General features: G+C 64.3%; 44 protein-coding genes and 1 rRNA gene. 16 read left to right on the top strand and 29 right to left on the bottom strand.

Features of this window, described 5'->3' with window-relative positions; genetic code table 11:
* Positions 1-386: 386 nt before the first annotated feature.
* The 4 genes from VL15_RS14210 to VL15_RS14195 are packed head-to-tail and all read left to right on the top strand — an operon-like array spanning position 387 to position 5,081.
* The gene (locus VL15_RS14210; protein ID WP_048246265.1) at positions 387-1,061 is read left to right on the top strand and encodes a hypothetical protein; all 675 of its coding nucleotides are present in this window, start codon (positions 387-389) and stop codon (positions 1,059-1,061) included.
* Complete coding sequence (locus VL15_RS14205; RefSeq protein ID WP_053077639.1) at positions 1,058-2,089, top strand: hypothetical protein; 1,032 nt, start codon at positions 1,058-1,060, stop codon at positions 2,087-2,089. The genes VL15_RS14210 and VL15_RS14205 overlap by 4 nt, the downstream gene beginning before the upstream one ends.
* A complete protein-coding gene (locus VL15_RS14200; RefSeq protein WP_048246264.1) occupies positions 2,086-3,720 on the top strand; it encodes a Dyp-type peroxidase in 1,635 nt (544 codons plus the stop codon). Before VL15_RS14205 ends, VL15_RS14200 begins: the two co-directional genes overlap by 4 nt.
* A 14-nt stretch (positions 3,721-3,734) precedes the next feature.
* On the top strand, positions 3,735-5,081 hold the full coding sequence (locus tag VL15_RS14195; protein ID WP_048246263.1) for a cytochrome P450: 1,347 nt from the start codon (positions 3,735-3,737) through the stop codon (positions 5,079-5,081).
* Positions 5,082-5,270: 189 nt separating this feature from the next.
* Here VL15_RS14195 and VL15_RS14190 read toward each other — a convergent pair whose 3' ends face one another.
* The 9 genes from VL15_RS14190 to VL15_RS14150 form a co-directional block, all read right to left on the bottom strand.
* Entirely contained in the window at positions 5,271-5,945 is a 675-nt protein-coding gene (locus VL15_RS14190; RefSeq protein WP_048246287.1) for a lytic polysaccharide monooxygenase auxiliary activity family 9 protein, read from the bottom strand.
* A 617-nt stretch (positions 5,946-6,562) separates the two neighbouring features.
* The gene (locus VL15_RS14185; RefSeq protein ID WP_048246262.1) at positions 6,563-8,098 is read right to left on the bottom strand and encodes an NAD(P)/FAD-dependent oxidoreductase; all 1,536 of its coding nucleotides are present in this window, start codon (positions 8,096-8,098) and stop codon (positions 6,563-6,565) included.
* Positions 8,095-9,507: a radical SAM/SPASM domain-containing protein gene (locus VL15_RS14180; protein ID WP_048246261.1), complete on the bottom strand. Its 1,413-nt coding sequence runs from the start codon at positions 9,505-9,507 to the stop codon at positions 8,095-8,097. Before VL15_RS14180 ends, VL15_RS14185 begins: the two co-directional genes overlap by 4 nt.
* Entirely contained in the window at positions 9,497-10,360 is an 864-nt protein-coding gene (locus VL15_RS14175; RefSeq protein WP_048246260.1) for a hypothetical protein, read from the bottom strand. The genes VL15_RS14180 and VL15_RS14175 overlap by 11 nt, the downstream gene beginning before the upstream one ends.
* Entirely contained in the window at positions 10,350-11,786 is a 1,437-nt protein-coding gene (locus VL15_RS14170) for a hypothetical protein (protein ID WP_048246259.1), read from the bottom strand. The genes VL15_RS14175 and VL15_RS14170 overlap by 11 nt, the downstream gene beginning before the upstream one ends.
* Positions 11,787-11,795: 9 nt before the next feature.
* Entirely contained in the window at positions 11,796-13,325 is a 1,530-nt protein-coding gene (locus VL15_RS14165) for a ferritin-like domain-containing protein (protein ID WP_048246258.1), read from the bottom strand.
* Positions 13,326-13,542: 217 nt separating this feature from the next.
* Complete coding sequence (locus tag VL15_RS14160) at positions 13,543-15,534, bottom strand: hypothetical protein (RefSeq protein WP_048246257.1); 1,992 nt, start codon at positions 15,532-15,534, stop codon at positions 13,543-13,545.
* Between the two features lie 33 nt (positions 15,535-15,567).
* The gene (locus VL15_RS14155) at positions 15,568-16,764 is read right to left on the bottom strand and encodes an FAD-dependent oxidoreductase (protein WP_048246286.1); all 1,197 of its coding nucleotides are present in this window, start codon (positions 16,762-16,764) and stop codon (positions 15,568-15,570) included.
* Between the two features lie 928 nt (positions 16,765-17,692).
* Positions 17,693-18,202 (bottom strand): hypothetical protein, encoded by a 510-nt coding sequence (locus VL15_RS14150; RefSeq protein ID WP_155420211.1) that lies wholly within the window; start codon positions 18,200-18,202, stop codon positions 17,693-17,695.
* Positions 18,203-18,778: 576 nt separating this feature from the next.
* Here VL15_RS14150 and VL15_RS14145 point away from each other — a divergent pair.
* The 3 genes from VL15_RS14145 to VL15_RS14135 all read left to right on the top strand — a co-directional run bounded on the left by VL15_RS14145 (position 18,779) and on the right by VL15_RS14135 (position 21,757).
* Positions 18,779-19,465 (top strand): hypothetical protein, encoded by a 687-nt coding sequence (locus VL15_RS14145; RefSeq protein WP_048246255.1) that lies wholly within the window; start codon positions 18,779-18,781, stop codon positions 19,463-19,465.
* A 105-nt stretch (positions 19,466-19,570) separates the two neighbouring features.
* Complete coding sequence (locus VL15_RS14140) at positions 19,571-20,758, top strand: cyclodeaminase/cyclohydrolase family protein (RefSeq protein ID WP_048246254.1); 1,188 nt, start codon at positions 19,571-19,573, stop codon at positions 20,756-20,758.
* A 318-nt stretch (positions 20,759-21,076) separates the two neighbouring features.
* Complete coding sequence (locus tag VL15_RS14135) at positions 21,077-21,757, top strand: DUF2971 domain-containing protein (RefSeq protein ID WP_048246253.1); 681 nt, start codon at positions 21,077-21,079, stop codon at positions 21,755-21,757.
* A gap of 28 nt (positions 21,758-21,785) precedes the next feature.
* On the opposite strand, the gene VL15_RS41955 is transcribed toward VL15_RS14135, so the two are convergent.
* The 4 genes from VL15_RS41955 to VL15_RS40020 all read right to left on the bottom strand — a co-directional run bounded on the left by VL15_RS41955 (position 21,786) and on the right by VL15_RS40020 (position 26,055).
* The gene (locus VL15_RS41955; RefSeq protein WP_230684442.1) at positions 21,786-22,790 is read right to left on the bottom strand and encodes a hypothetical protein; all 1,005 of its coding nucleotides are present in this window, start codon (positions 22,788-22,790) and stop codon (positions 21,786-21,788) included.
* A 248-nt stretch (positions 22,791-23,038) separates the two neighbouring features.
* Positions 23,039-25,132, bottom strand: a complete 2,094-nt coding sequence (locus VL15_RS14130; protein WP_048246285.1) for an AAA family ATPase — start codon at positions 25,130-25,132, stop codon at positions 23,039-23,041.
* A 248-nt stretch (positions 25,133-25,380) separates the two neighbouring features.
* Positions 25,381-25,794 (bottom strand): type II toxin-antitoxin system HicB family antitoxin, encoded by a 414-nt coding sequence (locus VL15_RS14125; protein ID WP_012367238.1) that lies wholly within the window; start codon positions 25,792-25,794, stop codon positions 25,381-25,383.
* A 66-nt stretch (positions 25,795-25,860) separates the two neighbouring features.
* Positions 25,861-26,055 carry a type II toxin-antitoxin system HicA family toxin gene (locus tag VL15_RS40020; RefSeq protein WP_012367237.1) on the bottom strand — a complete coding sequence of 65 codons (195 nt, stop codon included), beginning with the start codon at positions 26,053-26,055 and terminating at the stop codon, positions 25,861-25,863.
* A gap of 1,312 nt (positions 26,056-27,367) precedes the next feature.
* Between VL15_RS40020 and msrB the strand changes: the two genes are divergently transcribed.
* The 4 genes from msrB (at position 27,368) to VL15_RS14105 (ending at position 31,907) form a co-directional block, all read left to right on the top strand.
* Entirely contained in the window at positions 27,368-27,898 is a 531-nt protein-coding gene (msrB, locus tag VL15_RS14120; protein ID WP_048246252.1) for a peptide-methionine (R)-S-oxide reductase MsrB, read from the top strand.
* Between the two features lie 35 nt (positions 27,899-27,933).
* Positions 27,934-29,778: a cytochrome c biogenesis protein DipZ gene (locus VL15_RS14115; protein ID WP_048246251.1), complete on the top strand. Its 1,845-nt coding sequence runs from the start codon at positions 27,934-27,936 to the stop codon at positions 29,776-29,778.
* Positions 29,779-29,836: 58 nt separating this feature from the next.
* On the top strand, positions 29,837-30,580 hold the full coding sequence (gene msrA / locus VL15_RS14110; protein ID WP_048246250.1) for a peptide-methionine (S)-S-oxide reductase MsrA: 744 nt from the start codon (positions 29,837-29,839) through the stop codon (positions 30,578-30,580).
* Positions 30,581-30,791: 211 nt separating this feature from the next.
* Positions 30,792-31,907, top strand: coding sequence for an aromatic ring-hydroxylating oxygenase subunit alpha (locus VL15_RS14105; RefSeq protein ID WP_048246249.1), 1,116 nt, complete (start codon positions 30,792-30,794; stop codon positions 31,905-31,907).
* A gap of 34 nt (positions 31,908-31,941) precedes the next feature.
* Here VL15_RS14105 and VL15_RS14100 read toward each other — a convergent pair whose 3' ends face one another.
* The 8 genes from VL15_RS14100 to VL15_RS14065 all read right to left on the bottom strand — a co-directional run bounded on the left by VL15_RS14100 (position 31,942) and on the right by VL15_RS14065 (position 42,657).
* Complete coding sequence (locus VL15_RS14100; RefSeq protein ID WP_048246248.1) at positions 31,942-32,331, bottom strand: cytidine deaminase; 390 nt, start codon at positions 32,329-32,331, stop codon at positions 31,942-31,944.
* Between the two features lie 115 nt (positions 32,332-32,446).
* Positions 32,447-33,763 carry a thymidine phosphorylase gene (gene deoA, locus VL15_RS14095; RefSeq protein ID WP_048246247.1) on the bottom strand — a complete coding sequence of 439 codons (1,317 nt, stop codon included), beginning with the start codon at positions 33,761-33,763 and terminating at the stop codon, positions 32,447-32,449.
* Positions 33,764-33,802: 39 nt separating this feature from the next.
* The gene (locus VL15_RS14090; RefSeq protein ID WP_048246246.1) at positions 33,803-35,077 is read right to left on the bottom strand and encodes a NupC/NupG family nucleoside CNT transporter; all 1,275 of its coding nucleotides are present in this window, start codon (positions 35,075-35,077) and stop codon (positions 33,803-33,805) included.
* A gap of 346 nt (positions 35,078-35,423) precedes the next feature.
* Complete coding sequence (gene hydA, locus VL15_RS14085; RefSeq protein WP_048246245.1) at positions 35,424-36,881, bottom strand: dihydropyrimidinase; 1,458 nt, start codon at positions 36,879-36,881, stop codon at positions 35,424-35,426.
* Positions 36,882-36,933: 52 nt separating this feature from the next.
* Positions 36,934-38,442: an NCS1 family nucleobase:cation symporter-1 gene (locus tag VL15_RS14080; protein WP_048246244.1), complete on the bottom strand. Its 1,509-nt coding sequence runs from the start codon at positions 38,440-38,442 to the stop codon at positions 36,934-36,936.
* Positions 38,443-38,542: 100 nt separating this feature from the next.
* A complete protein-coding gene (preA, locus tag VL15_RS14075) occupies positions 38,543-39,853 on the bottom strand; it encodes an NAD-dependent dihydropyrimidine dehydrogenase subunit PreA (RefSeq protein ID WP_048246243.1) in 1,311 nt (436 codons plus the stop codon).
* Positions 39,854-39,911: 58 nt separating this feature from the next.
* A complete protein-coding gene (locus VL15_RS14070) occupies positions 39,912-41,249 on the bottom strand; it encodes an NAD(P)-dependent oxidoreductase (RefSeq protein WP_048246242.1) in 1,338 nt (445 codons plus the stop codon).
* Positions 41,250-41,376: 127 nt separating this feature from the next.
* Positions 41,377-42,657 carry a Zn-dependent hydrolase gene (locus VL15_RS14065; RefSeq protein ID WP_048246241.1) on the bottom strand — a complete coding sequence of 427 codons (1,281 nt, stop codon included), beginning with the start codon at positions 42,655-42,657 and terminating at the stop codon, positions 41,377-41,379.
* 366 nt (positions 42,658-43,023) lie between these two features.
* On the opposite strand from VL15_RS14065, the gene VL15_RS14060 reads away from it, so the two are divergent.
* Complete coding sequence (locus tag VL15_RS14060; RefSeq protein WP_048246240.1) at positions 43,024-43,716, top strand: TetR/AcrR family transcriptional regulator; 693 nt, start codon at positions 43,024-43,026, stop codon at positions 43,714-43,716.
* A gap of 100 nt (positions 43,717-43,816) precedes the next feature.
* Here VL15_RS14060 and VL15_RS14055 read toward each other — a convergent pair whose 3' ends face one another.
* The 3 genes from VL15_RS14055 to VL15_RS14045 are packed head-to-tail and all read right to left on the bottom strand — an operon-like array spanning position 43,817 to position 47,474.
* A complete protein-coding gene (locus VL15_RS14055; RefSeq protein WP_048246239.1) occupies positions 43,817-45,007 on the bottom strand; it encodes an acetyl-CoA C-acetyltransferase in 1,191 nt (396 codons plus the stop codon).
* 18 nt (positions 45,008-45,025) lie between these two features.
* Positions 45,026-45,793: a 3-hydroxyacyl-CoA dehydrogenase gene (locus tag VL15_RS14050; RefSeq protein WP_048246238.1), complete on the bottom strand. Its 768-nt coding sequence runs from the start codon at positions 45,791-45,793 to the stop codon at positions 45,026-45,028.
* A gap of 13 nt (positions 45,794-45,806) precedes the next feature.
* Positions 45,807-47,474: an acyl-CoA synthetase gene (locus VL15_RS14045; protein WP_048246237.1), complete on the bottom strand. Its 1,668-nt coding sequence runs from the start codon at positions 47,472-47,474 to the stop codon at positions 45,807-45,809.
* Positions 47,475-47,619: 145 nt separating this feature from the next.
* Between VL15_RS14045 and VL15_RS14040 the strand changes: the two genes are divergently transcribed.
* Positions 47,620-48,624, top strand: coding sequence for an AraC family transcriptional regulator (locus VL15_RS14040; RefSeq protein ID WP_048246236.1), 1,005 nt, complete (start codon positions 47,620-47,622; stop codon positions 48,622-48,624).
* A 136-nt stretch (positions 48,625-48,760) separates the two neighbouring features.
* Positions 48,761-48,931: a hypothetical protein gene (locus VL15_RS41950; RefSeq protein WP_155420209.1), complete on the top strand. Its 171-nt coding sequence runs from the start codon at positions 48,761-48,763 to the stop codon at positions 48,929-48,931.
* A gap of 32 nt (positions 48,932-48,963) precedes the next feature.
* On the opposite strand, the gene VL15_RS14035 is transcribed toward VL15_RS41950, so the two are convergent.
* From VL15_RS14035 to VL15_RS14025, 3 genes are all read right to left on the bottom strand, one after another.
* Entirely contained in the window at positions 48,964-50,373 is a 1,410-nt protein-coding gene (locus VL15_RS14035; RefSeq protein ID WP_048246235.1) for a purine-cytosine permease family protein, read from the bottom strand.
* A 316-nt stretch (positions 50,374-50,689) separates the two neighbouring features.
* Positions 50,690-52,081, bottom strand: coding sequence for an aspartate aminotransferase family protein (locus VL15_RS14030; RefSeq protein ID WP_048246234.1), 1,392 nt, complete (start codon positions 52,079-52,081; stop codon positions 50,690-50,692).
* Positions 52,082-52,176: 95 nt separating this feature from the next.
* Entirely contained in the window at positions 52,177-53,682 is a 1,506-nt protein-coding gene (locus VL15_RS14025; RefSeq protein ID WP_048246233.1) for an aldehyde dehydrogenase, read from the bottom strand.
* Positions 53,683-54,066: 384 nt separating this feature from the next.
* On the opposite strand from VL15_RS14025, the gene VL15_RS14020 reads away from it, so the two are divergent.
* Positions 54,067-54,666, top strand: coding sequence for a hypothetical protein (locus tag VL15_RS14020; protein ID WP_048246232.1), 600 nt, complete (start codon positions 54,067-54,069; stop codon positions 54,664-54,666).
* A gap of 102 nt (positions 54,667-54,768) precedes the next feature.
* Entirely contained in the window at positions 54,769-55,140 is a 372-nt protein-coding gene (locus VL15_RS14015; RefSeq protein WP_048246231.1) for a nuclear transport factor 2 family protein, read from the top strand.
* Between the two features lie 106 nt (positions 55,141-55,246).
* Here the strand turns inward: VL15_RS14015 and VL15_RS14010 are convergent, their stop codons facing one another.
* A complete protein-coding gene (locus VL15_RS14010; RefSeq protein WP_048246230.1) occupies positions 55,247-57,076 on the bottom strand; it encodes a methyl-accepting chemotaxis protein in 1,830 nt (609 codons plus the stop codon).
* A gap of 390 nt (positions 57,077-57,466) precedes the next feature.
* Positions 57,467-57,579: ribosomal RNA gene (rrf, locus tag VL15_RS14005) — 5S ribosomal RNA — on the bottom strand.
* Between the last annotated feature and the right edge of the window lie 92 nt (positions 57,580-57,671).

The following is a 57,671-nucleotide window of genomic DNA, read 5'->3' as shown; positions in this document are numbered from 1 at the left end:
GTCACTTCTCGTCACTATTGAGCTAATTATTCAACAATCCTGCGATTGCGGACGTTCGGTCATTCCATGTGCGCTCACAAAAGTCCCGTTGATACCGGCCTCCGCAAGTTCTCCATAAAATGTTTATATTTTGTGCGCGGACATGACCTCGTTTTTGCCGAAACAGATGAGACAAAACCATTTTTAATTGCTCATAAAAAAGTCGTTGCTGGCGAATTTCACTGTGCTATTCTCGCCGCCAAGGAGTGCTGCGGCTTCAAGCTCCGAACACCTGAAAAAAGCGTTATATGACGGGACCGGCTGCCAAAGCCTGTCCGCCGAAAAAGCAAACGACCAACCTCCCCGTTCCGCGATCGCGCCGGTGAGGGCCTGACGGGAGACGGGGCATGTCGAATGTTGCTGGCAAGGCCTATGGCATGAACGTCGTGACGCCGATGCCACCGCATCGGACGTGGATCAACCGATTCATCTTCATGATCGCGCGGGCGCTGCCCGCCACGCTGACCGGACTGATCGGTCTATCGATCATCCATTTTGCGCGCTGGGCCATCATCCGCCGAAAAGACTGGCCCGATCTCGGCCAGCCCAAGTCCGATCTGAAAAACGATTACATGCTGTTCATCAGCAACTTCAACGGCACCTGGGATCAGTACATCGACGCCTTCTCGGACGGCATTCCGGGTGGCCTTGACCTGTTCTGGTATGCCAGCACCAAATATCCGCATTCCATTCCGATCACGCCGTTCAAGAATTACATTCGCGCGAATCAGATCGATACCGACTACTACTACAACGCAACGCCCGGCGCCGCTCAACGCGACATCAAGGCCGCATTGCGTGTGCGGTCGAATCTGGTCACGCTCGCGAATCAATATGCGACGTTGTCCCCCGATGCTTTTGCGCAAGCCTATCGCGCGATGCTCGTGGCCGTACAGAACGATCTCGGCACGCACGGCTTCGCGCCCGTCGCGTCGAACGACACGGCCAACGCCGATACCAACCGCCAGCCCTTCGTCGATCGGGCCTGGCCCAAGAGCAAGGCAGGAGGCACCCAATCATGAACCTCGACGGTGGTCATTATTTCCTTACCGTGCTGTCGCCGGTTCGGGTCGAGCCGTGGAAGGACAACGACGGCAACGTGACGTCGCCCACGTCGTCGCTGCGTCAGGTGCTCGCCACCCTGCCGACTGCGATGCAAAGTAAGGCATGCGAGGCCGGCGGTCGTAACAGCCCGTTCTCGCGCTCCCACAGCACGCACTTCGCCCGCTTCGCGGTGATTGACCAGCCGGCCTTCAACGGTCGCGTGCCGGTCGACTCGCTCGTCGACGCGATCCGGAAAACCAATCTTCTCGAGGATCAGCACGTCGACAACCTGTCGACGTCGTGGCTGCTCCTGAGCGTGGATTTCGACCCCGCGCCCAGTCACGCCAGCGACAACGACGGCGGCCTGCACGATTATCTCGTCAGCTTGTGGAATGTGATGCGCGACGAGCTGAGCGCGGTCTATCGACATTGCTACGGCTTCGAGACCGTCGGCACCGGCGACGAATTCGCGCATTACATCAAACGCTGCCAGGTCGAAACGACGATGCCGTTCAACGATTACTGGATCACGACGCCGCCATTCCTGTCGCGGTCGATTTCGATTCCGAAGATTGGCGCGGCGATCGCGATTTTCACGCTGGTGGTGACGCTCATCGTAGCGATGGTGGCGGGCAAATTGGCATGGCTCGCGCTGCCCGTAGCGCTCGCGTTGGGCATCTACGGCGCTTATCGGTACGTGATGAAGTGCGGTGAGGTACCGTTCGATACCGCGCCGTTCTCCGATCTGCGCTCGGTGCTGAAGTCGTTGTATCTCCAACAGAATTTCGCGCGCTTCGCGATCGATCACCAAGGCGACGATCCGGCGAGGCTTCACGCGGCGTTCGGCGATTTCCTCAACGCGCACCGCCCCACTGACATCGAGAGCCCGACCCAGCCGCCGGGCGTCATCGACACCGACGTTCCAGTCAGCCCGAGCGTCAGGGCAACCGTTCCCGCCGCCGCCATGGCCAACTCGAACGAGGCACCAGGGGTGACCCAGTCATGACAGAGCAACAGTACGACGTCGATCTCGATCTCGCCGATATCCAGGGCAACATCCTCACCGCATATGGCCGTCAGGGCTTTCCGAAAGGACGCTTCATGCTGCTCAACGTGCGTAGCGCCGCCAGAGGACGCGCGTTCGTCGAGCATATGCGCCGGAAAGCGACCACCGCGATGCGATGGCCTTCCCTTCGTCATCCCACGTTGAGGCCCACGGGCAAGGTCTCGGTGGAGCGGCCGGACGTGACGATCAACCTCGCATTCACGTTCTGGGGGCTGGTCGCGCTCGGCGTGCCGACGCGCACGCTGCGCGGAATGCCCGACGATTTCATCGACGGCATGGCCGCACGCGCATCGATCCTCAGCGACGACGCGACCGACTGGGACCCGGTCTGGAACCAGTCGGAAACGAAGGACCCAAGGAACCAGCCGCACATTCTCGTGATGCTCAATGCGCGGATGCGGGATGACGGCACCGCTGTTCCCGGTTTGCAGACGGTCACCGACGAGATCATCGACTGGTGCAAACATGCCGACAGCGGCGTTGCCCTGTGCGTGGGTCATCGTGGCTCGGACGAACGCTGGCAGGATCTGTCCGCGATCACCCGGGAATTCGACGGCAAGATCGTGGCGACGCCCGACGAGCATTTCGGCTTTACCGACGCGATCAGCGATCCGGTCTTCGACGGGCAGGTGCCCGGCAACAGGAAGGTCGCGATGGAAGCGGCCGTCGGCCAGGGCAAGGTGGATGGCCAAGGCAACTGGTCGCCGCTCGCGCGCGGCGAGTTCCTGCTGGGTTGGCCGGATGAAGCGCAGGAAATCCCCGGCGCCGCGATGCCGCTCGATTTCAGCCGCAACGGAACGTTCTTCGCGTATCGCAAGCTGCATCAGGACGTGAGCGGTTTTCACGGCTGGATCGACAAGACGGCGGACCAGCTGAATGGGCTTTGGCGCCTCGGGTCGCAAGACGAAGCGAAGCAGACACTGATGGCAAAAATGGCCGGCCGCTGGCAGGACGGGGTGCCGCTGATGGCGGCGTCGACCTTTGCCGAATGGCAGGCCTTCAACGCCCAATACCCGCTTTTCGACAAGGACAAACCAGGCGAGCTCAATCCGGAACGGGCGCGCCGCCTGGTCGATTTCGTCTATCGCGGCGATCTCGATGGCCTGCGCTGCCCAATGGGCGCGCATACGCGCCGCATGAACACGCGCGACCTGCTCGATCCGCACGTCGGCGACGACAATCCGGTCAACCGTGCCGGGTCCGCGCTCAACAACCGCCGGCGCATCCTGCGCCGCGGTCTTCCATACGGCAGCCAGGACGACGCCCACGGCGAGCACGGGATCGTCATGCTGGCGGTCTGCGCGAACCTGTCGCGCCAGTTCGAGTTCGTTCAGCAGCAATGGCTGAACTACGGCCTCGATTTCAATCTCGGCAACGACACCTGCCCGCTCGTCGGCAGTCATGCGCCGAATGCGCGTTACGTGATCGCGGCCGATCCGAAATCGGGCAATCCGCCGTTCATCGCGAGCGGCATCCCGAACTTTGTCGAGGCGCGCGGCGGCGACTACTTCTTCATGCCCAGCATGACGGCATTGCGCCTGATCGGCATGGGCCTGACCGATCCTACCTGACGCGGAGCGCGCCGATGTCCTTTGCCTTTGCATCGAACCTGTTCCATGCAATCGCGCTCGAAGCCCACTCGCTGGGCAAGGGTGTGCTCGCCGGCGACGAGATCGCGGCGAAGCTCGCGAGCGGCAGCGGCGATCTCGCGGCGCGGCTGAAAGCCGTGCTGACCGATCCTGCCGGCCTGCGCTCGATATTCACGTCGCTGCGCGCGTTCGCGCCCAATATCGCCACGGACAAGACGTTCGTCACCGCCTATCCGTGCGACGGGTCGGTCATCGTCACCCTGGCGGCGGACGTGCGCGAGGTGCTCGATCGGCAAGGCGACTTCGAGGTCGTCTACGAGCCGAGGATGTGCAAGATCACTGGCGGCCCGAATTTCTTCCTCGGGATGCAGGATGGCGCCGAGTATCAGCTCAACGCGTCGATCATGCGACTCGCCGCGCAGCGCGGCGACGTGATCGACATCATCGTCCCGAAGGCGCGCGATGCGGCCCGGCGGATCGTGGCCGCGCATCCTCACGAGATCGATCTGCCGCAGGTGCTGACCACGGTCGTGCCCGCACTGATGGTGCGGGAGTATTTCGGCGTCGATACCGCGTCCGTTCCCGATCTCGTCGAATGGACGACCGCGATGTTCTGGTATCTGTTCGCCGATCTGCAAGGCGATCCGGTGGTGGAAAGCAAGGCGCTCGATTACGCCGGCCAATGCCTGGGCGCGATCGATGCGGCGATCGCCAAGCTCGACGCGAACCCCGGCGGCCCCGTCACCGTGCTGAAGCGCGCGGTGGCACTGCGCGATGCCGGCGCGGGCGGATTCGGCGGCGCCGGTATTCGCAACAACATGATCGGCCTCGTGATTGGCGCGATTCCGACCATTTCGAAGGCGTGCGTGCAGGCGCTCGACGTGCTGCTCGATCATCCGGACATGCTCGCGCAGGCCCAGGCCGCGGCGGCGCGCGGCGACGAGCAGGCGGTCGGCTCGATCCTTTTCGAGGCGCTGCGGTTCAATCCGGTCAATCCGGTGATCTATCGTCGCGCAACGCGTGACTGCGAGATCGCGTCGGGCACGACGCGCGCGTGCCAGGTGAAGAAAGGCGCGATGGTGTTCGCGTCGAACCTGTCCGCGATGTTCGATGCGGCCGTGGTCGACGATCCGGACGCGTTCCGCACCGACCGGCCCTGGGACATCTATATCCTGTGGGGCTATGGCCTGCATCGCTGCTTTGGCGATGCGATCAATCGCGCCATCATTCCGGCGCTGATGACGCCGCTGTTGGCAGGCGCGCCGCTGGCGCGCGCCGACGGCACTGCGGGGCGGCCGGATACCGAAACGCCGTTCCCGCAACATTTCACGGTCATGCGATGAACCAACAATTGAGCTGCTACGGGGAAAGTCAGGATGGCGGCTGCAGCTGTTGAACGCCTAAGCATGGTGTCGGACCGACAACGATTCGGTCAACGAAACGGGTGAGCCGCGATCGTTCCGGCCGCGCTGAGCGCGTTCTTCAATTCATGACGCCCCGGGCATCGCCGGGCGCGTCATGTCGCGGCAGTATCAGAACGGGCTGCGTGTCGTATCGCCATTGGTGAACACCGCGTCGACGACCTGATAGAACGCCATCGCCGTATCCGCGACCTCCCAGACCGCAAGGATGACGTGGTAGCCGCTACGCATCGGCAGCTGGCATTGGTGAATGGTCGGCTGCTGTGGCACCAGGTTCGCGTTCGGGTCCCAGTGTGGCTGGCCGGGATTCTGGATCGTGCAGAATGGCGTGGGCTCGAACTGCGCGCGCGTCAGCTTGTCCGACGGGTTCCAGTCGGCGCGTGTAATGAAGTAGTTCCAGCGACGCGTCTTGTGCACGGCGCTGAATTCCCATTTGAAATTCTGCACCGCGCCCGGCCGTAGCGGGATCTTCTGCCAGCGGCCCGGCGACTGCTCGTTCAGCACGGGCAGCGGGCCATTCGTGCTGGCGCCGGCGATTTCGCCGTCCTTCGGTGGTGCGGCATTCTTCGCGTCGTCCGGCGCGAACGGATCTGACAGGCCGCTTTGCGTCGCGGGGAAGAACTTGCCGTTCTCCATCGCGTTCGCGTGCCAGGCGTCGACAGGGCAGTTCGGATTCTGGCCTTGCGTGCACAGCACGATGCGCGAAGGCGGTTCGGTCAAACGGCCGTGCGCGTGAGCACCGGCCGCCGCGACCAGCAGTGCCACGCCGGCCAGCGAGCATGGCATGACGGAAGCAACGTATCTGCGGATGATCTTGTTCATGAGCCCTCATGGCATTGATGTCGAAACGGATATGCGCACATCGAGCCTGTCGCATGATCCCGGGTAGAGATTCCTGTCGACGCGTCGTCGCGCACGCTGATCGGCAAAAGCGACGGTCGAATGAAACCGCGGCAAGCGATGATTAATCGCCATGCTTCCTGACAAATCACTTTCACCGAGTCAAACCTTATCCGTAAAGATCGGAAAAATAAACTTCCCTCATTGATAATTTTTTTGATTCGCGACATCGAAACATCCATTTTCAGAATGCTTCGTTCGTCAGCCCTGATGTAACGCGGATTTTGGTGTTTGACGATCGTGAATGATCGATCTCGACATTTCGTGTTCGAAGGACACCGGCATGATCGCCTTCGTTTTTCAATGATTTTATTAGTTGATTAATATTTGAATTGGATCGAGATCATCAATAATCGCATACCATATTAGTATTTATTGTTGCCCCAAAGTATCACAGCGGACACGATGAGAAAAGCGCGCCGAGTATTCATGGGTGGCTCCTCCTGGTTATTTTTGCGATAGCTTTTGCAGTGGATCTTATCTTTGTGAGATCTGCAGGAATCCTATGAGGCTGGATAGGTATTCCCGCCGCTGAAGACAGCGGGCTCGACCATTTGCTTGCTCCACAGCCATTCGAGCAGCTGTTGCGCCCTGGCCGCTTCCATCGATCTGCCGAGAAACGCAATCAGCTCGAGCGGATGCGTTGCCCGCGTCAGCATGTCGAGGAGCGGAAACAGCGCCACGCCATTCCAGAACGCGACGGGTCGATCAAGACTCGGATGCTGCAAGGCGGGATGCGCGGTGACACGGTCGCCGGTCGCGCAAGGCACCACGACAATGCCGGTATCGCGGGCGAAGCGGATCGGACTGTGCAAGGGCAACGGAGGCGCGGGCTCGCCGGGCTGGGGCTGGTTCGACGGCACGTGCGCCAATTCGTCTTGCAGCGCGTGCGTCATGAGGTCTACGCGCGCCGCGGTTTCGTCGCCGAGCGAGGCCATCGCAACCGTATCGGACGTCAATGCGGGCGTCGAGCGCAGCCGCCAGAAAGGCGACTCGGCGCACCATGCCTGACGGTAGTACCCGGCCGTCCATGCGAGGTGACGCGCCGCGCTTTCGATCAGGCGCGATTCGTAAAAGCGCTGCGCCAGTTCGCGCTCCGACGCATCGCTTGCCCGGCACCACGTGTTGATCGCGATAGCGGCCTGGAGCGAGAAGCGCATCGCCTTCTCGACGCCCGAGGACGAGATCGGGTCGAGCGCGAAGGCCGCGTCGCCGAGCTTGATGCGTCCGTCCTGCCAGGAGAGCGCGTCGACGTAGGGCGTCGATACGCACATGCGCGGCGAATCGCACCAAGGCAAACCTGCAATGTCCTTGAACAACGCGCTTCGCGTGCAGGCGTTGCGCAAGACAGACTCCGGCTCGCGTTCGAGCGCGTCGTCCCGCGCGGAGGGATCGAACGTGAACATCACGCGGTAACGGCCGCCCGGCAGCGCAGCGCCCCACATCCATCCGTCATCGAGCGCTTCCACGCGCGTGGCGGCATCGGCATGCGCAGCCGGTGTTTCCATCGCGGCTTCGGCCCATACCGTGGACAGCCGAGGCGCGCGCAAGCGCTGCGGCTCGCGCCGGCTCTGCCGGCCCTGGGCATCGAGCAGCACGTGCGCCTCGACGTTCCGCAGCCCGTCGGGCGTAGCGATTTGCACGCGCCAGGCACCGGGCGCTCCGTCGACTTGCGCGACGCTCGCCGGCCGCAGCACTTCCACGCCGCGCGCCACGGCCAGGCGCAGCAGCGCCGCATCGAATGCGGCACGCTCCACGACGGCGCCGTCATGCGCCACCGTCTCGATCGATACGCTCGTCCAACGTACGCTCGTGGGCTTGCCTGCGAGGATCGGAACGGATTCGAGCACCTCGTCCGCGTCGAGGTAGTCGATGATGTTTCTGACACCCGGCGTCACCGCTTCCCCGATCTGCGGACGAGGCCATAGCGGGCTTCGCTCGACGAGCAGCACGCGATGCCCGAGATGGTTCAAGCGAAGCGCCACGCACAGGCCAGCGGGACCTGCGCCGATCACGAGCATGTCGAACGTGCGATTCACGCCGTTCCCGCACCACCAGACGACGCGCCAGGCGAACCGGCAAACCAGGCCGGCGCATAGCGCGCGAGCCTGCCGTGCGCGCCGATTGCATAGTGCAGCCAGCCGCGGATGTAATCGCAGGCGCTGCGTCCGCGCTCGACGACCTCGTGATGGCATCCGCCGCCGCAAAGATAGCGCGCCCAGCATGCATTGCAGGGCTGTTGCTTGTGCACGTGACGCTCGGCGAGCCAGATCGTCTGGCGCGCCTGATCGACGCCCGTGGAGAGATGCCCCATGACGCCGGCCTCGTCGCCGACGAAGCGGTGGCACGCCGCCAGCTCGCCATCGGCGGAGACGCCGAAATACCCCGCCCCCGCGCCGCACGGATACGGCCGATGCGTACCGCGCTGGATTTCGCGCAGCGCGTTCTGCATGTTCGAGAACGGGTAGCGCTCCCCGCGCATGACCTTTTGCTCGAACGCGAGCCCGCAGGCGATCATCCCTTGCAGCATGTCTGCCATATCGTCCGGGCCCATTTCCGCGCGGCCGTTCGAAGCGCGCAGCAGCGGCGAGAAGCCGACGCTGTGGAACCCCATGTCGACGAAAGTATCGAGCGTGCTCGGCAAGTCGAGATTGAACGGTGTGACGGTCACGCGCGCCGAGACCTGCATGCGCCGCTGGCGCGCAAGCAACGGCGTCACGCGCTCGACGATGTGATTGAACGAGCCCATGCCGCCCTTGAACGGACGCAAGCGGTCATGCACGGGCGCGGGGCCGTCGAGGCTGACGGTGACAGCGAAGCCGTGCTCTTCGAAGAACGCCCCGTCGTCTTCCTGCAGCAGACTGCCGTTCGTCGTCACTGAAAATTGGCAGCGGATTCCGCGGGCATCGGCGCGCTCCCGCGCGTGGACCGTCGCCGCGCGCAGCACCGCGCGATTGGCGAGCGGCTCACCGCCCATGAATGCAAGATTGATCTTGCCGCCCTCGCTCGCCTGATCGATCAGCAGATCGACTGCCGCAAGCGCGGTTTCGAGCGGCATGTTCTTCGCCTTGCCGCCAAATTCCCCTTGCTGGGCGTAGCAATAGGTGCAGCCGAGATTGCATTTCTGCGCGACGGCAAGCGACAACGCGTGCACCGGCATCTCGGTCAAAGGCTCGTCGTCGATCGCCGGGCGCATGTCGAGCCCGCGGCTCGCGACCAGCGACGCGACGGCCTGCGCATCCCCGTCCTCGAGCGCCGCCTGAAACGCGTCATGCAGATCGTGCGGCACATGAAACAGGCGGCTTCCGTTCACGAGCAACAGTTGCGCGCCCTCCGCATCCTCGACCACGTGGATCCCGGGATGCCGCGGGCGCGACGCCTCGACGATGCGCGCCGCCATCGCCGACGCCAGCGGCGCGAGCGGCTCGACGGCGCGATCAGGTTTCATCGGCATCCTTGCCGCGGATCACGAACTGAAGATCCTCCTGCCAGGACCGGAACAGATCGTCGTAGGACCACAACCGCGTGTCGACGCGATTGTCCGGCACGTACGTGCCCGTGCGGCGCTTGGAGAGCCACATGTCGCCGCGCGCCAGCCCGTCGTCGCCCGGCTCGACATTGACGAAGTCGGGTCGCGACGCGGCCCAGTAGTAGCACGCGCATTCGCGATAGTCGTTCTGCCAGGGCGCGCAGAGGCCTTGCGTCAGCTCGCCCGGTTTCAACATCTCGGGGTTGAAGCTGGCGGTGTCGCCCTCGAAAAAGTGCCTCAGCGTGAGCGTCGCCTTCAGGGTCTCGGTTTTGCCTTGGACGTAGTACACCTCTTCCAGGGCGTTCTCGTGAGCCGTGAATTCGCATTCGACCGGCTTGCCCTGCAAATGCACGATGCGGGCGATGGAGTTCGACCACTCCATGAACGACACCGCATTGGGATTGGGCACGCTCGCCAGCGTGACAGGATCCCCGCCTGGCAGCACCGGCCCTTTCGTGAGGACCATCGTGCCGACCTTGTGGCCGTCGAAGCTCAGCAGGCGGCGCGTCTTGAGATGCTCGTAGCCCGGCTCCGCATCGACGACGTAGTTGTTGTTCTCGACCAGGGTGATGCCGACGAATGCGCGCCGCCAGAAATTGCGGAAATCGAACTCCAGGCCCGGGAAGCAATTCGAAATCGCCGTGCGCGGCAGCGCCGAGGCCGGGTTGCCCACGCCGCGATGGTGAATCTGCGCGGTCAGGTTGGACGCGCGGATCTCCCCGTTGCCGGGCTGTTCGAGGTCTTTCGGAACGTTCGGATCGTTAGCCGACATGCTTGTCTCCCTTCGGATCAGGTTGTCCGAACATCGCGTCTCGCGCCGCCTTGATCACCAGGTTGATGTGCCGGCGCGTGAGCGTCAGGCTGCGGCCATCCGCCCCGCGCATCAGGGCCGGCATCTTGCGCAAGCCCTCGGCGGTCAGGTCGCCGATCTCCTCGGGCTGGCGCAGCAGCTTGGCGAACCACGGCGCGCCACCCGCCGCCAGCGTGCTGAACACGCGCTCGTGCAGCGCACGCAGCGCGAGATTGTCGACGATCGATTCGGCGGCGATCGGCTCGTAATAGCGCTCGAAGTCGGCCGTGTTCTGTCGCACCATCGTGCTCGCGACGTTGAGCCTTCCGTTGACCGGGTTGCCGTTCATGACGGCGGTGTTCATGAGGCGGATCGTTTCGAGCGCACGCAGGACGATCTCCGTGGCTTCGTCGATCGATACGCTCTCTTCCGCGACGTGGATGCCGTGGAGAATCTGTTCCATCTCGTCAGACACCACGCGCACCGGCAAGGTATCGGGCGCATAGGCCGGCGGCCCGGCGCCGATATAGCCGTGCGCGCGCAGCGTGGAGCCGTCCTTCCTCGTCAGCACGACTTGCACGTGGCCATCGCATTCGTCGTCGAGATAACCCCAGCTGACTTGATTGCCATCCTTGTCGGCGTATCCGGCAAAAATCTGCGCGGGGTTGGTCGGCGCGGGATGCTCCTTCGTGGGGCCACCCGCCTCCTTGAAGCCGAGCCACTTGCCGGGCGTCTCGGCGTAGAGCAGGAGATCGTCGCGATCGATGACGGGATCGAGCTTCAGCTTGTCTTCGCTTTCCTTGTCCGAGGTGCGGCGCACCAGCCGCGTGCCGTACACGATACCGGCGGCAGGGGTGTAGCGCAGGCGGATCTCGGGGAACTGCGCCGTCGGCTTGACGAACTGGACGTAGCCAAGCGGAAGATACCGCCCCTGGCGAAAGTGTTCGCAATGGCCTTGCATCGCGTGCCGCTTGTGATCCTTGAGGCCGGTCAGGTTCGCGTGGATCTTGTCGTTCGCGTCGTTGGTGCGGCGGTAGATCTTGATGTTGCCCAGATGGATATCCCAATGCAGCGCGTCGAGATCGAGTTGTTCCATCGCGAGCAATTGCAGCGTGAGCGGCTGCAGCGTATCGGGCGCCTCGCTCGTGCGCGCAAACACTTCGAGAAAAGGCGCGACAGGCCGCACCTTCCTGTTCTCGTCCTTGAAGCGAATCGTGTCGGGCACATAGGCCTTCACGATCTCGCCGCTTTCGGGATCCACCTCCAGCGTGGTGCACGGCACGATGCGTCGAAAGTCGAGCGGGTTGTCGGGATCGACGACGAGGTCGAACGCTTCCAGCGGCGTCGCCGCAGCGCCCAGCCTGCCGACCGCGATGGGCGGCAAAATCCGGAGTTCCAGTATCGGCATGTGCGGCTCCTAGAGTAGCGCCAGGTCGACGTCGCCGGACAGGATGCGCCTGGCGACAGCGGCCAGGTTCCTGTCGGCTTCGCGCAGACTGAGCAAATACGGATGGCGCGCGGCATCGGTCTTGGCCAGCAAGGCCACCACGAGGTTCTCCGAGGCCGCGAGCAGATCGAGGTGCCCGCGCCAGCGATTTGCCTCGCCGAACGGGCTGTTGAGCGTATAGGGCATCTGGAACGGCGGCCCCGCGAGCGACGCGTCCGGCTCAATCGACACGCGCGACTGCATCAGGATCTCCGAGAGCGCGCGCAGGTTGTACATCTCGCCGAACGCCGCATTGACGATCGTGCCGCGCGGCGTGAACTGCCCGGCCGCATTGAGCCCGCCGTAGAGCGTGAAGCTGTGGATCAGGTACTGCAGCAGCATGCGGTAGCGCAGGTTGAACAGCGACGCCCACAGCTGGGTCACCGGCTCGGTGATGGGCGTCACGGGTGCGCCGCCCTGCTCCGGCTCGAGCTCGGGGTCGAGCGCCACGTAGGGATTGACCGCGACGGGCCGCGAAGGCCGCCAGGTGTCGTCTACCTTCGCCGCGTGCAGCTCGGCCGCCGCTGCCGGATAGGCTTCCGTCCACGCTTCTTCGAGAAAGTCGTCGGGGCGTGCGGCAAGCCAGATGTCGACGCCGCACAGCTCGCCTTCGAGGACCGCGCGCATCTCGACATAGATCCGCAAAAAGCGCACGAAATGCGAGGGATCCTTGCCGTGGGGCGCCTCCCCTTGCTTGGAGATTTTATCCAGCGCGCTCACCGCGTCGTCGCGCGAAGTGGCGGGCATCACGAGCACGTCCGGCGTTCCGCCTAGAGAGCGACCGCCGCCGCTGCCCCTGTGGCCGCCCTTGTACCCGCGTCCCCATTCGGCGAAATCCGCCTGGCAGCGGTAGGTGTCGGCCTGGAACACATCGTCGGGCAGGTGGTCCCTGACGAGCGGAATCAGCGTATGAAACAGCTCGGCGACCTGATGAGGCCTGGATACCTGCTCTCCGACGCGTCGACGGATATCCTTGCCCAGCTCGCCGCCGTCCCAATGGAGCGGCGCCTCCGTATAGACGTATTTCGCTAGCGAATCCAGCGTCAGCGGTTCGAGCATGAAAGGGAACGGATAGAACGGCGTATCCCACGGATAATCGTCACGCTCGAAATGCAACGGCGAGCCGATCAGACGCAGCACGTTCTGCACCGTGATCAGGTGGCCCATCTCCTCCTTGGCGATGCCGAGGATGGTTTCCTGCCAATTGCGGACCGTGTCGCGAAACGCCTCCGGCACCTGCGGCCCGCCCAGCGAATAGCCGGCGTACAGATACTGCACCATCAGGCAATGCTCGATTTCCGCGTCGATGGACAGCAGATAGGTGACGTAGTCGCGCGTCGAGAGCTCATGCTCGAGCAGATGCTTGATGGAATAGTCTTCGGCGACCGGCTCGCCAGGCGCAAGCCGCTCCAGGGATGAACCGCCGGGCGCGAGATGCCGCCACAATCTGAGAGATTGCATTGCCGCTCCTTATTTATTACCTACGTCTGAAAAAGAGGGTCGTGCAGAACTACAGGGAATGGCTGGTACTTCGGTATCGATGCGCGCCAAACGTCTTTCGACTAGCCGCGCGGTCGTTCGAGCGGGCGCGTCACCGCCCCTCCCGCTCGTCTTTCTCGGCTCCGGCTCTCCGTAGAGATCCGCGGCACGTTTAGCTGCGACCGCATGCGCCGAACAATCAGATTGGCTGACAGATGAACGGGTATTCGGAATCATCAATCAACGGCTCGATGTCGAAGAAATCGTTGAGCACCGATTCCGCCGTGCAATAGGCGCCTTCCACCCAGGCCTGATCGTTTGAGTAGCACTCCCCTACGATAAAGACGGGCGCATCCTTGCCGTCGATCAGCTGCGACGGCTTGCGTATTTTTTGCTGGACGTCGGCAACGTCGTAGTGCGCAGCCCACGCGTGGTAGCCCGCACGGAACGGCGGCAGCGACCAGTCGACATAGGCCGCCTCGAGCGGCTCGGGCACGTCCGCAAAGTCCGAGTTCGGCCCAAAGTGCAATTCCGCCAGCTGCTTTCGCAGCATCTTGACCATTCTGTCGGGCACCTTGCGCGGCCCGATCAGCGGTTGGATATCGTCGGCGATCGGCACATGCCGCTCTTCGTTCGGCCCGAGCTCCAGCTCGCGCCAAAACGTCGTGAAGGTTTCGTCGTCGTAGGAAGCCAGCAGGCCGTAGACCGGCTTTGTATTCTTGTCAGCCGCGTTATTGCCGAAATAGACCACCATGCGGATCGGCGTGTCGGTCACGCTCGGTCCCATGGTGTTGCGCTTTGCGACGGCGAGCAGCAACGTTTCCTGTTTGACGGTCATCCGCTCGTCGGCAGCTTGTTCCACAGCCTTGACCAGCTCGTCGGCGCTCGCGAACTGGACATTCAGGATCGTGTCCGAACCGGACATCGCCTGCACGAACACGGGCGGAAAGTCCTGCTCCTTGAGCGACGCGATCACGGCATCCGTTACTTCATAACCGTCGATCTTTGGCGGATAGGGCGTAACCGGGTCCAACCACCATTCATTCTCGAAGAACATGCCGACCTTGTAAGACGGTTGCATGATGGCCGACTCGAGATAGAGCTTGACCTTCTGGTCGTTCAGGACGTCCAGTCCGCCCCGATCGTCATAGCGGGAGCCCTGGGCAACCTGTTCGAGCGCCGCGCGCGGCATGGCCAGCCAGGCGGCCGACGTGGTCTGACGGGCCGCCTCCCGGTAGGGATCTTCCCGCTTCGCGATCGTGTAATGGACGACGCCGTCATCGACATGGATGGAGCGCAGCCGCTGGTTCGGGTAGTACTGAAGCGTGACGCCTCGCTGCCTCGCCAACTGCTCGATGGCCGCAAACAATGCGTGAAACATGCCCGAGTAGCCGGTCGTCAGCGTCATGTACTGATTGCCCGGCGTGAATTCGTTGTTTGCCTCGAAGGCGACCGCGGCATTCCAGTTGATCACGTTGGACGAGTATCCGTTGCCGTCCGCGGCGTACTGATAGCCTTCCGAGCCGAGCTGGTCGTACATCAGGTTCCAATAACCGACGTCCTTGAGCAAATCGCCTTTCTGGAAGATGGAGCTCGACGGCAGTTCGGCCGTGATGCGGCCATGCTGATAAAACGCGTCCCACTGCTTGCGTGTGCTCGGACCACTGGTGCTCGTGACCGACAACGCTTCGACGACGGCGAATCCCTGGTCGGGCGTGGTCGCGGCAGCAAAGTTGTTGGCTGCGTACGGCGCCGGCGTGCGCGAAGAAATATCGTTTTGATAGAGATTCCTGGCGCGCAGGTAGTAGAGGGGATTGCTCGATTCGTTGAAAGGCACGGCATAGCGGTCGAGCCCGAGCTTGGCGATCACCGTCGTGACCAGCCGGTGGCCCTGCGCTTTACCGTCGTTGTTGCCGTTCCATTGCGAATAGCGCATGCCGCCCAACTCGAGGTACGAATGGTCGGGATTGTTCTGGTAGTGCCAGGTGCAGACCCGGGCACCGGGTGCACGGGTGCCCTGAAATTCCTTCGAAAAATCGTACTTGCCCCAGTCGAAGAGTTCCAGGACGTCGCCCTGCTGCAACTGCCGATGCGGATCGCCCCCCGCTCGCGTCCGGCCATTCAACAGTCGCCAGGCCGTGTATAGACCGGCGGCACCACACCCGAAGATCGAATAGGTCTTGCTTGCCATGGTGTCCTGCTCCCGTAGATGCCCGGCCTGCGCTCAGGCCAGCTTGTTGAAATAGTGGCTGCCGGTGGAGAAGTGCGAGATGTCGAATGGGGTATGGCCGTCCAGGGTCAACTGGCAAAGAATTTCGCCTAGCAGCGGAACGAACTTTCCGGCCCAGCCGGTCGCATAGATGACGATGTCGCGGTGGTTCGGCACATAGTCGGGCGCGAAGTCGATCAGCAATTCCTTGTTCGCAATCTTGCTGAGCGCGACGAGGCAGGTCGACGTGAAGCGCGGCACCGGCTCGAGACCCTCCATATGCTCGCCGACCCACTCGGCCGTGAACGCGAGCTCCTGAGGATTCGGAATGGGCGTGCGCTGATCGGGGGACGTCAGCGGCGCGAGGACGAAATCGGAGGCGACACGGATATAGCCCGGGTAATTCCAGGCGACCTCCGGGAAACCGTAGAACTGATTGCCGTTGTCGCCCACCGGGTTCTGGAAAACGAACCAGGTGGGGTACTGGATATCCGGCCGAGTCTTGCGGTAGTAGGCCGAGGCCATATTCCAGTAGGTCGCCGCAATACGGAACCCCAGCAGCTTGAACACGTCGTCAGCATAGGGGCCCGGCGTCAGCACCAGCTTTTCGGCACTGAAGGTCCCAAGCGGAGTCTTCACTTCAAAGAGGCCCTGCCGACGCTCGATGCCGATGACCGGCGCCTCCTGCAACAGCTGCACGAAGGGAGAGCGCTGATTCCAGTCGAGTAGCGTCCGCTGCGTGGCCGCGAGATCGATGCTGGCGCCTTGGGCCTGAAATAGTCCCGTATACGTCGACGGCAGATTGCGAAAGTGAAAACGCCTCTCCAATTCGCCCGCATCCAGCGTTTCATAGGCAACCCCTTCGGCCTTCAGCGCTTGCTCGGCGGCGGGGATATTGCCCTCTGTCGACTTGACTGTCGGATCGCCGAACCACAAGGTGCCGACCGTGTCCATGAGCGGCTGCGGCGTCAAGCCTTGCAACTCGTCCCAATAGGGGATCGACTGCTTGACCAGCTTGACCATGTAGGCGTCGGGATAGGGAATGCGGAACTGGCGCGACACGCCAGCCGAGCTGCCAAGCTGGTTCACGAAGGTGAACTGCTCGAGCACCAGCGTCCTGGCCTTGCGCTTGCCGAGATGGTAGGCGGTCGATAGGCCCATGGGCCCTCCACCGACAACGATGACGTCAAAGCGATGCGTTGCGTCGTGCATGTTGGGGCTCCAGGGCATCCGGAAGCACATCGATTTCAGCGATCCGCGAGATCACGATCCTGATTGATGCAGCAATGGCCGAGTCGCTAAGTCGAGCTTCAGAGAGGCTTTGAAAAGCGGGATTGATTAGGCCAATTTCGTGCTTGGTGATGCGTCGTCCGTATCACGCTTAGCCAGCCGCTGCGGTCGAATTACATGCCTGGCCACGGATGTGAGCAAGCTGGCAATCCTGACAGGAGGTTGAGATCTCAATCCCGGTTCGTCGGGACGAATCAGGGTTTCCTCCAATGTTCTTATGGACGATGTAGATGAGGTGCATGACGCACGCCGCCTCACGCGAACGCCGCCGCGATGGTCGTCAGGTATTGAGGCTCGTCAGGTCGTCCCACGTGAGGACGATGATGTGCGACCGCCAGACCGACCCCGGATCGACATACTCGCCTGTTGGCCGGCAATTCAGCGCTTCGTAGAAGTAGACAAAAATAAAGTTGTCACCGTGCGTGGCGTCGCGAAGGCCGTGTCAACTCCCCGTGATGGTGTTGCAGCGCCCAGCCGCCGCGGTCACGCGTTGTGCGCCTCGCGAGTTTAAGTTGGCAATCGTGCCGTAGTGGTAAGGTTCCCTATCTCGCTGTCGCATCGATCCCGACGCTAGGAACTCCGCGCGACAGCGAATGGCGGTTCTGCGGCGACGCAAACTGCTCTTAGCGACCCTGAACTGCCACTCAGGCTACTGACGGCGCAATGACGGCTTCCAAGGGGCAACGGCCGCTCGTTCCGCCGAGTTGATCGGCAAGTTATCGGCCTAATTCAGTCCACGCGGTAGTAAGCGATGTTGCGAATGATCGCGGTGCTGCGCAACGTCGGGCGCCGGGCAAACCGAACTTCAGGCATCTAGTGGGTTAGCCTTCTTGGATTGCACTGTTTCCGCTTAAGCTACTGGAGTCGTATCTGCTTTGTCCTGAAGCGCTTTGACCTCGCGCAGAATCTCTGCGTGTACTTCTGTGCGGGTGAGCACGCGACGGGTAGCGGCCAGACTGAGCCAGGCGGGGCCAGCTCGGTCTCTTATCATTGCCAGCTCGGCAGGCGTTGCCAGACGGCCAAAATGTGAATAGACGCTCATATTGGCGAGCAACGTCAGTTCATCGGCGTCGCTTGAATAACCGCCGAGCGCTCGAATGTCGCCTTTGCTGATCTCATCGAGCTCTATCACAACCTCGCGCTGATTTCCTTTGTAACGGCCAGCGCCGTCGTAATAGCCGACGATGGAGGCTTTGTTGGCCTCCATCGCAGCCACAAACTCAAAATCGCTGTACAGGCGATCTAGGTTGAGAATAACGCGGTGTGGCGCGGGCCTTTCGATCACCATGATCACCCCTTGATAACCCCCGTCCTTAGGCGGCACACCACCTTTTAACTCCATGGCCACCGGATAGCTCACGGTCCACGAAGAGATCCGCTCTCTAAGACAGTCCTCTGCTATCAAGTTCCATACGTAACCGTTCGTCAGCCCTACCTGACGGTAGCAGCGCTTAACGCCCGACCGGAACTTCGGAGGTAACGCAGCGGCTTCTTCCTTGAGTATCTGAGCGCGTGTGGGAGTCGAGCTACGCTGCCAGTCACTAACAGCCTGAAGCAAGGATAATTTGAACTTATATGCAGCCACGCTCTGTTTCGGGAGGGCAAAAAGTGACAGATTATCTCACTAGCCACCGCAAGCGGTATGACAGGGATGTAAAGCCGTACCCTAAGGCCAATGACCAAGCACTCGTCGTCTACGACTGGACGACTGGTTACGGGGGTGAAGTCGACGCCTGAACGTCCGAGCGACGACGCATACGACCGGCGGGTGATGGCCGAACGCGTCGGGCGGGATCGGATAGCTGCCCGATATCCGACAGCTTTATAACGCACTCGACGGCTGCTGAACGTTACCGCCATAATGTTCAGTAGTTTCGGTATCGTCCCGGCACGCCGGCGGTGCCCATCCCCCCCCGGAAAAAACAAGAAACACTCGATGGATGACCTACCCGACAAGCTGCGCCGCAACGTCGTTATGCTCTCGGCCGCGATCGTCGCTATCACCGTGTTTGACCTGTCGTTCAAGCCCACCGGCACACTGCTCGGCTTTGCCCAGGTCGGCAATGTCACGCCGCTGAAAGTCTGGCTCAGCCTCTTCGCCGTGCTCATCTACGTGTTCCTGCGCTACTGGTTCCATGAGGAGACCGACGTCGAGCGCGCGCGGCTCGCACAGGAGTTTGACAACCGGCGCCACGCGCTGATCTCGCGACACCTGAAGGGCACGGTGGAACGCTATCTTGTTCACAGCCGGACGCCGCGCTACCTCGTCGATTTTGACGATCTTGCCGAGGCGCAGCTAGCCCGCTTTGCAGACCGAGGCCCTCTCACGCAGGCCATCGCCAACACGGGCATCGACCGCGATGGGTCTTCCCCTTGGCAAGGAGGAGTCCGGTATGCGTTGGACCTGAAGTGGGCAAGCGGCAATCACTATCAAAGCAGTTACGGGCGCTCCTACACATTTCAACTGCCGCGGCAGGTGGTGGCGTGGATTGTCCTACGCTGTGCGCTGAGCACCGCTACGTATTCAAAAAGCGCGGTCGACACCCTCGTGCCGATGAGCTTGGCGGCGCTCGCCGCAGGCATGTGCGTTTTTCAGCTGGTCATGGCGGCGGTGAAACCATGATCGTGCGCGTCTCTCATACGCATCCGGAGGGTCGCCATAATGTTCCCTAGTTTTCTTATAGCTCCATCGACTCCGTGACTGCGACCGCCCCCCGGAACTCGCCGAATGAACGACCTCTTACCACCCGACACCACCCTGCTGGACCAGCCGGCGAACCAGTTGCTCGATGCCTTCGGCGCCGGCAGGGCCTCTCCGGGTTCCGGCAGCGCTGCGGCCCTGATGGGTCTGCTCGCTGTAAAGCTGATCCGCACCGTCTGCCTGAAGAGCCTCGAAAAAAATCTCGGCCGCGAGACCGACGTAACGCTGCATCACATCCTTAAGGAGCTCGACACGAGCGAGCCCGCACTGCGTGCGCTCTTCGAAAAGGATGCCCACGAATTTGAGGAGATTGTCCGGCTGATCGTCGAGCGGAATCAGGCCGTTGCGCAGGAGGCGAAAGGCACCCTCACGCGCGAGATCAACCGGAAGCTTGAAATCGCCACGGACAATGTCTTCCAGATAATTGATCTGTGCCTGCCACTGATCGACCGCGGCGTGACCGTTTTTGAGCACGGCTGGGGCACCGTGCGGGGCGATTCAGGGGCTGCCATCAGCGCGGCGATCGCCGCAGTCACTTCCGGGTTGTTCATCGTGAACTTGAACATCAAGTGGCTGAAAGCGCGCAAGTACGGCGCAGACAACATAGGCCGTGCCACGGCATTGCGCGACCTGCTGGAGCAGAAGCAACAGACCGCGCTAGGATGCATGGCATCGCTCAACTCCGAGGCGCTTGATTCCCTGACAATTGAAGGCACCGTCTCGCTTCAGCTTCCTCTTGCGCTCATCGCCGGCGACGTGAATGCACCCGGCCCCGCCAGTGAGGACAGCAGGGACAACGTCGCCCAAGTTTCCCATACGCATCCGGCGGGCCACGAGGCGCTGGCCATCGCGGTCCTCGATGGCCTCGCCACCGCACGCCAGGCGCGCCCGATCGAACACGCCCGGGCGCCTGCCGCACCCAAGCCGAACTGCCATGATGCCGTCGACGTCTGGATCACCAGCCATGTCGGAAGCCAGACCGTGCGCGGGTGGCTCGTCGACGCGCGCGACGACGGGTCCGTCCATCTGATCGCACACTCGGTCGTGCGAAATCCGGACGGCACGCTGCTCGATCCAAGCTTCGCCCCCGGCGAGCCGGTGTACCCTTTTGTCCCGCATCCGCGCACGACCGGCGGATTCTTTTCGCAGCTTTGCCGGCCCGGCGCACCTTATGATTTGGTGGTGTTTACACGCGACGGTGAGGCTTCTTCATGAGCGAGCTTATTCCTGCTCGCTCCGCCACGACGCTGCCGACGCACGCGCCAACCATCGCACCTGACAACGGCCGCGAGAGTTGGGGCTTGCCGTGGGGCCAGTCCGATGATCTCGCTGTCGCGTGCAGTTCCCGACGACTGGATCGGCACGCGACAGCGAATGGCGGTTCTAGCGCGACGCGAACGACTCTTAGCGCGAAGCAGAAGCCCGAGGCTCACGCCCACGCGCGCAGCCGCTCGCCGTGCCGACCTCCACGGAATATCGGATCGATTACCGGAGGCCGATACAATGCACAACTCCGTTCCATCCTGACCGACCATGCGGCTCTACTACCTGACAGCAGAAAAATGGGCAAAGAAGATTATCGACGAACGTCGCATGAAAATCTCACTTTTTGAAGAACTTAACGATCCCTTTGAGCTGTTACCACACGTCCTCCCTACTCAACAGCATCGATCGGTTGCTCAGGTGCTTCGCCAGCATCTATCCACACAGCGTGGTGTTATCTGTTTTTCAACGCATTGGCAAAGTCCGGTCATGTGGGCACATTACGGCAACAAGCACTACGGCATGTGTCTTGGGTTCGATGTACCAGATGAATTGGCGATGAAGATCAATTACGAGCCAAATCGCCTCGATTTCGACATCGACCTAAATGCGCACAACGCTGGGGTTACCCCCGACATGGTGAAAGCTATGCTGCTAACGAAGTTCGATGCGTGGCGATACGAAGGCGAGTATCGGGTAATCGCTGATCTTCAGGATCGGGATGACGATGGACACTACTACGCGGACTTTGGTGACCATCTGGCGTTACGCGAGGTGGTCATCGGTGTGCGCTGCGAAACGTCACAAGGGGAGGTCGCGTCCTGGATCGGTGACATTGGCCACGACGTTGAGGTCCGAAAAGCACGGTTAGCGTTCAAAGAATTCAAAATCGTCGAACAGAGAAACATCCCTGTTCTCGTGACTGGCCTTGCACCGCTGTCGAAGGAATGAAACCACGTGGTAGTGACCCAAGTGCCAGCTAATTCGGGCGAGCAATGGTCAAATCCTTGCCGGGAATAATCAATATCTTTCCTGATGCAGGAATACGAATTACCCATCGATTCCCCAACGAGTTAAGAACCTCGACGTTCTTTACGAGTGATGGACCTTTCTCTTCACATCGAAACTTAGGTAAATTGACAAAACTACGAATCGTATTGCACATCTCGCTACCGACCAACAGGTCTACCGGTCGTTTCTCAGCAATGCCAACCTCGTTTGCGATAAATCGAGGCACCGGTGGCCCAAGCAGTAGGCATATCTCAAGGATCAGCATGAAGCCAATAATTAACTGTGCGCCTACATCCTGAAGTCCAATAGCGACCTGCGCCCCGCCCAATATGACAACAACGAGAACAGTGAGCAGAAGCCAAAATTCGCTATGTGGGCCGGGCGAGCTCGCCCACAGTGGGTCCAACGTTAGCAGTGACGACACTGTCGTGAACATTCCTAACACGACCGACACGAAAAATGTCCATCGACTCTCCAATGCCTCTACTCCCCAGACTCGTGTACACGAAGCAAGGAAGATTGCGGACCATATGAAACCAATTACGGCAACACCGAGGCATGCAGCTCCCTGAAGCTGATCACGCTGAGGAAAATAGGCGAGAACAGCCAGCGCAGAGATCGTCAACGCCTGGGTGCATAGAAATCTGGTAACGAGGTTATGAATCGCCTCGCGTCGACGGCTTATAGACACCAATTCTGCTGGTCTGATCCCAAGCATGTAATAGACCAATGCCGGTGCCGATAGCGAAATAATGAGCACCCCAATAATAAACGCCCCTATCAACCCGGCCTGCACCGCCACAAGGGCCCCCTGCGCGAACGAAATATCTGGTGTGAACTTGAGCGTACTGAAATACACGGTCAAGCAGATGATCCCAAACGCTGATGCAACTGGCACAACGGCACTCATCGCTTTATGCAAGCCATGTTGCCGTAGCATTTGTACAATGCTACCGAAGTTCGATCCCAACATTCGCCTCCAACGCAGAGCGAAAAAATTGAAGCGCCCAGATAAAGCCGCCGAAAGCGCAGCGAACATCCACTCGCGGATTGTGTGCTTATCGGCTTAAAGGTGGAGTCCCGCAGCTCGTAACCCGAAACGGTTCGTTCAGCCAAAAGGCGGCTTTCTAGCTACAACCGCCGTCCTGCGGCCATTCGGAGACGCGTCAGTTGCGCCTGGCACTGGCGTTCGAATGCCGGCCACTGTGAGCGAATCTAGCCTCAATTGTCGGACGGCTCAAACCGGGCGAAGAGCTGTACCCATCGCCCAACCAGATCATCGTCGACATCGTTGATCCCCTTGGACAGCAAGGTGGCCTTCACGCGTTTCGCAACTTCCACCTTCCAGCCAGGCGTGAGTTCGATGCCTTCACGCTTAGCCCACACCTCAACCTGCGGCACGATGGGCTTCCCAATCGACGCGACTTCCGAAAACTGCTGCTCTGGGGCGCGAAAAATTCGGTCTACAGCCTCTACGAAGCGCTGATATGGAACCAAATCCTCTAACTCTGAACCTTTGAAGCCAACGAATTCGTCTGTTGATAGGACCTTCTCCTCTTCACCGTTATAGAGGCCGCTGCTCAGCTCTGCGGCCATCCTGCTGCCCATTTGATCGCCATCCAGCAAAACGACCGGAAGCGTCTCGTCTCGGCCAGTCAAAATTCCAGCAGTGATCCTTAGCGTTTTGGTTCCGCCTGCGGGCGGAAATACCAGCTCTCGGCGAGGTGTGATCTTCCCAGCACCAATAAGAAGCGCCTTAATCATCGTCAGATAGTGCTGATCTGAAGCTCCCTCCACAACTATTGGACGGCAGCCCAGTAGCAGGCTTTCAGCGACGTTCAGGTTCAATGCCGAGTACACGGCGTACGCCGCCCCGGCATGTGCCGGGTCCGCACCCGACTGACGCAAATTCGGCGAAGACTCGGTCGAGCCATCCGCAGCGACATAGACCTTTCGCACTCGATCCAGCCGGTCTGGATCGACAAGGAAAGGCGAGTGCGTCGTATAGATGATCTGGTTGGTCTTGGTCAATCCATCGAAGAAGGCTGATAGATCGCGCTGGGCGAGTGGATGAAGGGATAGGCCTGGCTCATCGAGCAGAAGAATGGCGTCTTCGTGGTCACCCTGGCTTTCGACCAAGAACACGAGGTAGAAGCTCAGAAACCATTGCAGCCCCGTACTGCGATTTTCAAGCTCGACCTCTTCCGGACGCCGATCATCTGATACCCAGATGCGAAAGTGATCGCCATCCGCTTCGAATCGGAAACGGTAGTCGCCTTGTTTCCACCAAGACTTGAACTCCTTCGTCAAGGTCGTGCCCGCAGACTGTAGCAGGATGGAGCGCTCTCGCTTGCGCTCAGCGATCTTTGCAATCTCGTCTTCGGTAGGTTGCCGATTCTGATTGCTCGGATCTTTGAAGTCGCGACCAAGCTCAAGGATCTCCGTCGGTTGGAGGCGAACAAAGCTGAACAACACGCGGAGGGTCCGAGCTTTCGCCGCCTCCTTGGCTCCCAGATCCTTTCTCTCAAGATTCTGGACCACATGAGGGAGATAAATTTCCGAGTCCAGATTTCCATAGTTCGAGTAGTACACGAACGTGGGGAGCGCTTTCAAGACAATATCTCGAACACCTTCGATGTCTTCGGGGGCAGGCGACCTGATATGGGACGACCATTCGGTCAAGACATCAATTGACTGCTGCACGCGAGGTACGATCGTCGACGTCTTGGCTGGCTGGTCTGGCAACAACGTCTTCAGCGCTTCAATGGCGGCATCGAGTTCATGCGCAGTCCAGTCTTGCATGATGGGTTCGGCCAGAGCGTGAACAGCGTCAACGATCGCAGACTTAAGAGGCTCCTCGCTCTTAAGCGGATCTGTTCGCTCAACGACTTTGGCTAAGGTCGTCAACTCGCCCCTGATCTCCGAGGCAGCGACCGTTGTCTTGGGCGCAAACTGCGGAAACGAGATTGCATGTTTCCCATCGAAGTACCGGTCAACACGCACAACCTCCAGTTGCTCAGCATCCAGTTTCGTGAGAGCAACTAGCTTGTCTCTGAGAGAGCTTGCATCAAAATCGGCACTGATGAATCGAAATTCCCCCGGGTTGGCACGCACATCCCCGAACATCGTCTTCGGATAATCCGATGTCGGTTGAATCTCGCCTTCGCGAGCAGGATTGAGCTTCCAAAGCGGAAGCAGCAAATTCGTCTTTCCTGATTCGTTGACACCGATCAGCGCGGCAACGTCGCCGGCTTCAATATCGCCGCTATCCTTCACGGAGCGGAAATTCGTTACCCGATACTTGATCAACTTCATCCCGCCCCCGTTGAGGTAGTTATATGGCAGCACAACCCGGCTTCTGCGCGCCGGATATGCCAGCGAGTCTCCCGACTGATGCTAATCGCGGCATAGAAGTTCGCTGCCGAGAATACGGCAGCATTCGGCGCGGAATCGAATGAGTCGATCTCGACCGAATTACGTCCCTGCTGCGCGACGCGGATCAGGCCGAACCAAGTTGGCCAAGCACGGATACTCCGTGCCCCGCTCCGGCAGGGCTTTTTCGATCAGACGGCTGTCTGCTCGTGCCGAATGGCTTCTAGTGCCGCACGAACAAGAAAGCCGCTACGCGTTTCTTTATGGGCCTCCGCGAAGGCGTCAATCTGTGTAAGCACGAAGCGCGGCAAACTTATATTCACACGCTCTGGCTTCATATCAAATTTCGAAGGATCAATGTCTACGACAGCCCAAAATGAGCCGGCATAGTCTGGGTTGTCGCGAAGTTCCTCAAACGACGTGGGCTCGAAGCGAACTTCGTCCCCCGCCTCGACGGAAGTTTCAACCCATCCCTCGATAGCCTCTTGCGTGTTTTCGAGCGCTTGTTCGAGCGTCGTGCCCCATGAGTTGCAGCCCGGAAAATCCGGTACGACAACGCCATAATCGGTGCCCTCTTGCTTGTCGACAGCGACGAAAAATCTCACATCCAACTCCTTGTCTGGAACCCGCTGACCAGTTGCGGCCCTCGGGGTCCGTTGTAGCCACCGGACTTACTGCCCGGTGAGTGTTAAACCAGATTGCCTCTCGATGCTTTTCAGCGTCGCAATCGTGAGGTCTTTCTCTGGATGCGGCACCGTTACCGTGCCTGGCTTGCTCGGGTGCCTGAAGTGATGATGACTGCCCTTCACCCGCTTCTGTACCCACCCATCCTGCTCAAGCCGCCGTATCACTGTTCTCGAATCCATAACGCCGCACCATATCCTTCGCCATAGCTGTCGCCATACACACCCCTTTTCCCATGACCCGATGTGTAGTCTATACACACCGAAGAGGAATGCAAGGAAAATTTGTGTATCCGGTGTGTAGATATCCGCGCTGAGTCCGGTCGCTTGGGCGTCGCGACGTCGGATCGGGAACGGATCTCCAGCTTGGGGAACGGCGCCGTAGGGGCCCTCGTCTCCACGCAGGAATTCCTCGGGGTGTCTTCGGGGGCTGGAAGTGCGGCCGTAGCTAAAAAGTATCCCCGCGCGCTGCGTTGACCGCGTCGAGTGGCGTGCCTCAACTGACGCATACGCAGTTGCACCGGGTGCCACTTTATTGCTCATCCAGTTGGAGGATCTAACTCGGCGGGTCGCGTCGCAGTCGCGGATCCATGCCACGCCCACGGTGGCTTCCGTTTGGCCTTCGCTCACTGAGATCGCTCCCTGTTTTATCTCGGTGATCGGGCTGTTCGATGGTGCGATCTAGTACCGCTCGGCACCCTAGCCGTGATCAATCTCGTGCCGCCTGGAATTATGGCCGGACATCGCGCTGCGGCTGCGCGGGCCGCCGAACGCCCCGTTAGCCGGTGGGCGCGTGGGTCACGGCATCGGATGGGGTCACGTATCTCGCTTCCCTAGCGCCGACCGGCGGACGCACTTTATAGAAACAACTTTCCTTGAAATTTAGACACAACTTTAGTTGTGCGAGCGCCCGATCCACTCGGTTGGTCGGAGTCCCAAAATGAAGGGAAACATAGCCCTTACTATGTTCCCCTTCATTTCGCCGCATCCCGCCTCGGAACAGACCACTTCGGCGGAGCGCATCGCGGCGCCATTTCACTGCCCAACGGCGCACGTCCGAACTCACTTTCTGAAGTTTCTACGTAGAAACTGTCAAGCTTCCGCGTCGACACGCGCACCACGCGTCGGTCGTGCCAGCTTGCAAATTCATCCGTCTATCAATGCGCATCAGACGCTCAGCGCGATTCGCGACCGCAGTCAAACAACGGTCGTGCCTCAGCCCGATTCGATCGGCAAGCCAAAGTCCGGATTCGCCACGCCACGCGACGAACACTAAAAAAACACAAAAAATCACAACGCGAACAGGTGCTCGGTAAACATCGGCGGCTCACCCGCTCGAAGGCCCTTGCCAGTCGGGGCTTGGCCTGATTCCCACGCACCTCCCCCCCTCCCCCCGCCATTCATCACAATTCATTTAACTTTCCGTGAGGACTTGGACACCGGCCTCTGCCTACGATGGGCGCATATTTTCAGGACCTGCTTCCAGGAGCCCATCATGTCCACCCGCAGACACCTGCTGTTCGCCGGCGCCACCGGCCTCGCCGCGCTCGCGACCCTGTCGTCCGTCGGCCGCCGCGCGCTGGTCGGCCGCGCATTCGCCGCGCCGCCCGCCGCCCCGCAGCCGGCCGCCCCTTTCGAGGTCACGCTCAGCGACGCCGAGTGGCATCGCCGGCTCACGCCCGCCCAGTACACGATCCTGCGCGAAGCCGGCACCGAGCGGCCGTACAGCAGCCCGCTGAACGACGAGCACCGGCACGGCACGTTCGCGTGCGCGGGCTGCAGCCTCGCGCTGTTCTCGTCGGCCACCAAGTTCGACAGCCACACCGGCTGGCCGAGCTTCTGGAAACCGCTCGACCACGCGGTCGATACCAACGCCGACGCGTCGTTCGGGATGGTCCGCACCGAAGTGCATTGCCACCGCTGCGGCGGCCATCTCGGCCACGTGTTCGACGACGGCCCGCCGCCCACCGGCCTGCGCTACTGCATGAACGGCCTCGCGCTCACCTTCCACACGACCGCCGCCTGATCCGGCCCCACTCCTGACCGACTGGAGAACGCACCATGCTGCTCATCGTCCTTGCCTATCTCGGCGGCGTGCTCACGATCCTGAGCCCGTGCATCCTGCCCGTGCTGCCGTTCGTGTTCGCGCGCGCCGACCAGCCGTTCGTGCGCACCGGCCTGCCGCTGCTGGCCGGCATGGCGCTCACGTTCGCCGTCGTCGCGACGCTCGCGGCCGTCGGCGGCGGCTGGGTCGCTCAGGCCAACCAGGCCGGCCGCTGGATCGCCATCGTGCTGCTCGCGGTGTTCGGCCTGACGCTGCTGATGCCGCGCTTCGCGGAACACCTGACGCGCCCGCTCGTCGCCGCCGGCAACCGGCTCACCGGCTTCGCGCAACGCGACGGCCGCCCGGCCGGCCCCGCGTCGTCGCTGTTGCTCGGCGTCGCCACGGGCCTGCTGTGGGCGCCGTGCGCAGGCCCGATCCTCGGCCTCGTGCTGACCGGCGCGGCGCTGCGCGGCGCGAGCGTCGGCACGACGCTGCTGCTCGTCGCGTATGCGGCCGGCGCGGCGACGTCGCTCGGCGTCGCGCTCGTGATCGGCGGCAAGGTGTTCGCCGCGATGAAGCGCTCGCTCGGCGCCGGCGAATGGATCCGGCGCGGGATCGGCGCGGCGCTGCTGGCCGGTACCGGCGCGATCGCGCTCGGCCTCGATACCGGCGCGCTCGCGCAACTGTCGACCGTCACGACGGGCGGGCTCGAGACGAAGCTCGTCGACCGGCTCGGCGGGCGCTCGAACGGCGCACCGGCGGCGACGGCCGCAACGGGCAACGCGGCCGCCAATGCAAGCGGCGGCGCGATGATGGCCGCGACTGCCGATGGCGCGCAGGCCGGTGGCGCGATGATGCGCGTGGCCGACGCGGCGCCGTCCGCGCTGCCCATCGAAGGCACGCTGCCGTCGCTCGACGGTGCCGTGCAATGGCTGAACTCGCCGCCGCTGACGGCGGCCGGCCTGCGCGGCAAGGTCGTGCTCGTCGATTTCTGGACGTATTCGTGCATCAACTGCCTGCGCACGCTGCCGTACACGACCGCGTGGGCACGCAAGTACGCGCCGTACGGGCTCGTCGTGATCGGCGTGCACGCGCCGGAATTCGCGTTCGAACGCGACATCGGCAACGTGAAGAAGGCCGTGCACGATCTCGGCATCGACTTCCCGGTCGCGATCGACAACGGCTATTCGATCTGGCGCGCGTTCGGCAACGAATACTGGCCCGCGCACTATTTCATCGACGCACAGGGGCGCATCCGCCATCACCACTTCGGCGAAGGCGAATACGCGCAGTCGGAACGCGCGATCCAGTCGCTGCTTGCAGAAGCCGGCCATCCGGAAGCGCTGAACGTGCCGCTCGGCCTCGCCGGTGCGCCCGCGAGCGGCGCGCTCGCGGCTGCGGACACCGCGGATGTCCGCTCGCCCGAAACCTATGTCGGTTATGCGCGCGCTGAAGACTTCTCGTCGCCGGGCGGCGTCGTGCGCGATACGGCGCACCGCTACGACGCGCCGGCTCGCCCCGACCTCAACGACTGGGGCCTCGCCGGCACGTGGCAGGTCGGCGCCGAACGCGCGTCGCTCGCCGCGCCGGACGGCCGGATCGTCTACCGCTTCCATGCGCGCGACCTGCACCTCGTGCTCGGCCCGGGCGCGAACGGCCAGCCCGTGCGCTTTCGCGTGACGCTCGACGGCGCGGCGCCCGGTGCCGCGCACGGCGCCGACGTCGACGCGCAGGGCTACGGCACCGTCACCGGACAGCGCCTGTACCAGCTCGTCCGGCAGCCCGGCGCGATCGCCGACCGCACGTTCGCGATCGAGTTTCTCGATCGCGGGGTCGATGTGTACGCATTCACTTTCGGTTGAACCCGCGCCGCCGCCACCCGGCCACCGTCTTCGCCAACGCATTCAGAAGGAGCACATGATGAACCCGACACCCACCCGAGATTCCGCGTCGCGACGGCGCGCAGCGATGCTGCGCCGCATCGGCGCCATCGCCGTCGCCGTCGCGGCCGTGTTCGGCTTCCAGCGCGTCGTCAATTCCGCCGAGCCGATGCGCACCGTACCCGCGCCGACGCTCGACGAAACGCCCGGCACGGCCCACGACGAGACGGCCGTGCTCGCCGGCGGTTGCTTCTGGGGCGTACAGGGCGTGTTCGAGCACGTGAAGGGCGTGAAGCAGGTCACGGCCGGTTATGCGGGCGGCGCATCCGAAACCGCGCACTACGCGCTCGTCGGCTCGGGGCTGACGGGGCATGCGGAATCGGTTCGCATCGTCTACGACCCGACGCAGATCACGTACGGCCGGCTGCTGCAGGTGTTCTTCTCGGTCGTGCACGACCCGACCGAGCTCAACCGTCAGGGCCCCGACGACGGGACGCAGTACCGGTCCGCGATCTTCCCGACCACCGCGCAGCAACGCGCGGTCGCGACCGCGTACATCGCCCAGCTCGGCGCCGCGCACGTGTTTGCCGCGCCGGTCGTCACGCGCGTCGAGGCGTACAAGGGGTTCTATCCGGCCGAGGCCTATCACCAGAACTACCTCGAGCTGCATCCCGACGCGCCGTATATCGCGTTCAACGACCTGCCGAAGGTCGCCGGGCTGAAGCAGCGCTTCCCGGCGCTGTACCGCACGAACGCGGTGCTGTGGAGCGACACCGGCTCGTGATCCTCAACCGGCCGCATGATGCGGTGCCGCGCGGCCAGCGCGCGCGCCGCCCTGCGGCCCGGTTTGCGCCGCATCAACGAAACACCTGCCGCCGTGCCGGGGCAAACCCGCATCGCGTCCGCCGTACCGGGCAACTTCGCGTAGACTTCTTCAGATCCCCGCCGCCACGATGCGGCGTTCGGAACAATCGCCCAGCCAGGAGGCGTCACGCATGCGCGCAGTGCCTTTGCCTGACAGCAACACCCTCGAGGAACCATCCACCGGCGCGGTCGTGCGCGACCTGCGCCGCGTGCCCATTCACCCCGATCACTGGTATCCGCTTGCCTGGTCGCGTGAGCTGAAGCGCGGCAAGACGCTCGGCGTGCGCTTCGCCGGCGATCCGATCGTGCTCGTGCGCACCGAGTCGGGCGCCGTGTACGCGCTCGAAGATCGTTGCGCGCACCGCCAGGTGCCACTGCATGCAGGGGTCGTGAGCGGCGAAACGCTGCGCTGCTGCTATCACGGCTGGACCTACGCGTGCGACAGCGGCCGCTGCGTCGACGTGCCCTACCTCGGCCGCGAGCGTTTGCCCAACGGCGTGCGCGCGTATCCTTGCCGCGAAGCACACGGGCTGATCTTCGTGTTTCCGGGCGACGCGACGCTCGCCGACCAGCGGCCGTTCCCCGCGCTCGAATCGGCGGACAACCGCACGTACAAGACCCGCCGCTTCGGCCGCGAGGTCAAATGCCACTACTCGTTCATGCACGAGAACCTGATGGACATGAACCATCAGTTCCTGCACCGCAAGCAGATGGGGCAGATGCGCGCGCGTTCGGTAGGCCGTCGCCGCGGCGACGACTGGGTCGAGGTCGACTACACGTTCGCGCGGATGGAAGGCAAGCAGCCGGTCGGCGAAGCGCTCGTGTTCGGCGCGAGCAAGAAGGCGTCCGACCAGTCCGACAAGAGCGTGATGACGGTGCGCACCGGCTACCCGTACCAGACGCTGCAGATCCGTTCGAGCGAAGGCACGCTCGTGATGGACCTGTGGATCGTCTACGTGCCGCTCGACGCCGAGCAACGCACCAACCGCACGTTCGGACTGCTGTCGATCCACAAGCCCGGCATACCGTTCGCGCTCGATCTCGCGTGGCCGCTGCTCGTCTGGTTCACCGAGCGCATCTTCCGCGAGGATCGCTGGATCGTCGAGCGCGAGCAGGAAGCGCACGATCGCCAGGGCGCCGACTGGAACCACGAAGTGTTTCCGGTCATCAACGAACTGCGCGACCTGCTGCGCCAGTGCGGTGCGCGCACCGTGATCCCGATCCGCGAAGCGCGCGACGGCGCGTGATCCTTACATCGCATGCTCGCCGCGGCGCGCGCCGTTACAACCGGAACGCGTCCGGCAGCAACGTATCTGCCGTCGTGACGTCGACCGCGCCCTTCAGGTTGCTCAGGATCACTTCCATGTCGGGCGTGCCGATCTCGATGATCACCTGACGGCATGCGCCGCACGGCGCGATCGGGCCGTCCGTGTCGCCGACGACCGCGAGGCGTGCGAAATCCCCCGGACGATAGCCGGCGGCGATGGCCGAAAACATCGCCGTGCGTTCCGCGCAATTGCACAATCCGTACGACGCGTTCTCGACGTTGCAGCCGTGAAAAATCGTCCCGTCGTGCGCCTGCAGCGCCGCGCCGACCTTGAAGCGCGAATACGGCGCATACGCGCGTTCGCGCGCCGCCTTGGCCTGTTCGATCAGTTCGTTTCGTTCCATCGCGATGGTGCCTCCGGTAGTGGGTTGGGATGCATCGCCGCGGCCGCATCCCGGTGCGCACGATACGCCCATGATGCAAAGCGGCCGCCGACGCCTGCACGCTCGTCGTACAGGCTCAGCCGATCTGCTGGTGAATGGTCGGCGGCGCGTCGCCCGTCTCGCCCAGCACGTAGCTGCGCTGGACCGCTTCCACCGCGTGCGCCGCGGCGTCGGCGTCGCGGGCATGCACATAGCCGAGCGGTTGACCTGCGTCGACGCGCTGCCCGATCTCCGCGAGCGCGGACAGTCCGACCCGCGTGTCGATTGCATCTTCCGCGCGCATGCGGCCGCCGCCGAGCGCGACGACCGCCAGCCCGAGCGCGCGGCAATCGACATGCTGCACCACGCCGCTCGCGCGCGACGGCACCGGCACGATCACCGCCGCCCGCGCAAGATGCCGCCACGGCGCATCGATCAGATCCGCGGGGCCGCCGAGCGCCACGACCATTCTCGCGAAGCGTTCCGCCGCCGCGCCCGAGTCGAGCGAGCGCTGCAGCATCACCCGCGCCTGTGCGGTATCGCGTGCCAGCCCGCCGGTGACGAGCAACTGCGCCGCGAGCGCCATCGTGACTTCATGCAGGCGGGCCGGACGCGACTTGCCGGTCAGGTAGTCGATCGCGCACGCCACTTCGAGCGCATTGCCCGCGCACGGCGCGAGCGACTGGTTCATGTCGGTGAGGATCGCGGTCGTCTTCATGCCGGCGCCGTTGCCGACGTCGACGATACTGCGCGCCAGTTCCGCCGATTTCTCGACGGTCGGCATGAACGCACCGGAGCCGACCTTGACGTCCATCACGAGCCCGTCGAGGCCGGCCGCGAGCTTCTTCGACAGGATCGACGCGGTGATCATCGCGACCGACTCGACGGTTGCCGTCACGTCGCGAATCGCATAGATGCGCTTGTCGGCCGGCGCCAGCCGCGCGGTCTGCCCGATGATCGCGACGCCCACGTCGCGCACCGTTCGTCGAAACGCCGCCGTATCGGGCATCACGTCGTAGCCGGGAATCGCGCTGAGCTTGTCGAGCGTGCCGCCGGTATGGCCGAGCCCGCGCCCCGAGATCATCGGCACGTAGCCGCCGCATGCGGCCACCATCGGCCCGAGCATCAGCGACACCACATCGCCGACGCCACCGGTCGAATGCTTGTCGATCACCGGTCCGTCGAGATCGAGCGCGCGCCAGTCGAGCACGTCGCCCGAATCGCGCTGCGCGATCGTCAGCGCGACTCGCTCGTCGACGCTCAGGTCATTGAAGTACACGGCCATCGCGAACGCCGCGACCTGCCCCTCGGTCACGCTGCCGTCGGTCACGCCACGCACGAACGCGGTTATCCCGTCGTGATCGAGCGGCTGCCGGTTGCGCTTCTTGCGGATGAATTCCTGCGGTAGAAACATCGTTGCATCTCCTCGATCGGTCGGTGGCTGCTGCACGGTTCAATGCAGGGAGAAGAACAGGCCGGCAATCGCGGCACTCATCAGGTTCGACAGCGTCGCGGCCGTCAGCGCGCGCAAGCCGTGCCGCGCGACTTCCGAGCGACGCTCGGGCGCAACCGCGCTGAAGCCGCCCGCGAGAATCGCGATCGACGAGAAGTTCGCGAAGCCGCACAACGCGAACGACACGATCGCGAGCGTCTTCGGGTCAAGTACCTGCAGGCCGGCCGCCGCGACGTGTTCGCTGCCCTTCAGGTAGGGCGACAGGTCGCCGTACGCGACGAACTCGTTGAAGATCAGTTTCTCGCCGATGAAGTTGCCGGCCAGTGCCGCGTCGTGCCACGGCACGCCGATGATCCACGCCAGCGGCGCGAACAGGTGGCCGAGAATGCCCAGCAGCGTGATCTGCGGAAATCCCGCGAACGCGGCCACGCCGCCGACGATGAGGTTCATCAGCGCGATCAGCCCCACGAACGCGATCAGCATCGCGCCGACATTGATCGCGATCCGCAGGCCGACCGACGCACCGGACGCCGCCGCCTCGATCACGTTGGCGGCCCGCTTGTCGTCGAAATCGAGACCGTCGACGACGACGCGGCTCGGCTCGACGGTCGGAAACAGCAGCTTGCCGAACAGCAGCCCGCCCGGCACCGCCATGAACGACGCGGCGAGCAGATACTCCATCTTCACGCCGAGGCCCGCGTAGCCGACCAGCACCGAGCCCGCGACCGACGCCATGCCGCTCGCCATCACCGTGAAGATCTCGGCGCTCGTCATGTTCCGCACGAACGGCTTCACGAGCGCGGGCATCTCGCTCTGCCCGAGAAAGATCGTCGCGACGGCCGAGCATGCCTCGATCCGGCTCACGCCGAGCACTTTCGCGAGCCCGGCGCCGAGGATCGCGACGAGCCACTTCATCACGCCGATGTAGTACAGCACCGCGATCAGCGCGGTGACGAAGATGATCATCGGCAGCACGCGCAGGCCGAATACGAAACCGCCGTCGCCGAACAGCTGGAACATCCGGCTGTCGACCAGCCCGCCGAACACGAACGAGATGCCGTGATTGCCCATGTCGAGCACGCGATTGACGCCGTTCGCGGCCGCCCCGAGCGCCGCACGGCCCGACGGCACGAACAGCACCAGCGCGCCGATCGCGAGCTGTGTAAGCAGCGCGGCGATCATGGTCCGGCCGCTCACCGCGCGCCGGTTGTTCGACAGCAGGTAAGCCACTAACAACAGGAACGACATGCCCAGGAGACTGCGCAGAATATCCACCTTGTGCTCCTTTCTCTCAATTTTATTGGTCTATCCGACACGCGGCCCGGAACGCTCGCGCGACGCTGTCGGTGGATATTACTCGCAGGCATGCACGCCGACAACGCAAACAAAATGGCCGCGTTCGAGCGGCGTCGCGTGATTCGTCGACTTGCTCAGTTCTTCTACGTACCGGGAGATCGGAGAGACGAGATCACGCTCGACCAGTCCCAAATATTGAGCGCATTGACGGGATGCGGAGCGGCGGCAGGATCGGGCAGAAGCGGCGCCCGCATGAATGGGAAGTCAGGATCAAGCGCGCGGAGCGTGCCGTTCGACCCGACACGCCCCGCGCGATACGCAACGTTCAACCCGCCCGCTCGACCGGATGCGGTTCGCGCAACCGGTTCGCGATGCGCGCCGCCTCGTAGTAGCCGGCCGCCGGCGGCCGTTTCAGATAACGACCCGCGCCGCGCACCGCACGCAGGTCGCCGTCGGCCCACGCAAGTGCACCGCGCGTGAGCGTGTGCGTCGCGACGCCCTGCACGGTCATCCCCTCGAACACGTTGAAGTCGACCTGCTGGTGATGAGTCTTCACCGAAATCGTCTTCGTCGCGGCCGGGTCCCACACGACCAGATCGGCATCGGCGCCCACCTGCACGGCGCCCTTGCGCGGATACAGGTTGAAGATCTGCGCGGCGTTCGTCGACGTGATCCGCACGAACTCGTTCGGCGTGATGCGGCCATGATTCACGCCGTGATGCCACAGCACCGACATGCGATCCTCGACGCCGCCGCAGCCGTTCGGGATCTTCGTGAAATCGTCGCGGCCCATCGCCTTCTGCGATGCGCAGAACACGCAGTGGTCGGTCGCCGTCGTATGCAGTTGCCCCGACTGCAGCCCGCGCCACAGCGCCTCGCGATGCTCGGCCGAGCGGAACGGCGGACTCATCACGTGCGCGGCCGCACGCGTCCAGTCCGGGTCGCGATAGACAGCCTCGTCGATCACGAGGTGGCCCGGCAGCACCTCGCCGAATACGCGCAGCCCCTCGCTGCGCGCGCGCGTAATCACGTCGACCGCGTCCTTCGCCGACACGTGCACGATATACACGGGCACGCCGAGCACCTGTGCGATGCGGATCGCGCGGTTCGCGGCCTCGCCCTCGACCTCCGGCGGCCGCGACAGCGGATGCGCCTCCGGCCCCGTCATCCCGCGCGCGAGCAGCGCCTTCTGCAGCTGGAACACGAGCTCGCCGTTCTCCGCGTGCACGGTCGGCAGCGCGCCGAGTTCGAGCGAACGCGTGAAGCTGTTCACGAGCACCTCGTCGTCGGCCATGATCGCGTTCTTGTACGCCATGAAGTGCTTGAAGCTCGACACGCCGTGCTCGCGCACCAGCGTGCCCATGTCGCGGTGCACGCTCTCGTCCCACCACGTCACCGCGACATGGAAGCCATAGTCGGCCGCCGCCTTCTCGGCCCAGCCGCGCCATGCATGGAACGCGTCCATCAGCGGCTGCTTCGGGCTCGGGATCACGAAATCGATGATGCTCGTCGTGCCGCCCGACAGCCCGGCGGCCGTGCCCGAATAGAAATCGTCGCTCGCGGTCGTGCCCATGAACGGCAGTTCCATGTGCGTATGCGGATCGATGCCGCCCGGCATCACGTACTGGTCGTGCGCATCGACGACGGTCGCGCCGGCCGGCGCGTCGATCGTCTCGGCGATCTGCAGGATCGTGCCGCCGTCCTGCGGGTCGGCGCAGAGCACGTCCGCGCGATAGGAGCGGTCCGCATCGACCACGGTGCCGCCACGAATCAGGATTGCCATAGGGTTGCCTCCTCGTTGACTGTCGGGTGCCGCGTGCGGCGGGCAGCGCACATCATGCGCTCGCGATCTGCACGCGCTGTCCGGCGCGCCACTTCATCCAGGTGCCGTACACGCCCGACGCCAACGCGAGGCCGACGAACCACGCGTACGTGTAAAGCGTGTTGAAGAACGCCGGCACGTTCGGGAACGACGCCGGAAATGCGGTGTGCAGGAAGCCGGGCAGGTTCGGCAGCACGCCGACCGCGAGCGCCACCAGCGCGGCCGGGTTCCAGCCGCGCGCGTAGCTGAAGCCGCCGCGTTCGTCGAACAGCGCGCGCGTGTCGAGCTGCGTGCCGCGTATCAGGAAGTAGTCGACCATCAGGATGCCCGCGACGGGCCCGAGCAGCGCCGAATAACCGACGAGCCAGGTGAAGATATAACCGTCCGTCGTCGCGAGGATCTTCCACGGCATCATCACGATCGCGATCGTCGCGGTGATCATCCCGCCCGTGCGGTACGAGATGGCCTTCGGCCACAGGCTCGAGAAGTCGTACGCGGGGCCGACGAGATTCGCGGCGAGGTTGCAGCACATCGTGTCGAGCGTGAGGATCACCAGCGCGATGCCCACGCCGATGCCCGTCATCCGGCTCGTCAGGTCGATCGGATCCCAGATCGCGTTGCCGTAGATCACGACGGTCGCCGACGTCACGACGACCGACACCACCGACAGCAGCGCCATCGGCAGCGGCAACCCGATCGACTGCCCGATCATCTGGTCGCGCTGCGAGTGCGCGAAGCGCGTGAAATCGGGAATATTCAGCGCGAGCGTTGCCCAGAAGCCGACCATCGCGGTCAGGCCCGGCCAGAAGGTCGCCCAGAACAGCCCGGCCTTCTTGCCGCCCGCCGCGAACTGCGACGGCGCCGACAGCATCGAGCCGAACCCGCCCGCCTTCGACGTCGCCCACCACACAAGCGCCACGCACATCACGACCTTGATCGGCGCGGACCAGCTCTCGAGCCAGCGGATCGAATCGGTGCCGTGCAGGATGAAGTAGATCTGCAGCGCCCAGAACACGAGGAAGCACGCGAGCTGCCCGAACGAAATGCCGACGACCGGCAGCGCCGCGCCGTGCAGCGCGTTGCCGGTCAGGATGTTCAGCAGCGTGTAGATCGCGCTGCCGCCGAGCCAGGTCTGGATGCCGTACCAGCCGCACGCGACGATCGCGCGCAACAGCGCGGGCAGCTTCGCGCCCTGCGTGCCGAACGACGCACGCACGAGCACCGCGTACGGAATCCCGTGCTTCGCGCCCGCATGGCCGATCAGCAGCATCGGCACGAGCACGATCAGGTTGCCGAGCAGCACGGTCATCACGGCCTGCCACGGCGACATGCCTTCCTGGATCAGCCCGGCCGCGAGCATGTACGACGCGATGTTCATCACCATCCCGACCCACAGCGCCGCGAAGTGATACCACTTCCACGTGCGCTGCGCCGGCGTCGTCGGCGCGAGGTCGTCGTTGTACAGGCTGCCGCCCGGCGCCGCGGCGCTGTCGGGATCGGCGAGGTTCGCTGCGGGTTTCATCGAAGCCACTCCACGTAAACGTCAGCGCCGGCATCGCGCGATGCCGGCCCAGGGGAACGAACAACAGCGGCGCCGGATCTCCCGCGCCGCCGGATGCAGGTCAAGCCGCCTTCGCGTGTTTCTCGGGTGCCCCTGCCGGGCCCGCCCCCGCATCCGCACTCGCCGGGTTGTTCGGATGCGTGGTCCAGTTCGCGTAGTCGCCCGAATCAACGCGCTCCATCGTGATGCATTGCTCGACCGGACACACATGCATGCAAAGATTGCACCCGACGCATTCCGAGTCGATCACTTCGAAATGACGCACGCCGTCCTTCTCGCGCGTGATCGCCTGGTGCGACGTGTCCTCGCATGCGATATGGCACAGCCCGCACTGGATGCAGCGGTCCTGGTCGATGCGCGCCTTGATGTCGTATTTCAGGTTCAGGTATTTCCAGTCGGTCACGTTCGGCACCGCCCGGCCGCGCACGTCGTCGAGCGTCGCGTAGCCCTTTTCGTCCATCCAGTTCGACAGTCCGTCGGCGAGGTCCGACACGATCCGGAAGCCGTAATGCATCGCCGCGGTGCACACCTGCACGCTACCGGCGCCGAGCACCATGAATTCGGCCGCGTCGCGCCACGACGAAATGCCGCCGATGCCCGAGATCGGCAGGTTCGGCGTTTCCGGATCGCGCGCGATCTCCGCGACCATGTTCAGCGCGATCGGCTTGACCGCCGGGCCGCAATAACCGCCGTGCGTGCCCTTGCCGTCGACGGTCGGCATCGGCGCCATGTGATCGAGATCGACCGCGACGATCGAGTTGATCGTGTTGATCAGCGACACGCCGTCCGCGCCGCCCTTGTACGCGGCGCGCGAGCCCATCCGGATGTCGCTGATGTTCGGCGTGAGCTTCACGAGACACGGCAGCTTCGTGCCTTCCTTCACCCAGCGCGTGACCATCTCGACGTATTCGGGCACCTGCCCGACCGCCGCGCCCATCCCGCGCTCGCTCATCCCGTGCGGGCAGCCGAAGTTCAGCTCGACCGCGTCGGCGCCCGTATCCTCGACGAGCGGCAGGATCCATTTCCAGTCGCGCTCGTTGCACGGCACCATCAGCGACACGATCAGCGCGCGGTCCGGCCAGTCGCGCTTCACTTGCGCGATCTCTCTCAGGTTCACGTCGAGCGGACGATCGGTGATCAGCTCGATGTTGTTCAGCCCCGCGATGCGCTGGCCGTTCCACTGCACGGCGCCGTAGCGCGAACTGACGTTGACGACGTGCGGATCGAGCCCGAGCGTCTTCCAGACGACCCCGCCCCAGCCCGCCTCGAATGCGCGGTTGACGTTGTAGGCCTTGTCGGTCGGTGGCGCGGACGCGAGCCAGAAGGGATTCGGCGAAGTGATGCCCGCGATGGTGCAGCGAAGGTCGGCCATGTTCGGCTCCGTGAGAGTGGGGTCGCTATCGTGGATGCGTGGATGCGTGCGTGTGCGCTTATGCGGCCTTCGCGTCGCGCTGCGCAAGCGCCGCGTCGATCGATGCAGCCGCGCGCTTGCCGTCCTGCACGGCCTGCACCGTCAGGTCGATGCCGTCCGTCGCGGCGCAGTCGCCGCCGGCCCACACGTCCGGCCATGCGGTGCGCCCGTCCGCGTCCACCGCGAAACGCGCGCCGTCCGCTGTCAGCAACTCGGCCGCGACGCCATCCGGCACCAGCGTCTGGCCGATCGCCTTCAGCACCATGTCCGCGTCGACGGTGAAGCGCTCGCCCGACGCCGCCTCGAATTCGACGCCCGTCACCTGCCCGTTCGCGCCCGCCATGCGCACGGGCTTCGCGTGCGTGACGAGCGTGACACCGCTCTTCTGCGCGAACTCGCGCTCGGCCCACGTTGCGCTCATCGCGTCCACGCCGCGCCGATAGACCATCGTCACGCGCTCGGCGCCGAGCTTGCGGCTCTGCACCGCCGCATCGATGGCCGTATTGCCACCACCGATCACGACCACCCTCCGCCCGACCGGCACGTTCTCGAGCCCGTCGGCCTGCCGCACCTGCTCGATGAAATCGACCGCGTTCATCACGCCAGCCAGTTGTTCGCCGTCGATCGCGAGCGCGCGCACGCCGCCGAGGCCCATCGCGAGAAACACCGCGTCGTGCTGCTCACGCAGCGCATCGAGCGTCATGTCGCGTCCGAGCGCCACCCCCGTTTCCAGCGTGATGCCGCCGACCGACAACAGCCACTCGACTTCGCGCTGTGCGAAATCGTCGACGGTCTTGTACGCGGCGATCCCGTATTCGTTGAGGCCGCCGGCCTTCGGGCGTGCATCGAACAGCGTGACGCGGTGCCCGGCGAGCGCGAGCCGGTGCGCGCACGCGAGCCCGGCCGGCCCCGCACCGACCACCGCGACATGGCGGCCCGTTTCGGGCGCGCGCCGGAAGCGCACCGCGCCGGTCTCCATCGCCCAGTCGGTCGCGTGCCGCTGCAGCGCGCCGATCGCGACGGGCTGCGAATCCTGGTGGTTGCGCACGCATGCGCCTTCGCACAGGATCTCGGTCGGACACACACGCGCGCACATCCCGCCGAGCGGATTCGCGGACAGGATATCGGTCGCGGCGCCCTTCAGGTTGCCGTTGCCGATCTTGCGGATGAAGCTCGGAATGTCGATCTGCGTCGGGCAGGCCTGCACGCACGGCGCGTCGTAGCAGTAGTGGCAGCGGCTCGCGGCGGCCGCTGCCGCGGTCGGATCGAGCAGCGGCGCGATATCCGCGAATTCGCACGAGAGTTGCGTGGACGACAGGCGATGCGCGGCGATATCGCCGGTTGGCTTGGTGGTCATACGCGTTCCTTCGACTGGGTGGAGACAAAGCCGTCCCCGCCGGCTGCAAATGCACAGTCGGGGCGGTCATGCTGAGGAATCCTGCGCTCGCGCGCTATGCAGCCTGCCGGCTGCTACGGTCGATGCGTCATGAAGCCGGCTCGCATGCGCGCGACAGCATCGCGTGCAGCAGCACGTTCGCGCCGGCCTCGATCCACGCGGGCGTCGCATCCTCGATCTCGTTGTGACTGATGCCGTCGACACACGGCACGAACACCATCGACGTCGGCGCGACCTGCGCGAGATAACACGCGTCATGCCCCGCGCCCGACACGATGTCGCGATGCGAGTAGCCGAAGCGGTCGGCCGCGCCGCGCACGGCTTCCACGCAGGCCGGATCGAACGCGACGGGCTTGTAGTAGAAAATCTGCTCGAGTTCCGTCTCGAGCCCGATGGCACCGGCGATGCGCGCGACGCCGTCGCGCAGCGCGGCATCCATCTTCGCGAGCACGGCGTCGTCCGGATGACGGAAATCGACCGTGAAGAACACGCGGCCGGGGATCACGTTGCGCGAGTTCGGGTGGACCTGCATCATGCCGACCGTCGCGCAGCCGAACGGCGCGTGATCGAGGCCGATCCGGTTGACGAGATCGACCACCCGCGACGCGCCGAGCAGCGCATCGCGGCGGCGCGGCATCGGCGTCGGCCCCGCATGCGCTTCCTGCCCGGTGAAGGTGATCTCGTACCAGCGCTGCCCCTGCGCATCGGTCACGACACCGATCGTCTTGCACTCCGCTTCGAGAATCGGCCCCTGCTCGATATGCAGTTCGAATGCCGCGTGCAGCTTGCGTCCGCCACACGGCACGTCGCCCGCGTAGCCGATGCGCGCCAGCTCCTCGCCGATCGTCTTGCCGTCGACGTCCTTGCGCGACAGCCCGTATTCGAGCGGAAACACGCCGGCGAACACACCGGACGCGACCATCGCGGGCGCGAAGCGCGAGCCTTCCTCGTTGGTCCAGATCACAACCTCGACCGGATGCTCGGTCTCGATGCCGTGATCGTTGAGGCTGCGAATCACCTCGAGGCCGCCGAGCACGCCGTAGATGCCGTCGAAGCGGCCGCCCGTCGGCTGCGAGTCCGCATGCGAGCCCGTGACCACCGGCGCCGCGTCGGCCACGCGGCCCGCGCGGCGCATGAACACGTTGCCCATCGTATCGACCGTCACCGTGCAGCCGGCCGCCTTCGCCCAGCCGACGATCAGGTCGCGGCCGGCCTTGTCGAGATCGGTCAGCGCGAGGCGGCACACGCCGCCCTTCGGCGTCGCGCCGATCTTCGCGACTTCCATCAGGCTGTCCCACAACCGCTTGCCGTCGATCTTGATCGACGGGTCGAAGACGGGCCGCTTCACTGCTTCCGATACCGCGTTCATTCGTATCGCTCCTGTGGGGTCGGTGATGTCGTCAGCCCGGTCTGTGCCGGTGCGTGCCATGCCTGATTCCGGGGCAAACCCGCCCATGTGCGGTGCATGTCCCGGTCGTTCGCGAAGTTCGTCCGACGAATCGGCGGAAGGGTTAACGTTACCTTCCGCCGCTCGTCGAATCCTGTCCGATTGGACAGGTTTTAGACGATCAAAATGACCAAAGCAATGTCTTTCTTGCGTGGATCGATAGAGCGAGAAACGTGCCATCGCAACGCAGCATCGCTGCGGATGCGTCATGTCCGCACGCGTGCGTTCGACGCGGATCAGCGGCTAGAATGAAGCCCAACGCGGCATGCCCGCCGCGCGAGGGCAACGATGAGACATGACGAGGCGGCAGCCGAAGCGACCGGCCGTGACGAAACGACCGCGCCATTGCGGCGACGCAAGGCGCACATCCGCGAGTCCAACGAAGCGCATCTGCTCGCCTGTGCGGAGGCCGTGTTCGCGGAGCGCGGGCTCGACGGCGCGAGCACCGCGATGATCGCGGAGCGCGCCGGCCTGCCGAAGGCGAACCTGCATTACTACTTCCCGACGAAGCTCGCGCTGTACCGCCGCGTGCTCGAGGACCTGTTCGAGGAATGGCATCGCGCGGCCGGCTCGTTCGAGGCCGACGACGATCCGGTGGAAGCGATCGGCGGCTACGTGCGCGCGAAGATGGCGCTGTCGCGGCGGCGCCCGCTCGGCTCGAAGGTCTGGGCCAACGAGATCATCCAGGGCGCGGAGCACATGCAGGACATCCTGTCGCAACGCGTGAAACCGTGGTTCGACACGCGCGTGAAGGTGATCGACGGCTGGATCGCGCGCGGGCTGCTCGCGCCGATCGACGCGCATGCGCTGATGTACCTGATCTGGGCGACCACGCAGCACTATGCGGATTTCGACGCGCAGATCCGCGCGCTGAGCGGCAAGCGCGCATTCACGCAGAAGGCGTTCGACGAGAAGACCGAGCAGGTCGTGCAGTTCGTGATTCGTGCGTGCGGCGCCGTGTCGCCGCACGCGAAGCGCTAACGCAGCCGCGCGATCCGGCACAAACAAGACGGGCGACGGGCCGCGCACAGGGGCTTCCTGCGCGATACCCGTCGCCCGTATCGCAGCGTGTGTGCCAGCGTTACGCGATACGCTCGATCGCGATGGCCGTCGCCTCGCCGCCGCCGATGCACAGCGACGCGACGCCGCGCTTCAGGCCGTACGTTTCGAGCGCGGCCAGCAGCGTCACCATCACGCGCGCACCCGACGCACCGATCGGATGGCCGAGCGCACACGCGCCGCCGTGTACGTTGACTTTCTCGTGCGGCAGGTCGAGATCGCGCATCGCGGCCATCGGCACCACCGCGAACGCTTCGTTGATCTCGAACAGGTCGATGTCGCGCAGGTTCCAGCCGGTTTTCTCCGACAGCTTGCGCAACGCGCCGATCGGCGCGGTCGCGAACAGGCCCGGCTTGTCCGCGTGGGTCGAATGCCCGACGATCACGGCCTTCGGCGTGAGGCCGAGGCGCTCGGCTTCCGAGCGGCGCATCATCACGAGCGCGGCCGCACCGTCCGAGATCGACGACGCATTGGCTGCCGTCACGGTGCCGCCGTCGCGGAATGCCGGCTTCAGCGTCGGGATCTTGTCGAGTTTCGCCTTGCCCGGCTGCTCGTCGATCGACACGATGACTTCGGTCTTGCCGGCCTTCACGGTCACCGGCGCGATCTCCGACACGAAGTGTCCTTCCGCGATCGCGCGTTGCGCGCGCGTCAGCGACGCGATCGCGAACGCATCCTGTGCTTCGCGCGTGAACTGGTAGGCCTGCGCGCAGTCCTCGGCGAACGTGCCCATCAGGCGGCCTTTTTCATACGCGTCCTCGAGCCCGTCGAGGAACATGTGGTCGAGCACCTGGCCGTGACCCATACGCATCCCCGCGCGCGCCTTCGGCAGCAGGTACGGCGCATTCGTCATGCTCTCCATCCCGCCCGCGACGGCCACGCCCGCCGACCCCGCCAGCAGCAGGTCGTGCGCGAACATCGCGGCCTTCATCCCCGAGCCGCACATCTTGTTGACCGTGGTCGCGCCCGCCGCGAGCGGCAGCCCGGCCTTCAGAGCGGCCTGCCGCGCCGGCGCCTGGCCCTGCCCGGCCGGCAGCACGCAGCCGAACACGATTTCATCGATGCGCTCGGCCGGCATGTTCGCGCGCTCGAGCGCCGCACGAATGGCTACCGCGCCAAGCTCGCTCGCGCTCGCCGCCGCCAGGTCGCCCTGAAAACCGCCCATCGGCGTACGCGCCATACCAACGATTACGATCGGATCCTGAGTCGTCATGATTCGCTTCCTCCAGTGTCAGCGCGGTGCCATGCGCAACGCGCCATCGAGACGGATGACTTCGCCGTTCAGCATCGTGTTCTCGGCGATGTGGCGCACCAGCGCCGCAAATTCTTCCGGGCGGCCAAGCCGCGGCGGGAACGGCACGCTCTTGCCGAGCGCATCCTGCACGTCCTGCGGCATGCCGGCCATCATCGGCGTCGCGAAGATGCCGGGCGCGACCGTCACGACGCGAATGCCGAACCGCGCGAGTTCGCGCGCGATCGGCAGCGTCATGCCTACCACACCGCTCTTCGACGCCGCATATGCGGCCTGCCCGATCTGCCCGTCGAACGCCGCGACCGACGCGGTGTTGACGATCACGCCGCGCTCGCCTTCCGCATCGGCGCCCTGCTTCGACATCGCGTCGGCGGCCAGCCGGATCATGTTGAACGTGCCGACGAGATTGATCGACACCGCGCGCGCGAAACGATCGAGCGAGTGCGGGCCTTCGCGGCCGACGACCTTCTCGCCCGGCGCGACGCCCGCGCAGTTGACGAGCGCGTCGATGCGGCCGAACGCGTCGCGGGCAGCGGCGACGGCCGCCTGGCCATCGGCTTCGCTCGTCACGTCGGTCTTCACGAAGCGCGCGGATTCGCCGAGTTCGTGCGCGAGGCTCGCGCCGGCATCGTCATTGACGTCCAGCAGCACCGCCTTGCCGCCTTCCGCGACGACCATGCGCGCCACCGCGGCGCCAAGGCCCGAACCAGCGCCCGTAATCAGAAAAACGCGATCCTTGATATTCATTAGCAATCCGTATTCAGGGTTGAGCGGCCTTCTCGGCTTCCATCTTGCGCAACACGAAGCGCTGGATCTTGCCGCTCGGGGTTTTCGGCAGCGCGTCGACGAAGTCGATCGCGCGCGGATACGCGTGAGCGGACAGCCGCCGCTTCACATGCAGGCTCAGCTCCTCGGCCAGCGCCGGCGTGTCGTCGAAGCCCTTCGACAGCACGACAAACGCCTTCACGATCTCCGTGCGCTCCGGATCGGGCACGCCGATGACGGCGGCCTCGCTGACGGCCGGATGCTCGATCAACGCACTTTCCACGTCGAACGGGCCGATCCGGTAGCCGGACGACGTGATCACGTCGTCCGCGCGGCCGATGAAGCTCACGGTGCCGTCCGGCTCCAGCTCGACGTTGTCGCCGGTGCGGTAGTAGCCGCCCGCGATCGCCGGCGTGTCCTGCTGCCAGTAACCGTCGAACCACAGCAGCGGCGAGCGCGCGATGTCGATCGCGAGATTGCCGGGCTCGCCGGGGCCGAGCTCGCGGCTCGCGTCGTCGAGCACCGCGACGCGATAGCCCGGCATCGCGAAACCGGCCGATCCCGGATGGACGACGTGCCTGAGACCGTGATGGTTGTTCACGACCATCCCGAGTTCGGTCTGGCCGTAGTGATCGTAGATCGGCGCGCCGAGCGCCGCGTCGAACCAGCGCACGACTTCCGGATTCAGCGGTTCGCCCGCGCTGCTGACCACGCGCAGCTTGCCCTTCACGCGCGTCGCCGCTTCCGTACCGGCCGCCATCAGCATCCGGAACGCGGTCGGCGAACCGGCGAGGCTCGTGATCCCGAGCCGTTCGATCACGTCGTACGTGCTGTCGACCGTGAAGCCGCCCTCGTGGAGCGTCGTCGCATGGCCGAGCAACAGCGGGCCCGTGATCGCGTAATAAAGGCCGTACGCCCAGCCCGGATCGGCGATGTTCCAGAACCGGTCGCCGTCGCGCAGGTCGACCGCCTCGCGCATGTAGGCGCCGAACGCGAGCAATGCGCGCAGCGGCACCGGCACGCCCTTCGGCAAGCCCGTCGTGCCGGACGTCGACATCATCATGAACAGGTCCGTGCCCTTGCGCGGCACCGGTTCGAACGTGTCGGACTGCGCGTCGAGCGCCGCGCGGAAATCGATGTCGCGCGCCGGCAGCGCGTCACCCGGTTCGCGCACCGTCGCGACGGGCGGGCACTCGGCGATCTCGTCGAGCTTGGCGCGATTCGCGACGTTGGTCACGATCAGGCGCGCGTCGCTCATCCGCAGCCGATGCTCGATCGCCTTCGGGCCGAACGCGGTGAACAGCGGCTGATAGACGGCACCCGCACGCCACGTGCCGAGGATCGTCGCGACAAGCTCAGGCGTACGCGGCAACAGGCCGGCCACCACGTCGCCCGGCTTCACGCCCTGCGCGACGAGCAGGTTCGCGACGCGTGCCGACAGCGCCTGCATCTGCGCGAACGTGAAGCTGTGGTGCTGCCCGCCCGCATCGATCCAGTCGAGCGCGATCGCGTCCGCCGATGCGTGCCGGTCGCAACATTCGACGCATGCGTTCAGGCCACGCTCCAGGTCGCCGTGCAGCTGCGTCGCGGCGGTCTCGATACTGAACCGGGCCACGGCGTCGGCGTAGGCCGGCACCGCCCGGGCGGTTGCTCCATCAGGCATGCGTGTCTCCTGTGCGTTATGACCGCCGGCGAGCCGGGGGCGCGACGGGGGATACATCGATAGTAGACAGCCGTGACATTGCAATCAATGACAAACAGAATCTAGAATCGTGATCGCTTTTGCCATGTCGGGAGGATGCAGGAAAATGGGGCCGCAGATGATTTCGCCGGATTTCGTCGACGACGCGCTCGCGTGCCTGCGCCGGCAACGCATCCCGACAGCGCCCGTGCTGCGCGCCGCCGGCCTGCCGGCCGCCGTGCGCGAGCCCGTCACGCCGCAGCAGTACGGGCGGCTGTGGCTCGCGATCGCCGGCACGATCGACGACGAATTCTTCGGGCTCGCCGCGCGCCCGATGCGGCACGGCAGCTTCACGCTGCTGTGCCACGCGGTGCTGGACGCCGGCACGCTCGAAAAAGCGCTGCGACGAGCGCTGCAGTTCTTGCGCGTGGTGCTGGACGAGCCGCACGGCGAGCTCGTCGTCGCCGACGGGCAGGCGCAGATCGTGCTGACGCAGTCGGGTGCGCCGTACCCGGCGTTCGCGTACCGGACCTTCTGGCTGATCCTGCTCGGCGTCGCGTGCTGGCTGATCGGCCGGCGCATCCCGTTGCAGCGCATCGATTTCGCGTGCCCGAGCCCCGACCAGCGCAGCGACTATCACCAGTTTTTCGGCGTGCCCGTGCATTTCGATCGGCCCGACAGCCGGCTCGCGTTCAACGCCGCGTACCTCGCGCTGCCGACGATCCGTACCGGGCAAGCGTTGAAGACTTTCCTGCGCGGCGCGCCCGGCAACCTGCTCGTCCGCTACCGGCACGACACCGGCTGGGTCGCGAAGACGCGCGCGCACCTGAAGGCGCTGCCGGCCGCCGAGTGGCCCGATTTCGACACGCTGGCCGTCCGCCTCGGCACGACACCCGCGACGCTGCGACGGCGTTTGCGCAGCGAAGGGCAAAGCTTCGCGGCGATCAAGGACGAGCTACGTGGCGCGCTCGCCCAGTCGCTGCTGCGCGGGCACGCGCTCAGCGTCGCGGAGATCGCGGCCGAACTCGGCTTCACCGAGCCGAGCGCGTTTCATCGCGCGTTCCGCAAATGGACGGGTACCAGCCCCGGTGCGTTCCGGCGTGACGTGCATGCGGCGGAGGCGGAGCTTTGAATCGCGGGCGCGATGATGCGGCTGGCGATCATCTCAGCGGGCGCGCGGCGAAGGCGAAAATCCCGTCACGCGACGGTGATCGCCACCCTGCGTCGCCGGCGGCGGTGCGGACAGCGCGCGCCTGATCGGCGCGGCATTGTCGGCACAAGGCATCAACGCGACTGCCGCCTACCGCGCGGCGAGCGCGACGCTGCTGCGCAAGCTCACGGCCGACGCGAGCCAGGTTCGCGCCGGCACACTCAGTCACTATCTCGAGCTCGACGGGCTCGAAGCCCACGCCGAACGCCTGCGCGCATTCGTGCCGTGACATAACGCCTGCGCCATCGCCACTCCACGAACTCAGCGGGAAATTCCGTCAACGCTCGCGGCAACGCCATGCAGCGGCCGCGAGAACAGCTTGCAGCCCGCGTAGTAGACGAGCGACGTCAGCGACAGTCCGACGATCCACGAGACATCCGCGCCGCCGAGCCGGCTCGCCAGTTCGCCCGTATAGAGATCGGTCGCCATGAACGGCGCCTGCGCGACGATCCCGATGAAATACGACCCGACCGCGATCGTGTTGAAGCGCCCGTAAATACCACCGTCCTGCCGGAAGAACGAATCGACGTCGTACTCGCCGTGGCACACGAGGTAGTAATCGACGAGATTGATCGCCGTCCAAGGCACGAGCACGTACAGCAGCAACAGGATGAAGTTCGTGTAGCCCGCGAGGAAATTGTTCTGCCCGAACAACGCGATCGCGAGCGCGATGCCGCACAGGACGATCGCGGTGATCGCCCGCGCACGCGCCTTGCCCGACCACGACGGAAAGAGCGTCTGCAGCACGGTGATCGCCGACAACGCGCCGCAATACAGTTCCATCGCATTGCTGGCCGCGATACCGAACGACAGCACGACGATCACGAGCACGCTGATCCCTTGCGTGAGACCGGTGAGGCCGCTCACGACGTTGCCGTCGGGCGTCGCGAGACCGACCAGGCAGCCGAGCAGCATCGGGAAGAACGAGCCCAGCACGCAGCCCCAGTAGCTCGACCAGAACGCGGTGCGCGGCCCCGTATCGGGCGGCAGGTAGCGCGAATAGTCCGACACGTAGGGCGCGTAAGCGATCTGCCACAGTGCGGCGACCGACATCGCGCCGAGGAAGCCGGACAGGTTCAGCGAATGCTTCGAGAACGTATCGGCCGGCAGCCCGTGCACGAAGATGATCCATACGAACGCCAGCACGAGCACACTGCCCGAGCACCAGCTCAGCAACCGCGCATACGCGTGGATCAGCTTGTAGCCGTAGATCGATCCGAGCAGGCTGATCAGGCTGATCACCACGACGCCGGCGTCGAGCGGCATGTCCGGGCTGAGGCTGTGCAGCGCCTGCCCGCCGAACACGCAGTTCGACGCGAAGAAACCCACATACATCACGACCACGAGCACGACCACGAGCAGCGCGCCGAACGACCCGAACTGCCCGCGGGTCTGGATCATCTGCGGCACGCCGAGCTGCGGCCCCTGCGCGGCGTGCAGCGCCATGAAGACCGCACCGATCAGGCTGCCGACGAGCGTGGCAAGCGCCGCCCACCAGAACGGCTGCTTGAACACCGTCGTCGCGAGCGATCCGGTGACGATCGTCAGCATCATGATGTTCGACCCGAACCAGATCGTGAACAGGTCCTTCGCGCTACCGTGCCGCTCGGTCAGCGGAATCGGCTGGATGGTGCTTTCCTCGAGATGAGCAATGGACTCGCCCTGACTCATGTCGTCTCCTTGTTTCTGTTGTGATGTTCGCGGTTCGCGGGCAGTGGAGGCAATGCACTCGATGTGACGCGAACGCTCTGGTCCGCATGAAGCATGCGATCTTCAGTTAGTGATCTTTTGTTATTTGCAATCCTAACTACTGCATGAAAACCACCACATCGTTCGATCGCGCTGCTATACCCTTGAAGCCCGCTCTTCAGCGTCTCGGATATCCGCTCCGGAGACTGAAATCAACATGCCAATCTCCGGAGCGAAACCCGCCGGCCATTGCGCTTCCGCCCGTCCGTCGCCGGACGAAAGCGCGTCGCTCAACCGGTCAACAGTCGATCCCGAGCACTTCGCGTGCGGTTGCATCCACCGCCTTGCGCATCGTGCCGACCAGTTCGTCGATTTGCGCGTGATCGATCACCAGCGGCGGTGCAACGATCAGGCGGCCGTTCGTCGAACGCACGATCGCGCCGAGTTCGAAGCCGACCGTCCGGCTGTGCCAGGTCAGATCGGCCTCGTTCTCGAAGCGCTCGCGCGTCGCCTTGTTCTTCGCGAACTGGATCGCGCCGACCGCGCCCACGCCCTGGATCTCGCCCACCAGCGGATGGCCGTCGAATGCGTCGCGCAGTGCCTGCTGCAGATACGGGCCGGTATCCGTCTTGGTCCGCTCGACGAGGCGTTCGCGCTCGAGCACGTCGAGGTTGGCCAGCGCGACGGCCGCCGCGACCGGGTGCCCCGAATAGGTCAGCCCGTGCGCGTAGACGCCGCCCTTCTGGACCAGCGCATCGCCGACGCGCCGGCTCATGATCAGGCCGCCCATCGGCACGTAGCCTGACGTCAAGCCCTTGGCTACGCAGATCAGGTCGGGCTCGAAGCCGAAGTGACGGTGCGCGAACCACTCGCCGGTGCGGCCGAAACCGCCGATCACTTCATCCGCGCAGAGCAGCACGTCGTACTGACGGCAGATGCGCTCGATCTCCTGCCAGTAGCCGTCCGGCGGAAAGATCATCCCGCCCGCCCCCTGGAACGGTTCCGCGACGAACGCGGCAACGCGATCCGCCCCGATCTCGAGGATCTTGCGTTCGAGCGACAGCGCCGCCTGCTTGCCGAATGCCTCGGGGCTCAGATCGCCGCCGTTCGCATACCAGTATGGTTCGTCGACGTGCGTGATGTTCGGAATCGGCAAGTCGCCCATTTCATGCATGAACGCCATGCCGCCCAGCGACGCGCTGCCGACCGTCGACCCGTGATAGCCGTTCACGCGACCGATCAGCACCTTCTTCTCAGGCTTGCCCATCACGTCCCAGAACCGCCGCACGGTGCGGATCAGCACCTCATTCGATTCGGATCCCGAATTGGTATACACGACGTGACTGAAGCGATTGCCGAGCAACGCGAACAGCCGTTCCGACAGCTCGATCACCGACGGGTGCGTCGTATGAAAGAACATGTTGTAGTAGGACAGTTCCTTCATCTGCCGCGCGGCGGCGTCGATCAGTTCCGGCCGGCCGTAGCCGACGTTGGTGCACCACAGCCCGGACATGCCGTCCAGATAGCGGTTGCCGTCGTTGTCCCATAGATAGACACCTTCGCCGCGCACCATCACGCGCGCGCCTTCCTGGTTCAGCGCCTTCTGGTCGACGAATGCATGCAGGTGATGTGCGGCGTCGCTGCGTTGATAGTCCTGCGTCGTGCGATGCGGAAAATCGGGGGCATTCATGGGCAAGTCTCCGGTTCGTTTTATGGATAAAAAGCGCGGTCGGGCATGCCGCGGAAGCCGACGCCGCACGCTGCGGCGCGGCCCGCCGCGTCGAATCAGTAGCTGATCCAGGTCGTCTTGAGGCCCGTGTACTTGTCGATCGCGTGCAGCGAAAGATCGCGGCCGAAGCCCGACTGGCGGAACCCGCCGAACGGCGTCTGCGCGCTCAGCGCATCGACCGTATTGACGGACACCGTGCCGGCGCGCAGCCGGCCCGCCACGCGGTGCGCGCGCGACAGGCTGCCGGTCCAAAGCGACGCGGCCAGGCCGTAGATCGAGTCGTTCGCGAGCCGGACGGCCTCGTCCTCGGTGTCGAACGCCATCACCGACAGCACGGGCCCGAAGATCTCCTCGCGCGCGATGGCGTCGTCATGCTTCACATCGATGAAGATCGTCGGCTCGATGAAGTAACCCTTGCCGTCGACGCGCGGCGCGCCTCCGCCGATCGCGAGCGTCGCGCTATCGCGGCCGCGCGCGATCCACTCGCGCACGCGCCGATGCTGCTGCTCGTCGACGATGGCGCCCATTCCGCTCGACGGATCGAGCGGATCGCCCGGCATGAACGCGGTCGCATGCGAGATCAGCCGATCGACGAACGTGTCGTGAATCGAGCGCTGAACCAGCAGCCGCGAGTTCGCGGAACACACCTCGCCCTGGTTGAAGAAGATGCCGAAGCACGCCTTGCGTGCGGCGAGGTCGAGATCGTCCGTGTCGCCGAACACCAGGTTCGGGCTCTTGCCGCCGCATTCGAGCCACACCTGCTTCATGTTCGACTGCGCCGCATACTCGAGAAATTTCTTGCCGACGACCGTCGATCCCGTGAACGCGAGCACGTCGACGTCGGGATGCAGCCCGAGCGCGCGCCCCGCGGTCTCGCCGTAGCCGGGCACGACGTTCAGCACGCCGGGCGGCAGGCCGGCCTCGAGCGCCAGCTCCGCGAGGCGCAACGCGGACAGCGGCGATTGTTCGGCAGGCTTCAGCACGACGCTGTTGCCGGCCGCCAGCGCCGGCGCCACCTTCCACGCGACCATGTCGAGCGGGAAATTCCACGGCACCACGGCGCCGACGACGCCAAGCGGTTCGCGCGTGACGACCGCGAGATTGCCAGGGTCGGTCGATGCGACTTCACCGTTCAGCTTGTCGACGGCCTCGCCGTACCAGCTGAACAGGCCGCCTGCGGCCGGCACGTCGATGCTGAATGCGTCCGCGACGCGCTTGCCCATGTTGAGCGAATCGAGCAGCGCGAGCTCCGCGCCATGCGCTGCGATGAGTTCGCCGAGCCGGCACAGCACGCGCTTGCGCTCGGCCGGCGCGCAGCGCGACCAGACGCCCGATTCGAATGCGTTGCGTGCTGCGCGCACCGCGTCGTCGACATCCGGTGCGTCGCACGCCGCGACTTCCGCGATGACGGCCTCGGTGGCCGGATTGATTGCGGCGAACGTCCGGCCGCTTCGGGCCGGCACGCTACGGCCGCCGATATGCGCGAGCGTTCTCGGGGTGACCTGCGCCGCGAGTCGTCTCCAGTCCGCGTGCTGATGGTTTTCTGCTGAAGTTGGGTTCATTCAAGACTCCGTTGTGACGACCAGGCGCTTGTGCGTTGTTCTCCGCCTGGATTCGACCCGACGAAAGACGCCAGCGGGCATGACCGAGGTCCATGACCGCCGCGAATCGCGGCAGTCGTCCGGTTGCCAAACTGTCGGGCATCAAAAAGAGATTTGAAAGAACAGTTTTTCTTCTCACTGAAGAGGTTATTTCTATTCATCCGGCTGTCGTGCAGCGGGTTTTCCTGCCGCTTCGCCATCCCTGTACCGTTTGTTTGCGTTCGATCGCACCGGCTTGCCGGTGCGATGTCACGTGCGACCCGCCGCGACGTGTGGCCGGCACGACGTTGCGCCGCGCCCCGTCCGACCACATACTGGTCGGCCTGTACGAACAAGGGTGCGTCGATGCTGAGTGTCGATCAGGGTACCGCTTCGATCTTTGGCGTGATCGGAACTGCCGTGTCTTTGCTGGCAGCGATTCCGTACGCGCTCGCGATCTACCGGCGCACCGTTCGTCCGCATCTGTTCACGTGGCTCGTGTGGTCGGTCGTCACGGCGATCGCGGCCGCCGGCCAGTTCGTGGCGGGCGCGGGGCCGTCCGCGTGGTGTACGGCGGCGATTGCCGTCACGTGCTTTCTGACGCTGGTGGCCAGCATCTTTCGCGGCGAACGCGGCTGGACAGGCCTCGACTGGGTTTTTCTGGGTGCGGCCCTGTCGGCGATTCCGCTGTGGATGCTGACCGACGATCCGACGGTCTCGATCTGTCTGGTCACGCTGATCGAGCTTGCCGGCCTCGGCCCGACCGTGCGCAAGACGATCCGCGATCCGTGGAGCGAGAGCCTCGCCTATTTCGCGCTGTGCGTGCTCAAGTACGCGCTGGCGTTGCTGGCACTGAGCACATGGAGTATCGCGGTCGCGTTCTATCCGGCCGTCAACATCGTCGCGTCGATCGGCATCTGCCTGGTGATGCTCGCGCGGCGTCAATCGCTGTCGAGCGCGCGGTAGGTGTTGTGCGTCGGTGCTGTGTCCGGAGTACGCTGCTTGCTGCAACGAGTCGCCGCCGATGAGCAGAACCACCCACCTTCAGAGACCCTGAGAGACCCCGACATGGATGCAATCCGTACCGTCATCGAACCCTACGAAGCCGCACTGCGCACAGCGATGCTGGCCAACGATGTCGACGCGCTCGATGCGCTGCTGGACGACGCGCTGGTGTTCACCGTCCCGACCGGCCAGATCATCTCGAAGGAGGACGATCTGTCCGCGCATCGCGCGAAACTTCTGCGCCTCGACCAGCTCGATTTCCACGCGACGCGCGCATGCGCGATCGACGAGATGATCCTGACCACGACGAAGGCGACGCTCGCCGGCCGGTTCGACGGCACGGCGTTCGACGGTACGTTTGCCTATACGCGCCTGTGGCGTCGATCAGGCGCCGGCTGGCGCGTCGTCGCCGGGCATGCTTCGCAGGTCATGTAGGCTGCGCCCGGTTCCGGCCATCCGAGCGTGCATGCGCGGGGGAAGGCCCGGGGCAGACTGCTACGCCTGCCCACGCCGGGGGTAGACGTAGCCGGTGCGCGTCTCGTCAAGCGGACTGCAACCTCGACGCACGGCTGTCTTCAAGCTTGAACTCGCCGACCGTCTGCGCGAGCTGGGCAGCCTGTTCGCGCAGCAACGTCGCGGCAGCCGCCGACTGTTCGACGAGCGCCGCGTTCTGCTGCGTCGCGTTATCGAGCTGCGACACCGCCTGATTCACTTGCTCGAGCCCCGTGCTTTGCTCCTTCGCGGCGACGGTAATTTCGGCAATCACGCTCGTGATGTTGCGTACGCCCTCGACGATTTCGTCCATCGTCGCGCCGGCCGTCTGGACGAGCCCGGAGCCCCCCTCGATCTTCTCGACCGACGAGTGAATCAGCTGCTTGATTTCCTTGGCAGCCTGCGCGCTACGCTGCGCGAGCGCACGCACCTCGCCCGCGACGACCGCAAAGCCGCGGCCGTGCTCGTTCGCACGTGCAGCCTCGACCGCCGCGTTCAACGCGAGAATGTTGGTCTGGAACGCGATGCCGTCGATCACGCCCACGATGTTGGCGATCTCGCCGGACGCTTGCGTGATGTCGTTCATCGTCGAGACGACCTCGCTGACGACCGTGCCGCCACGCAGCGCGACATCCGACGCCGATTCCGCCAGACGACTCACCTGGCTTGCGGCATCGGCCGAATTGCGGGCCGTGCCGGCGATCTCCTCGAGCGCGGCGGCGGTTTCCTGCAAGCTCGACGCCGCGTGTTCGGTCCGGCTGGACAGATCCTGGTTGCCCTGCGCGATCTCGGCGCTCGCGAGGTTGACGGATTCGCTGAACTCGCGGATCTGCAGCAGGATCGTGCTGATCTTTTCGGCGAACAGGTTGAACGCATGCGCGATCTGCGCGGCTTCGTCCGATCCGTCGGCAGGCAGGCGCTTCGTCAGGTCGCCGCTGCCGCTCGAGACATCCGTGAGCGCATCGCGAACCATCAGAATGCGCTTGAAGGCCGCGTTCGTCATCGCGCCGACGAGCGCCGCCGCGATGACGGCGACGATCAGGATGGCAGCCAGCGTCGTCGTCGCGACCGCACGCATGCCGGCCGTCACGTCCGCCTTGTCGAGCGCGAGCAACAGCGACCAATCGGTGCCGGCGATCGGTTGCGCGCGGACCAGCGTGGTGGCCCCGTCGATGTCGACTGCAACGGGTGCGGACGTTGCCTGCAGAGCACCGAGGTGGTCGGCGTCGAGCGCAGGCGAGAGGTCGGTCGCGGGCTTCATGATCAGATCGGTCTTGGCCGACGCGATCACACGCCCGCTCTTGTCCACCATGAACGCGAAGCTCGCCGGCGTCGGGTGGACGGAGGTCACGATCGAACTCACGCTCTCCATGAACAGGCTGGCTGCCAGCACGCCCTTCACTGCGCCGTCGCGCACCACGGGCACCGCGAACGCAACAGCCGGCTTGCCGGTCGTCGCATCACGGTAGAGTGCCGTCACGACCAGGTGCCCCGCGCTGACGGCTTGCTTGTACCAGGGCCGTGCAGTCGGATCGTAACCGGGCGCGAGCGGGACGTTCGAGAACGCGGTCTTGTCCGGCAGGCCCAGCGTCAGCACTTCGAAGCCGCCCGACTTGCCGAGCAACTTCAGCGCCGGCAGCGGGTCGCCCTCGCCGATCGCGATCGTGTCTGCGAGCGCCTGGGTTTCCCGGCTTCTGCTGGCCACCCATTCGTTGATCGCCAGCGCGTGCCCGGCGAGGATCGACTTGTGATTCTGATCGATGGTCTCGTCGTTGTGGTTCTTGACGACGTAATAGACCAGCCCCCCCGTGACGGCCAGCGCCGTGACCACAATGGCGACGCAGGTCGCAAGTATCCGAGCGCGTATCGACGACAGCATGATGACTTCGATCTCCGTAACCACGTTATTTGAATGGGGTCGCCGAAAGCCGGCAACGTCCTGTTTAACGACAGCGGTTGCAGGAACTTAAGGCCTGACTGGCCAGACCAGTGTGGGCGGCGGATCGGCGGGGACTACGGAGTTGGGCGTGGACGAGACTGATCCGGAAAGATCAGACTACCGTGCTGGCTGTCTGTGGGACGTACAGGGGAGAAGGTGCCAGGAGATTTCGGTGGCGCGGTGCTGCGGATCGCTCGAGAACAGCGGGGGCCTGAGTCGACATCATCGGTGCCCAGTTCGGCTATGTTGGCGCTTTGCCGGTGCGCATGCATTTCCGCCGCGCCAATGCAAAAACCCCCGCCTTTCGGGCGGGGGTTTCTGGCTTAGGGAGCCTGACGATTACCTACTTTCACACGGGAATCCGCACTATCATCGGCGTAGAGTCGTTTCACGGTCCTGTTCGGGATGGGAAGGGGTGGGACCGACTCGCTATGGTCATCAGGCAAAGAGGGTTGTCGCGCTGCTTCGCAGCGCGACCAATCTTGGAAGAAGCAGTAATTTTGGGTTGTGAGGTTGTATCTCACACGTACGCGGT

The organism is Burkholderia cepacia (genome assembly GCF_001039005.1).
GTDB classification, from domain to species: Bacteria; Pseudomonadota; Gammaproteobacteria; order Burkholderiales; family Burkholderiaceae; genus Burkholderia; species Burkholderia theae.
Note: the sequence above shows the minus strand (reverse complement) of the source record. Positions and strands in the feature narration are given on the sequence as shown.

Excerpts from the sequence above, each read along its gene's own strand:
- VL15_RS14200 (WP_048246264.1), top strand. The coding sequence starts at position 2,086 with ATGACAGAGCAACAGTACGACGTCGATCTCGATCTCGCCGATATCCAG.
- VL15_RS14030 (WP_048246234.1), bottom strand. The coding sequence starts at position 52,081 with ATGAATGCCCCCGATTTTCCGCATCGCACGACGCAGGACTATCAACGC.
- VL15_RS14180 (WP_048246261.1), bottom strand. The coding sequence starts at position 9,507 with ATGAAACCTGATCGCGCCGTCGAGCCGCTCGCGCCGCTGGCGTCGGCG.
- msrA (WP_048246250.1), top strand. The coding sequence starts at position 29,837 with ATGAACCCGACACCCACCCGAGATTCCGCGTCGCGACGGCGCGCAGCG.
- VL15_RS14080 (WP_048246244.1), bottom strand. The coding sequence starts at position 38,442 with ATGAAACCCGCAGCGAACCTCGCCGATCCCGACAGCGCCGCGGCGCCG.
- VL15_RS14210 (WP_048246265.1), top strand. The coding sequence starts at position 387 with ATGTCGAATGTTGCTGGCAAGGCCTATGGCATGAACGTCGTGACGCCG.
- VL15_RS14140 (WP_048246254.1), top strand. The coding sequence starts at position 19,571 with ATGAACGACCTCTTACCACCCGACACCACCCTGCTGGACCAGCCGGCG.
- VL15_RS14060 (WP_048246240.1), top strand. The coding sequence starts at position 43,024 with ATGAGACATGACGAGGCGGCAGCCGAAGCGACCGGCCGTGACGAAACG.
- VL15_RS14170 (WP_048246259.1), bottom strand. The coding sequence starts at position 11,786 with ATGCCGATACTGGAACTCCGGATTTTGCCGCCCATCGCGGTCGGCAGG.
- deoA (WP_048246247.1), bottom strand. The coding sequence starts at position 33,763 with ATGTTTCTACCGCAGGAATTCATCCGCAAGAAGCGCAACCGGCAGCCG.
- VL15_RS14165 (WP_048246258.1), bottom strand. The coding sequence starts at position 13,325 with ATGCAATCTCTCAGATTGTGGCGGCATCTCGCGCCCGGCGGTTCATCC.
- VL15_RS14195 (WP_048246263.1), top strand. The coding sequence starts at position 3,735 with ATGTCCTTTGCCTTTGCATCGAACCTGTTCCATGCAATCGCGCTCGAA.
- VL15_RS14045 (WP_048246237.1), bottom strand. The coding sequence starts at position 47,474 with ATGCCTGATGGAGCAACCGCCCGGGCGGTGCCGGCCTACGCCGACGCC.
- VL15_RS14035 (WP_048246235.1), bottom strand. The coding sequence starts at position 50,373 with ATGAGTCAGGGCGAGTCCATTGCTCATCTCGAGGAAAGCACCATCCAG.
- VL15_RS40020 (WP_012367237.1), bottom strand. The coding sequence starts at position 26,055 with ATGGATTCGAGAACAGTGATACGGCGGCTTGAGCAGGATGGGTGGGTA.
- VL15_RS14040 (WP_048246236.1), top strand. The coding sequence starts at position 47,620 with ATGGGGCCGCAGATGATTTCGCCGGATTTCGTCGACGACGCGCTCGCG.
- VL15_RS14100 (WP_048246248.1), bottom strand. The coding sequence starts at position 32,331 with ATGGAACGAAACGAACTGATCGAACAGGCCAAGGCGGCGCGCGAACGC.
- VL15_RS14020 (WP_048246232.1), top strand. The coding sequence starts at position 54,067 with ATGCTGAGTGTCGATCAGGGTACCGCTTCGATCTTTGGCGTGATCGGA.
- VL15_RS14065 (WP_048246241.1), bottom strand. The coding sequence starts at position 42,657 with ATGAACGCGGTATCGGAAGCAGTGAAGCGGCCCGTCTTCGACCCGTCG.
- VL15_RS14190 (WP_048246287.1), bottom strand. The coding sequence starts at position 5,945 with ATGCCATGCTCGCTGGCCGGCGTGGCACTGCTGGTCGCGGCGGCCGGT.
- VL15_RS41955 (WP_230684442.1), bottom strand. The coding sequence starts at position 22,790 with ATGTTGGGATCGAACTTCGGTAGCATTGTACAAATGCTACGGCAACAT.
- VL15_RS14160 (WP_048246257.1), bottom strand. The coding sequence starts at position 15,534 with ATGGCAAGCAAGACCTATTCGATCTTCGGGTGTGGTGCCGCCGGTCTA.
- VL15_RS14130 (WP_048246285.1), bottom strand. The coding sequence starts at position 25,132 with ATGAAGTTGATCAAGTATCGGGTAACGAATTTCCGCTCCGTGAAGGAT.
- VL15_RS14050 (WP_048246238.1), bottom strand. The coding sequence starts at position 45,793 with ATGAATATCAAGGATCGCGTTTTTCTGATTACGGGCGCTGGTTCGGGC.
- VL15_RS14155 (WP_048246286.1), bottom strand. The coding sequence starts at position 16,764 with ATGCACGACGCAACGCATCGCTTTGACGTCATCGTTGTCGGTGGAGGG.
- VL15_RS14055 (WP_048246239.1), bottom strand. The coding sequence starts at position 45,007 with ATGACGACTCAGGATCCGATCGTAATCGTTGGTATGGCGCGTACGCCG.
- VL15_RS14070 (WP_048246242.1), bottom strand. The coding sequence starts at position 41,249 with ATGACCACCAAGCCAACCGGCGATATCGCCGCGCATCGCCTGTCGTCC.
- VL15_RS14025 (WP_048246233.1), bottom strand. The coding sequence starts at position 53,682 with ATGAACCCAACTTCAGCAGAAAACCATCAGCACGCGGACTGGAGACGA.
- VL15_RS14135 (WP_048246253.1), top strand. The coding sequence starts at position 21,077 with ATGCGGCTCTACTACCTGACAGCAGAAAAATGGGCAAAGAAGATTATC.
- preA (WP_048246243.1), bottom strand. The coding sequence starts at position 39,853 with ATGGCCGACCTTCGCTGCACCATCGCGGGCATCACTTCGCCGAATCCC.
- VL15_RS14010 (WP_048246230.1), bottom strand. The coding sequence starts at position 57,076 with ATGCTGTCGTCGATACGCGCTCGGATACTTGCGACCTGCGTCGCCATT.
- VL15_RS14145 (WP_048246255.1), top strand. The coding sequence starts at position 18,779 with ATGGATGACCTACCCGACAAGCTGCGCCGCAACGTCGTTATGCTCTCG.
- VL15_RS14175 (WP_048246260.1), bottom strand. The coding sequence starts at position 10,360 with ATGTCGGCTAACGATCCGAACGTTCCGAAAGACCTCGAACAGCCCGGC.
- VL15_RS14105 (WP_048246249.1), top strand. The coding sequence starts at position 30,792 with ATGCGCGCAGTGCCTTTGCCTGACAGCAACACCCTCGAGGAACCATCC.
- msrB (WP_048246252.1), top strand. The coding sequence starts at position 27,368 with ATGTCCACCCGCAGACACCTGCTGTTCGCCGGCGCCACCGGCCTCGCC.
- VL15_RS14015 (WP_048246231.1), top strand. The coding sequence starts at position 54,769 with ATGGATGCAATCCGTACCGTCATCGAACCCTACGAAGCCGCACTGCGC.
- VL15_RS14115 (WP_048246251.1), top strand. The coding sequence starts at position 27,934 with ATGCTGCTCATCGTCCTTGCCTATCTCGGCGGCGTGCTCACGATCCTG.
- VL15_RS14205 (WP_053077639.1), top strand. The coding sequence starts at position 1,058 with ATGAACCTCGACGGTGGTCATTATTTCCTTACCGTGCTGTCGCCGGTT.
- hydA (WP_048246245.1), bottom strand. The coding sequence starts at position 36,881 with ATGGCAATCCTGATTCGTGGCGGCACCGTGGTCGATGCGGACCGCTCC.